Raw genomic sequence first — 53288 nt, 5'->3', positions numbered from 1 at the left:
GCGACAGGTCCGCGACGAGTACGGCGTCCTTGCGCCCGTCGCCGGGGCCGAGGCTGACGTAGTGGCACGGCCCGGCCGGGGCCGCGTCGCGGATGGCCCGCCACCGCCGCGCGAACGTGTCGACGCTGCGTTTCGCCGCTCCCGCAAGTGGATCACGGCACAGCGCGGCCCACGCCACCGCCGTTCCCACCCCGGCGAACGCGTGACCACAGGTGATCCGCTTTCCGTTGCCCGACGAGTTGAACCCCCGGCTGAGGTCACTGGTCAGCCGGACGAACCGCGTTGTCGCGTCGGCCCGGTCGAGCTCGAGCCACTCGACCTGGCGCGCGGGCAGGCGTGGTAGCAGGTTGCACATTGCGTCACCGGCGATCTGACCTACTGCCATCCCGCCTCCTTCCCCTCGAAGAAGGTCTCTGATTCTGCATCTGCACGTGCATCTGCACAAGCCAGCTGCAAAGGGGAATATGCAAGAAAAGCCCTTTCGGAGCAGTCGCCTGCCTCGAAAGGGCTTTTCTCACGGAGATCGGGTCAGTGCACGGCGATCGGCCGCAGGTTCTCGTCGTGCTCGTCGACGTGGTAGTCCTCGGCCGCGGTCTCGTCCGTGCCGTTGGAGACCTGGGTCCGGCGGATGACCAGCGTGACGACCAGCGCCACCAGCAGGTTCGCCGCCAGCGCCACGAAACCGACGTAGATCTGTACCGTCGAGCCCGCGAACGGCTGCCAGCCGAAGATGCTCAGCTTGTCCAGCGCGAGCGCGGAGCCACCGAAGTGCACACGGCCCGTCGTCGGGTTCGGGATCTGGTACAGCAGCACCATGCCCCACAGCATGCCGACGGCCCAGCCGGCGATGAGCGCCCAGCGGTGCAACCACCTGGTGTAAAGGGCGATCGCGACCGCCGGCAGGGTCTGCAGGATGATCACGCCGCCGATCAGCTGGAGGTCGATCGCGTACTGCGGGTCGATGAACAGGATGAACAGCACGGCGCCGAACTTGACCACCAGCGAGGCGACCTTCGCCTGCTTGGCCTCGTCCTTCGGCGTCGCGCCCTTGCGGATGTACTCCTTGTAGATGTTGCGGGTCCACAGGTTCGCCGCGGCGATCGACATGATCGCGGCCGGCACGAGTGCGCCGATGCCGATCGCGGCGAACGCCACACCAGCGAACCAGGACGGGAACTGCGCGTTGAACAGCTCGGGGATGATCGTGTTGCCGTCGGGACGACCGGTCGCGTTGTTCGTGATCGGCGTGATGCCGGCGGCGATCGCGACGAAACCGAGCAGGGCGAGCAACCCGAGCAGCAGCGAGTACGCCGGCAGCGCGGACATGTTGCGCTTCAACACATCCCGGCCACGCGAGGCGAACACGCCGGTCAGCGAGTGCGGGTACAGGAACAACGCGAGCGCGGACCCGAACGCCAGCGTCGCGTACTGCAGCTGGTTGTTGGCGTTCAGGAGGATGCCGTCGGCCGGCGCGTCCGACGCGGCGAACTTCTCCTCCGCCGCGGAGAAGATCGTGTCCCAGCCGCCGAGCTTGGTCGGCAGGTAGATGATCGCGACCAGGATCACGATGTAGATGAGGATGTCCTTGACGAACGCGATCAGCGCCGGCGCCCGCAGCCCGGACTGGTAGGTGTAGAGCGCGAGGATCACGAACGCGATCAGCAGCGGCAGGTGGCCGAGGAGGCCGGCGCCGTTGAAGCCCATCGACCGCAGCACGGCCTCGAGCCCGACGAGCTGCAGCGCGATGTACGGCATGGTCGCGACGATGCCGGTGATCGCCACGAGCAGCGCGAGCAGCGACGAGCCGTAGCGGCCACGCACGAAGTCCGCCGGCGTGACGTAGCCGCGAGCGCGGGACACCGACCACATGCGCAGGATCGGCAGGAACACCAGCGGGTACGCGATGATCGTGTACGGCAGCGCGAAGAAGCCGGTCGCACCAGCGCCGAACAGCAACGCCGGCACCGCCACGAACGTGTACGCGGTGTACAGGTCACCGCCGATGAGGAACCAGGTGATCCACGACCCGAACTTGCGGCCGCCGAGTCCCCACTCGTCGAGGTGGTCGAGCGAGGCCGCGGCCCGCCAGCGCGCGGCGACGAAGCCGAGGACGGTGACGAGCCCGAACAGCAGGATGAAGACGATCAGCTCGGTCCACTGCATTACTCGGCGCTCCCCTCGTCGAGGGAGTCCACGTCAGCGGCCTCGCCCGGCGCGCGGGTGACCGGCGCCTTGCGCGTCATCCGGTAGACGACGATCGTGCAGGCCACCCCGACGGGGATCACCGCGAACTGGAACCAGTAGAAGAACGGCATACCGAACAGTTCGGGCGTCTTCTGGTTGTAGAGCGGTGTCAGCAGGACGATGAACGGGACCAGTAGCAACAAGTTCCAGGGGTTGAACACCAGACCGGTGGTTCGGCCGCTTGGCTTGTCGGACGTCATGGGGGCCCTACCTCGTTGTTTGGCGTGACCGACGACAGTGTCCGGTTACGATAGATCCGATGATCACTCCGGGCCAGCAAGAGTTTCCGCAGTGTTATCAAAGGTCCACGGGGTAGGACGACGCCAGGCCGGTGGCCGGAGGGCGTTTTTTGTCATGCCACCGGGGTGTAATGAGCACGTCACGTTGACTTTGGGATAACCTCGGGCTCGCTGTGCACGGCGTGCTGCCATGCGTGAGCGCCGTGTCAGCCGGTCCCCCCGAGTCTCGACCATAAGGTGATCATGACAGCCTCATCGTCCGTGTCGTCGTCCGTGCGACACACGGGTCCCTGGACCTGTATCGCCGGGGTCATTGGTTACGTTGCAGTTTCGCCGTTGATATTTCGTGAGCTGGACTCGCCGGTCTGGATCGTGGTGTGGCTCGCGGTCGGCGCGGTCGCCATCGGCGTCGTGGCCGCCGGGGCGGCCAGCACCGTTCGGGCTGGGCGGGTGCATCTCGACGAGTTGAACCGGCTCGACGACGAGAACGCCAACCTCGCCGCGCTGGCCGAGACCAGGCACGTGGCGCTCGAAGCCCTTGCCGAGCACCAGTTGCCGGCACTCGCGAGCGGTGCGCCCGCTCCGCCGCTGCCGGACGTGTCGACCGACGACGTCTCGTCGCACCTGGTCGGGCAGGCTTCGATGCATCTCGACCGGCTGCGGGAGGACCAGCTGGCCAGGACCGACGCGGTGTCGGCCGCGGTCGTCGCGCTCGGGCGCAAGGTGCAGTCCTCCGCGCACCGCATCCAGGAGGAGGCGGCGCGGATGGTGGTGCACCACCCGACCGACCCGGACATCCTCCACACCAGCATGCGGGTGGACCACGCGGCCGCGCAGCAGGCCCGCAACGCCCAGACCCTCGCCGCGCTCTGCGGTGAGTGGCCCGGCCAGCAGTGGCACGAGCCGCTGCCGCTCTCCGAGGTCGTGCGTGCCGCCGCCGGGCGGATCACCGCCTACCAGCGCGTCGAGGTCTCCGGCGACCCGGCGGCCGCGGTGTCGGCGCGCGTGGTCGAGCCGTTGATCCACCTGGTCGCCGAACTGCTGTCCAACGCGACCCAGTCCTCGCCGCCGACCACACAGGTGCTGGTGACGTTGCGGCACGTGCAACGCGGCGCGGTGATCGAGATCGACGACGGCGGTGTCGGGCTGGACGACAAGCGCCTCGAACAGGTGCGGGAGATCGCGTCCGGTCGCCGGCCGGTCCGGATCTCGGACCTCGGTGAGATCCCGCAGACCGGTCTTCCCGTGGTGGGCGCGTACGTGCGCCGGCACGGCTTCCGCGTCGACATCACCGAGTCCGTCTACGGCGGCCTGCGTGCGATCGTGCTGGTGCCGACCGAACTGACCGAGGCCGTCGCGCCGTCGGGTGTCGTCGCCGCCCACGCGCTGACCAGACGTTCCGAACGCCACGCGCTGCCAGCACCGCAACCACGTACTCCCGAACCGGACTGGGAGATCGAGACCCAGAGCGGCCAGGTCGAACTGGAACCGCTCGTCCCATCCGGCAACGCCGAGAACGGCGACCTGCCCGCCCTGCCCCGCCGCCGTTCCCGCAGAGGGCACGCGGTACCGGAGAACCAGCCCAAAGTGGACTGGCCGGCCGAACGGGACCTCGAGGAAGATCCCGAGCAGGCTGGACAGTGGATGAACGCGTTCCTCTCCGGCGCCGCGGCTGCCAACGGCGAGGACGTCGACGAGAACCACAGCCCCACAACAGAGAACACCACCTCGGAGGATCACAGATGAGTGCCGCCACCCAGCCCGTCGACAACAGCTGGATGCTGGAGTTGATCAGGTCGGTGCGGGGTGTGCGGCATGTCGTCGTGCTCACGGCCGACGGACTACTCAAGGTCCGTACCGACCACACCCCACCCGAGGTGGCGGAGAAGCTCGCCGCGGCCTGCGCCGGCCTGTCCGCGCTCGGCCAGGGCGTCAGCAAGGAGTTCGGCACCGGGGTCGGTGCCCGGCAGGTGATGGTGGAGTTCGACGGCGGCTACCTGTTCGTGCGGGGCGCCGGTGACGGCTCCCGACTCGCGGTGGTCACCGAGCCGGTGATCGACCCGGCGCTCGTCGCCCAACAAATGCAGGCGCAGGTCCTCATGATCGGAGAGCGGACGCTCGCGACCCCGACCCGCGGCAGCTGAGCCCGTGGAGGACTACAGAGACCACCCGGTCCGCCCGTACGTCCTGACCTCGGGCCGCGCGCACCCGTCCCGCAACACGATCAGGCCGGAGACGCTGCTGGTCGTCGACCCGGACACGCCGCCGCCCGTCACCCCGACCCGCCAGCAACGCGAGTTGCTCGACATGTGCGGCGGCCTGCTCTCGCTCGCCGAGGCCGCCGCGCACATGCGGCTGCCCGTGAGCCTCGTGGTCGTGATCGCGTCGGACCTCGTCGACTCGGGCCATCTGCAGGTCCGCTCCGCGCCGCGCCACTCGCCACCCTCGGCCGAACTTCTGGAGAAGGTGCTCAATGGCCTCCGAAAACTCTGACTGGTCAGACGATGGGCGCTACGTCGCGCCCACCGTGGCCCAGTCGGTGAAGATCCTCGTCGTCGGCGCGTTCGGGGTCGGCAAGACGACGCTGATCGGATCGGTTTCCGAGATCGCGCCCCTGCGCACCGAGGAGACGATGACGCTCGCGAGCGTCGGCGTCGACTCGCTCACCGGCCTCGACGACAAGGCGACCACCACGGTCGCGATGGACTTCGGCCGCATCACCGTCAGCCCCGACGTGGTGCTGTACCTGTTCGGCACGCCGGGACAGCGGCGGTTCTGGGATCTGTGGGAGGGCCTGGCGGAGGGCGCGGTCGGCGCGCTCGTCCTGATCGACACGCGGCGCATCGAGGACAGCTTCGAGGTCTTCGACCAGCTGGAGACCCGCACCGGCATGCCGTTCGCGGTGGCCGTCAACGACTTCCCAGGCGCGCCCCGCTACGGCGCCGACCAGCTGCGCGAGGCGCTGGACCTCCTGCCGGACACGCCGATCGTGCACTGCGACGCCCGCAACAAGGAATCCTCGGCCCAGGCTCTCATCAAGCTGGTCGAGCACGCACTCCACTTCCCCGCATCCGAGAAGGCACTCACCTAAATGCGCACATCACACCGGCGACGGCTGTCCGACATGACCGGTCTGACACCGCTGACGGCGACCACCAGCAACGCGGACCCACAGGCCGTGTACCGGGAGCTGCAGGAGCAGTGGGGCGTGGTCGCGCCGGTCGAGCTCGAAGCGGACGTGCACGCCTGGCTGGTCATGGGACACCACGAGATCTGCCAGGTGGTGCGCAACGAGCAGCTGTTCTCCCGTGACCCCAACAACTGGCGGCTCTTCACCGAGGGTGTGGTGGCCCCCGACTCGGGTCTCGGCCCGATGATGTTCCCGAGGGACCACGCGTCCTACGCCGACGGCGACAAGCACCGCAGGCTGCGTGGCCCGATCGACGACGGTCTGGAGAGCCTCGACGAGCACCGGATGGCCAGGTTCATCCGCGCCACCTGCAACGAGCTCATCACCGGCATCGAGCACCTCGGCCGGGCGGACCTGGTGTCCGACTACGCGGCCGTGGTGCCGTTGCTGACCGTGGCCGGGTTCTTCGGCATGGGCCGCGAGCAGAGCCACGAGCTGCGTGCCGCGTTCACCGCGATCGTCAGCTCGGCGGAAGGATCGCAGGCGGAGGCGTACAACCTCGAGCGGATCCTGACCGGCGTGATGAACGCGCACCGCCAGACGCCGACCGACGACCTGACCACGGCTTTCCTGCGGCACCCCAACATGCGCAACGACTTCGAGATCCAGCAGTCGATCCTGCTCATGATCACCGCGGGCTACGAGACCACGACCACGTGGATCGCGCAGACCCTGCGCCTGATGCTCACCGACCCCCGCTTCGCCGGCCGGTTACGCGGCGGCAGGCTGGGCATCGACGACGCGCTGGACGAGGTCCTGTGGCGCGACCCGCCGATGGCGAACCTGCCGGCCCGCTTCGCACTGGTCGACTGTGAGCTGGGTGGCGCCCACATCCAGCGCGGCGATGCGTTGATCATGGCCTTCGGCGCGGCGAACAACGACGCGCGAGTGCACACGGACGACCCGTGGCTGGAGGTGGGCAACCGCTCCCACCTGGCGTGGAGCGCCGGCCCACACGCCTGCCCGGCTCAGCGACCTGGCCGCATGATCGCCCGCATCGCGGTGGACACGGCACTGCACCGCCTACACGACGTGACACTCGCGATCCCGGCCGAGGAGATCACGATGGTGCCCTCCCCGTGGACCCGCTGCCCGGCAAGCCTCCCCGTCCACTTCACCCCACCCACCCCAACCCACTGACACCGCGAGTCGCGCGTTCGGACCCCGCGAGTTACGTTTTCAGGAACAGAGGGTCCCCCGGGGGCAGGCGGTGACTGCCACCGGGGGACCCGGTTCGTGAGTGGTCAGACCTTGGTTGCCGAGGCGCCCACGTCCGAGTTCACCGCCGCGGAGACGATGCGGTTGCGTTGGTCGGTCGTGATCACCCCGTTCTGCACCAGTTCCTGTGTCACTCGCTTGACGTGGCGGACGAAGGCGTTGTGGTCCGGCCACTCGTACGTCTCGTTGATGACGTCGTTGATCGTGCAGCCGTTGCCGGTGTCGATGTTGGCGACCTGGGTGTCGAGCTCACCGATGACGACCGTGTCGCGGACGTCCGAGCTTGGGCACACGTCCGGACCCTGGCCAGGGCCGGACTCGACCACCGTGAACGTGCCCGTCAGGGCAGCGGACACGTTGCCAGCCCGGTCCGTCGCGCGGTACTGGAAGGTGTGCGTGCCCGCCGAGTCCACGGCCACCGGGGAGGTGTACACCGTCCACGGGCTACCGTCCAATGTGTACTCGATGGACGCCACGCCGGAACCCGTGTCCAGTGCCGACATGTTGATCGTGGCACCGTCCAGGTACGCCCAGTTCGCGTCCTGCGTGCCGGACACCAGCGCGGACACCGACGGTGGCGTGTCGTCGGTCTCGTCGGCCACCACCGTGAACGTCAGCGTTCCTTCGGCCGACACGTTGCCGGCCCGGTCCGTTGCCCGGAAAAGCACCGTGTGCGCGCCAGGCGCCATGACCTGGACGGCCTCCGAGTAAACGGTCCAGTTCGCACTGTCCAGTTTGTACTCGATGGACGCCACGCCGGAGCCGGCGTCGGTGGCCGAGAGCACCACCATCGCGGAGCCGATGTACGCGCCAGACGGGTCCTGCTCGCCGGTCGCCAGGCCGGTGACGGTCGGGGCCGTCGTGTCCTGGTCGACGACCGTGAAGTGCGCCATGCCCTCCGCGGACACGTTGCCGGCCACGTCGGTCGCGCGGTAGCTGAGCATGTGCATGCCAGCCGCGTTCACCACGACCGCGCTCGTGTACGGCGTCCACGCGCCATCGTCCAGTTTGTACTCCACCGAGGCCACCCCGGACTCGGTGTCGGCGGCCGCCACGGTCACCGTCGCCACGTCGAGGTAGTTGCCCTGCGCGTCCTGCTCGCCGGACACCTCGGCCGACACGGTGGGCGGGGTCGTGTCGCTCGGGCGTTCGACCACGGTGAAGGACACCTGGCCGTTGCCCACGTTGCCCGCCGCGTCGGTCGCCCGCAGCAGCACCACGTACTGGCCCGGGTTGGTGATCTGGACCGGTGCCGTGTATGGGTTCCAGCCCTGGTCGTTCACCTGGTACTCGACCGAGGCGACACCCGAGCCCGAGTCGGCCGCCGTCACCGTGACGGTCGCCGAGCCGATGTAGTTGCCTTCGCTGTTCTGCGCGCCGGACACGTTCGCCGTCACGGTGGGCGGGGTGGTGTCCTGCCCCTGACCCGCCACGACCGTGAACGAGGTCGTGCCTTCCGACGACGTGTTGCCGGCGACGTCCGTGGCCCGGTAGCGGACCGTGTGCGCACCGAGGGAGGTCACCTGGAACGGCGCCGAGTACGTCTGCCAGACGCCACCGTCCAGTTGGTACTCCACACTGTCCACACCGGACCCCGCGTCGGTGGCGTTCACCGCCACCGTCGCGGCGCCGACGTAGTTGCCGGACTGGTCCTGCGTGCCGGTGACCTGGGCGGTGACCGTGGGCGGGGTCGTGTCCTCACCACCGCCGGTCACGGTGAACTCGCCGACCATCGTGCTGTGGCCCGGAATCGTGCAGAAGAAGCGGTACCTGCCCGGGGTCAGGTTCACGGTCGCCTCGTGGCGGCCGTTGTTCGCGTCGAACGGGTTGGCCAGCAGGTTCAGCGGTACGTCGGTGTTGTAGCCGGGAGTCGACGTGTCGAACGTCAGCGTGTGCGACATGCCGGTCGTGTTGCCGGTCGCCTCGCTGGTCTCGAAGACGATCGTGGTCTCCCCCGCCACCGCCGTGGTCGGGAAGCTGACATAGGCCTCTTGGCTGTTGCCAGCGGTGAAGTTGAGCGTCTGCGCCGCGGCGAGGGCCGGTGCGGCGGACGCCGGTGACGGGGTGCTGGCCGACGCGGGTAACGCCACCAGCCCCAGCACGGCGACCGCCGCGGCGACCGCGGCGAGGAATCGTCGGGTCATGATTGGTTGTCCTCCTACCGGGGAAAGGCCGGGCGGCCCCCCAGGCCGCCCGGCCCACCCGGTTGTTACAGGGGCCGCACGCGGACGTTGCGGAACTCGACCAGGTCGTTCGTGCCGTGGTTCTGCAGGCCGATGAAGCCCTCGGCGAACTGCCGCAGATCCGTCGGCGGGTCACCCGGCCGGGACGAGGAGATGCCCGGCGCGTTGTCGAACTCGTTGATCACCTTGCCGTTGCGGATGATCGTGTAGTGCTGTCCGACAACCCTGATCTCGTAGTCGCTCCACTGACCCTTCGGGGTGGCACCCACCTGGTCCAGCGGCAGCGGGTCGAAGTTGTAGATCGACCCGGTCTTCTGCGGCTCACCGGTGGCACCGTCGTAGATCTGGATCTCGTGTCCACAGTAGATCGCGACCCAGGCCTGCGACGTCTGCGCCGAGCCGACCGTGCCGCAGCTGCCCGGCGGGCGTTGCGCCAGCGGTGTCCTCGGGTCCGGGAACCGGACGAACAGACCGCTGTTGCCGGCCGTGCCCTCCGGTGAGACGTCCCGGAACTGCATCTTCACCGAGAAGTTCCGGAAGGACTGCTTGGCGTACCACAACATCCCGAGCCCGCCGCTGGTGCGCAGGGACCCGTCCGGCTGTATCACGAACTGACCGGATGGCGCCATCGCCCAGTTGCGGAACGACTCCACCGTGCCGTCGTACAGCGCGTCGTACCCGAACACGCCCGGCGTGCCGATCTTCGACGCCTCAGCGGCCGCGACCAGCGTGTCACGCTGGTTGGTGTTGAGGATGCCGAGCTCGACCAGGCCGTCCGCCACGGTCTCGACGTGGAAGACGAACCCGGCGTGCGACGGCCACGTGCTCTCGTCGTCGATCAGGTCGTCGACCTTGCAGCCGGCCCCGGCGTTGCGGTTCGGCACAGTCGTGTCGACGTCGCCGAAGGTCACCGACGTGTTCGAGTCGGACGTCACACAGCCCACGTTCACCGCGGTCCGCGTGGTCACCGTCTCGCCGTCCGCGTACGTCACGGTCAGCTTCGCCGTGAACGGACCCGTGCGGGTGTAGGTGTGCTTCGGGTTGGCCTGTGTGGACACGGTGCCGTCACCGAACTCCCACTTGTACGACACGCCACCGGACTTCGAGCCGTTGAAGGCGTACGTCAGCGGCTTGTTCTGCACCGCGACGTTGCTCGCGGTCGTCGCCGGCGTCGCGCCGCCACCGGTGTAGGTGATCCGGATCAGCTTCTGGTTCGGGTCGACGGTGAAGAAGCCGCTGCCGTAGTCCAACATGTACAGCGCACCGTCCGGACCGAACTTGGCGTCCATCCAGCTCTGCAGCTTCGCGTCACCGCCGCCGCCCGGGATGATCGCCCGCAGCGACTCCGCGAACGCGGGTGGGTCGGCGGAAGCCACCTTGTTCCGGTCGACGGTCACCGCGATCCGGTTCGTCGCCTGGCAGTTGTCACCGATGAACCACTTGTCGTCCCAGTACTTCGGCCAGGCCACGCCGCTGTTCGCGTTCACCCGGTCGTAGTGGTAGGTCGGACCGTCCATCACGGCCTGGCAGCCACCACGCAGGTACGGCTCGGTGAACGTCTGGTCCGCCGGGTTGTAGGTGGGGATGTTGCTGTTCGGCCGGTTCGGGAACACCGGGCCGCCACCGTCCGGCGAGTACCAGATCATGTTCTTCTGCACCGGCGGCAGGTTCACCAGACCGGTGTTGCGTGGCGAGGTGTTGATCGGGTTGTCGCAGTCGTACCAACCCGTGAGGACGGCCGCGTCGATGCTGCTGCGGTCGCGGTACGGCTGCTTGTTGCCCATGCAGTACGGCCAACCGTGGTTGCCGGCCTTGGTGATGATCGTCGCGGTCTCGTACTTGGCCGGGCCCAGCTCCGGGCTCGGCGAACCCGCGTCCGGACCGACCCACGCGGCGGTCAGCCAGTTGGTCTCCGGGTCGATCGCGAGGCGCGAGATGTTGCGGACACCCATCACGTAGATCTCCGGCCGCGTCTTGTCGGCCGGGAACTGCCCCACCGGGAACAGGTTCCCCTGCGGGATCGTGTAGGTGCCGTCCGCCTCCGGGTGGATGCGGATGATCTTGCCGTTCAGGTCGTTCGTGTTACCGGCCGTACGGCGGGCGTCCTGGAACGAGATGCCCTGCCACGCCTGGGTCCAGTTGTTGCCGGAGTAGCCGTTCGAGCCCTCCGACGAGTTGCTGTCACCGGAACCGACGTAGAGGTTGCCGTCCTTGTCGAACGCCATGCCACCACCTGCGTGGCAGCAACTGTGGATCTGCGTGTCCCAGGACAGCAGGTCCTTGCGGGAAGCCAGGTCGAACGTCGAGGTCGACGCGTTGTAGGTGAAGCGCGAGATGGTGCGCTTACCGATCCGCTTGTCCCGGTCGATCGACGCGTGCGGCATCCAGTAGGCGTAGATCCAGCCGTTGTTGCTGAAGTTCGGGTCGAGCGTGATGCCGAGGAGACCCTCCTCGTTCTTCACGAGCTCGCCGCCGCCGCCCCGGTTACCCATCACCGGGAGCGTCGCCAACAGCTTGACCTGCTTGGTGGTCGGATCCCACTGGTGGATCGTGCCGCAGCCAAGGCCGATGTTCGGGTTGGTCCAGTCGTTCGGCTGGGGCACGGCGTTGCCCGCGCAGGCGCCGCGTCCGATGTAGAACACCCGCCCGTTCGGCGCGACCGTGAGGCCGTGCGACTCACCGATCTGGTTGAGCTGCCCGGCCGCGTTGTTCGTGGTCAGCCGCTCGACCTTGTAGTTCGAGGCGATGGTGGCCTTGCAGTCGGCACGCACCATGCCGGTTGTCCACTTCAGAGCGCCGAGCACGTGGCCGCGGAACTCCGCCTCGCTGTAGCTCGCCTCCGTGCGACCCATGCCGGTGTAGAAGGAGCGGCCGCCGTCGTAGTCACGGCACCACGAGATCGGGTGGAACGGACCGAGCGCGGCGGGGCCGGGCTGATAGGTCTTCTCCTCGACCTGCGCGATCGTGTGGACGGTGCCGACCGGGTTCGGGTCCCAGTTGAGGTAGCGGTCGGTGCGCGTCCAGTTCAGCGGCAGGCCGGCGTTGGCCGGGTGCTGCCGGTCGAGGACGTCGATCACCGCGGACTGCGGCGCCGGGTCGGGCGGCGGCGGCGTCTCGGCACCGCCGAACACCGCGAAGTCAGCCAGCTGCAGGAGCGGCTCGCCGGAGTTCGCCGTGATGTTCAGCCGGTAGTGCGAGTACACCGTGGTGTTGGCGAACGTGAACTTCCTGGACTGGAAGCGCTCCGGGAACACCTCGTTCGTGCGGGTGTCGAGGTCCGTCCAGCTTGTACCGTCGTTGGAGCCCTGCAGGGTCCAGTTCTTCGGGTCCCGGCCGGTGAAGTCGTTGGCCGAGGTCAGGGAGTAGCTCCCCACCGCGGCAGGCGTGGTGAGCTTGTAGACCACCCAGCCGGTCGGGGTCCTGGTGAGCCACTTGGTCTGCGAGTTGTTGTCGAGCAGCTTGTCCTTGGTCTCGTTCGGCGGGTTCTCGCCGTTGGCGGTCACCTCGGCGACCGGCGCCGGCTCCAACCGGCTGCCGATCGGGCGGCTGCCGATGAGGCCGGTGAACCACGTCGAGTCCGGCTGGGCGCGGGCCGCGTCGGAGATGCCGAGGAAACCGTTGCCGGCCTTGATGTACTCCTGGAGCGCGGTTTCCTGGTCACGGGTGAGCGTGACGCCGTTGGCCGACAGGAAGACCACGCCGCGGTACTTGTCGAGGTTGGCGGTGTTGAACACGGCCGGGTCGGACGAGACCGTCGGGCTGATCCCGTTGGCCACGGCCATGCTGGAGATCGCGTCGGCCGCCCGGACCACCGGGTCCAGCTGTTGCGCGGCCGCGCCGTGGAAGATGAGGACGTTGATCGGGACCGTCGCGGCCGGTGCGACGGCCGCGGCAGGTGCCGGTACTGCCGCGGCCGTTGTCGTGAGTACCAGTGGTGCGCTGAGCAGGACTGCCGCGCCGACGGCGAGCATCCTGGCGGCGCGGCTCGTAGAGCCTCTTCGCCCCATAGTTGGGCCTCTCCCTTTCTCTGCAGGTGGAGTCGGGTGGCTGTTTACTTGTGGCCGCCGTGGTCTGCTGGCATGCCGTTGTTGGCCCGTTTGGCCGACGGGTTTCCCGGAGCCAGTGGTGCGTAGCCGGCGTGTGGGCCGGTCGGCACCGGTGTCATGTTCATGGCACTCATGTCCGTGTGCGTCATGGCGTGGCCGTGGAAGCGGTCGATGGCCTCCTGCGCGCCGGCCGGCATCGAGCCGTCCTGGTTACGCACGAGGAAGATCCCGGCCATCCCCGTGTCCGAATGGGACTGGACGTGGCAGTGGTACATCCACGCGCCGGAGCCGACCCCTTCACCCGCGATCACCTGGAAGCCGAATGAGCTGCCGGGGTCGAGGTTCTTGTTGTCGACGACGTGCGAGTGGTCGTTCGCGCCGGTGAGCATGCCGGTGCGGGTGTCCGCCCAGCGGTGCGCGTGCAGGTGGAAGGTGTGCGGCAGGTTGCCGTGGCCGATGCAGATCCACTCGACCCGCTCACCCTGCCTGGCCTCGAACATCGGGGTGTCCGGGGCGACCTTGTTGTTGATGGACTGCTCGTTGAAGACCACTGTGTACTGCCGGTCGGGAAGCAGATCACCGCGCTTGCGCACGATCAGGCCGCCGTACAGGCCGCGCTGGAGGCCGCCGGTGCCGTGGTCGGTGCCCATGGCGTGGTCGTGGTAGTGCCAGTAGCCCGCGCTGCCCGGCATGTAGTAGCCGTCCAGTTCGTACTGACTGCGGGTGCGCCAGGTGTAGACGCGGGTCTCGCCGGGGTTGTTGAACGAGGCGTTGAACGGGGCACCGTCGGACGCCGTGTCGTAGTTGACGCCGTGCGGGTGGATGGACAGGCGCTGGTTGGTGTTGTTGACCAGCTCGATCTCCAGCGTGTCGCCCTCGTAGATCTCGATGAGCGGGCCGGGGATCGTCGGCTTGCCCGGTTCGAGGGCATAGCCGAACAGGTTGGTGCCGGCGAGTTGCTCGGCGTAGAGGGTGATCTGTCTCAGCGCCTTGGCCGCGCCCGCCGCGGCCTCGGCACCGGCCGACGCCGACACCGCGGCGACCCCGCTCGCGACAACGGCAGGGGCAAGCACACCTGCCGCCGCCGCGCCCGCGAGCATCGATCGACGCGAGAGCGTCGGCCGGCTTTCTTCCTCCATCGTGGATCTCCGTTCCAGGACACAGTGGAAGAGCGGCTGTTTCAAGCCGCTCAGGTTGGTACGGGGAGTGTGGAGACGCGACGCGACACGGTGTGGCACCTACGAGTGACGTCCGTTGTCACGCTGCCTCGCCTTTCGACCCGGGTGTGGCTCCCGGGCGGTCCCTCGCCGGCGTGGACATTGTCGCTTCTGGTCTAAACAACCCGAACTTATGTCGGAAAGCAACGAAAGTTAAGGCTCCAAACGGCGTAACGAGGGCGCGAGGGTGGTTGGTTGAACTCGCAAGCGTGCAGCAAAGTTGCCCGTTAGTACACGGGTTGCACGAATTTTTCCGGAGCGCTGTGGATCAACTGCCGCCTGGCCAGGCCCGCGATTCGTCGAACTCGCGGGTCCAGGACGTTGGACTCGCGGGTCTCTCGCGTTGGACACGCGAGAGACCCGCGAGGGTCAGCCGCCGGCGACCGCCTTGCGGGCCGTGGGGGCGTCGGTCGCGTTCAGGGCCAGTTCTGCCAGGCGTCGGCAGTCGGCCATGGTGTGGGACGCCAGTGCCGCACGGACGGGCGGGAGTGATGGCGCGGACATCGACAGGGTCGTGATGCCCATGCCGGCGAACACGCACGCGAGCAGCGGGTCGCCGGCGGCCTCGCCGCAGATGCCGACCGGTTTGTTCAGGTCGCGGCCCGCGGCGGCGACCGTGGCGACCAACTGGAGGACCGCCGGCTGCCACGGGTCGAGCAGGTCGGCCAGCTCGCCGTTCATCCGGTCGGCGGCCATCGTGTACTGGCTCAGGTCGTTCGTGCCGATCGACACGAAGTCGACCGACGCCAGGATCTGCCTGGCGTGCAGGGCGGCCGCCGGGACCTCGATCATCACGCCGGCCGTGCGCAGGCCCGCCTGGTGGACGAGCGAGGCGAACTCGGCGGCTTCGGCGGCCGTGGCGACCATCGGGGCCATCACCCACACGTCGGCGTCGGTCGCCGTGGCGGCGCGGGACACCGCCTCCAGTTGTTCGGTCAGCACGGCCGGGCGGACGCGTGCCGTGCGCAGGCCTCGGATACCCAGCGCGGGGTTCTCCTCGTCCGCGAGCCCCAGGAACGGAAGTGGCTTGTCCGCGCCCGCGTCCAGGGTCCGCAGCACCACCTTCCGGCCCCCTGCCGCCTCGAACAGCGCCCGGTAAGCGGATTCCTGCTCCGCTACCGGTGGCGCGGCCGTGCGGCCCAGGAAGAGGAACTCCGTGCGGAACAGGCCGACACCCTCGCCGTCGTCGGCCAGGTCCGCCGCGCCGCCCACGTTGAGCAGCAGCGGCACGGACTCGCCGTCGGCCGTGCGGCCGGGGCCCGTGATGGCAGCGTCGCGGGCCCGGTCGGCCAGGCCGGCCTCGCGGATCTCCATCGCCTCGAGCGCGGTGACCTGCGCGACGACACCGGTCGTGCCGTCGACCGACAAGGGGGTGCCGTCGGGCACGTCGAGGATGCCCGCGCAGCTCACGACCGCCGGGAGTCCGCGGGACCGGGCCAGGATCGCCGTGTGGCTGGTCGGTCCGCCGCGGCGGGTGACGATCGCGAGGACGGACGAGTCCAGCAGCGCGGTGTCGGCCGGCGACAGGTCGTCGGCGGCCAGCACGAACGGCACGCCGGGGCGCGGCAGGCCGGGCATCGGCACGTCCAGCAGCCACGCCACGGCCCGGTCCCGCAGGTCCGCGAGGTCGGCGGCCCGCTCGGCGAAGTAGCCGCCCAGCGCCTTGAACGTCTCCTGCTGCTCGCCGATGGCGTCGGTGATCGCCCACGCCGCGGGACGGCCGTCGGCGATCCTGGCGGCCACCGCGTCGGCGAGCGTCGGGTCGGCGGCCATCATCGCCTGTGTGGCGAGGACTTCCGCCGCCGTACCGTCCACTGTGGTCGACAGTTCCTCCAGAGAGGACGCCACGAACGCCAGCGCGGCCGTGGCCCGCTCGCGTTCGTCCGGTCCCGCCACCGGGACCTCGGCGGGCAGACGCGGCGGGCTGCCCATCGCGTGGACCGGACCGGCCGTACGTCCCGGGCTCACGCCGAGCCCCGTCATGTCAGGCATCGAGGTCCTTCGCCAGCACTTCCGCCATCGCGTCGAGTGCCGCGTCGGCGCCGTCGCCGTCCGCCGAGATGGTGACCGTGTCGCCGCCGTGTGCGCCGAGCGCGAGCACCGCGATGATGCTCCGCGCGTCCACCGGCGGCTTCTCGGCGATCGAGATGCGCACGGTCACCGGTTGCGCCTGCGCCGTCTTCACCACGATCGCCGCCGGCCGCCCGTGCAGCCCGATCCGTGATCCGACAACAACTTCCCTCGCTGGCATCGTTGCCCGCCCTTTACGGTTCGATGGTCACCTTGATCGCCGCGCCGGTGGAGACCAGCTTGATGGCGTCGTGCAGTTCGGACAGTTTGATGCGGTGGGTGATCAGGTCGTCGACCGGAACCTCGCCGCTGGCGATGAGTTCCAGCGCCTTCTTGTTGTGCGTTGGGCTGGAACCGTTGGCGCCCACGATGGTCAGCTCGCGGTAGTGCACGAGGTTCGAGTCCAGCGCGATCGTCGGCTTGTCCTTCGGCAGGCCGCCGAAGAAGCTGATGCGGCCGCTGCGGGCGGCCATCTGCAGTGCTTCCTCCTGCGCCGCACCGGAAGCGGCGGCGGTGATCACCACGTCGACACCGCGGCCGTCGGTCAGCTTGTGGATCTCGTCGACGGCGTTCACCTCGGCCGAGCAGATCGCCGCGTCCGGGTGGACCTTCTCCGCGGACATGTCCAGCCGCGCCCGGTTCAGCTCCACGAGGTACACCCGCCGCGCGCCGCGCGCCCGGGCGAGCCGCACGTGCAGGCACCCGATCGGACCGGCGCCCACCACCACGACGTCGTCCCCGGAACCGACGCCGGCCAGCTCCTGCCCGTTCAGCACGCAGGCGAGAGGCTCGGCCACCGACGCCTCGGCGTAGCTCACACCGTCCGGGACTCGGTTCAGCCCGTCCACCGCGAGCACCGCGCGCGGCACGATCAGGTACTCGGCGAACCCGCCGTCGTAGTGGTAGCCCACGGAGGTCTGGTTGGGACACACCGGCATCCGGCCACGCAGGCAGTCGGGGCACGTACCGCACGGCACGGCAGCGATCACCTGGACCCGGTCACCGGACCGCCATTCATCCACAGTGGACTCGATGACCTCACCGGCGATCTCGTGCCCGATCACGCGCGGCGGCACCAGGTGGTGGTGGCCGTGGTTGAAGATCTTGACGTCCGTGCCGCACGTCGAGCAGTTGTGGACGCGGATCTTCACCTCGCCCGGTCCGGGTGTCGGCTCGGGCGCGTCCTCCAGACGCAGGTCACCAGGGGCGTAAAACCGCGCCACCCTCATGCTTACAGGTCCTTCCCAATCGATTCGAGGAGACCGCGTACCTCGTCGGGGCTCGACGAGGTACGCAGGCGCTCCGCCTGTGCGGGGTCCATGAGGATCTGCGCGAGTGCTGACAGCACGGTCACGTGCTCGTCGCCCTTGGCCGCGATGGCCACGCAGATCGTGACGGTCTGCCCGTCCCAGTCCACACCGGACGGGAACTGCAGCACGGCGAGGGTCGTCTGCTTCACGAGCGCGCGGCTCTCGTCGGTGCCGTGCGGGATCGCGACACCCTCGCCGATGAACGTCGACACGGACTTCTCGCGTGCCAGCATGGTTTCCGGGTAGCCGGCCTCGACCGCGTCCAGTTCCAGCAGGACCGCGCCGCACTGGCCGATCGCGTCCCACTTGTCGGTGGCGGTCAGGCCGAGCCGGATTCCTTCTGCGGGCAGTACCTCAGCCACGGATCTCCTCACCTTCCTTGATGGCCTTCTCCAGCCGGTCGAACGCGGGGTCGCCCAGGAACATCTGGAACTCCACGACCACCGCGTGCGGCACGGTCAGCCGTGCCCGCTCGGCCAGGTCGGAGTGGGTGAGCACCAGGCGCGCCTCGGCCGGGATGTCGGCGATGGCAACGTGATCCACGCTCACGCCGTACGGCTTGAGCCGGGTCCGCAGCTGGCTGGCCAGCATCACGCTCGACCCCATGCCGGCGTCACAGGCGACGACGACGTTCTTGACGTCGCTGCCGGTGATCGTGGGCGCGGTCGTGACCGCGGCGCCACCGTCCAGAGCAGAAGTGTCCGATGTGGAGTCCTCGGCGACCGGGGCCGGGGTTTCCTCGGCCGAGTCTGCGCCACGGCCGAACTTCAGCAGTGCGGCGGCGGCGATGAACGCCACGGCCGTGGCCATCGCGATCGAGAGCAGCACGCTCACGTGACCGCCGCGCGGGGTGACCGCCAGGTAGGCGAAGATGCTGCCCGGCGCCGGCGGCGCGACCAGACCGGAGTTGGTGACCATCGCGGTGCCGACACCCGCCATGCCACCGGCGACCGCGGCGAGGATCAGGCGCGGCTTCATCAGCAGGTACGGGAAGTAGATCTCGTGGATGCCGCCGAAGAAGTGGATGATGATCGCGCCGGGCGCGCTCGGCCGCATCCGCCTCGGGCCGAAGAACCAGAACGCCAGCAGGATGCCGAGGCCGGGGCCGGGGTTGGTCTCGATCATGAACAGGATCGACTGGCCGGTCTGCTGCGCCTGCTCGAGGCCGAGCGGGCCGAACACGCCATGGTTGATGGCGTTGTTGAGGAACAGGGCCTTCGCGGGCTCGACGATGATGGAGACCAGCGGCAGCAGGCTGTTGTCCACCAGGAAGTCGACGACCTTGCTGGCCGCGTTGGTGAGCGCCTCGACGATCGGGCCCATGCCGACCACGCCGACGAGCGCGAGCCCGCCGCCGAGGATGCCGAGCGAGAAGTTGTTGACCAGCATCTCGAAGCCGGACTTGATCTTCCCTTCGACCCGGCGGTCGAACAGTTTCAACAGGAACGCGGCGAGCGGCCCCATGATCATGGCGCCGAGGAACATCGGTACGTCCGCGCCGACGATCACACCCATGGTGGCGATCGCGCCGATCACCGCACCACGCTGGCCGTGGACCATCCGGCCACCGGTGTAGCCGATCAGGGTCGGCAGCAGGTACTTGATCGTCGGGTCGACGAGCCCGGCCAGCGTCTCGTTCGGTAACCAGCCCTTGGGGATGAACAGCGCGGTGATCAGACCCCACGCGATGAACGCGCCGATGTTGGGCATGATCATGCCGGCGAGCTTGCCGCCGAGCCGTTGCACCCTGGCACGCAGGCTCTTGCCCTGCAGGTGCTTGAGGTGAGAGATGTCAGTCGTCGTTGACGTCATTGTTCCGCTCCATCCCGTTGCCCTCCGAGGGCACGTGTGAGGTCGACCGAGGCATGCACGCGCACCTTCGCGCGATCCACGTCGCCGGGCCCGGGCATCCGGCTGCCCGGCAACCGGACCGCCCCCGCACCCCACGACAACGCCTCGATGAGGGCATCCCCGCCGGTCACCCCACCGGCCAGATACCCGGCGAGCATCGCGTCCCCGGCCCCGACCGCACTGCGGCCGCGGTCCACCGGCGACTCGCCGTACTGCGCCCCCTGTGTGTTCACCAACACGGCGCCGTCGGCGCCGAGACTTGCCAGGACGTCCTCGACTCCTGCCTCACGCATCTTGTTCGCGGCACGCACGGCACCGCCGAGCGTGTCGATCGGGAAGCCCGCGAACTCCGCCAACTCGTCCCTGTTCGGTTTCACCAGCGCCGGTCCCGCGGCCAGCGCGGCCGTGAGTGCCGGACCGGACGTGTCGACGGCCAGCCGGACACCGCGCTCGGTGAGCCGCCGGTTGAGGTCGCGGTAGAAGGTCTCCGGCACACCAGGCGGCAGACTGCCGCTCGCCACCACCCAGTCGGCGGAGGCGGCCGTGTCCAGCACCGCCTTGACGATCCGCTCCAGGTCGTCGGCCGTCAGCTCGCCGCCCGGCTCGTTGATCTTGGTGACCGAGCCGTCCGGCTCGACCAGGCTTACGTTGGACCGGGTGTGTCCGGTGACGGGCACCGCGCACACGTCGATGCCCTCTTCCTCCAGCAGTTCGGTGAGCTGCCGGCCCTCCGGCCCGCCTCGCGGCACGACCGCGCAGGTCGGCAGCTTGTGCGCGGCCAGCGCGCGAGCCACGTTGACCCCCTTGCCGCCGGGGTCGAGCCGCGTCGCACCGGCCCGCACCATCTCGCCCCTGACCAGCTCGGGGATCTCGATGGTCCGGTCAAGGCTCGGGTTCAACGTGAGTGTGACGATCATGCTCGGACGACCCTCGGCCCCTGTGATTCGATCTCCGCCGCCACCTTCGGGTCCAGTCCCGTGTCGCTGATGAACAGGTCGATGTCCGACAGCTCCGCGAAGCGCGCCAGGTGGTCGCTGCTGAGCTTGGTGTGGTCGGCCAGCAGGACCCGGCGGCGGGCCGCGGTGACCATCGCCTTCTTGACCGCGGCCTCCGCCTGGTCCGGAGTGGTCAGTCCCCGTTGGACGGACAGCCCGTTGGTCGCGAGGAACGCCACGTCCACGTAGGACTGGGCGAGGATCTCCAGCGCCCACGGGTCGACACAGGCCATCGTGCGGGACCGGACCCGGCCGCCGACGAAGAGGACGGTGAAGTTCGCGCGCGTGGCGAGTGATAGCGCGGTGGGCAACGCGTTGGTGAGGATCGTCAGCTGCCGGTCGACCGGGAGGATCTCGGCGAGCCGGGCGGTCGTCGTGCCCGCGTCGAGGAGGATCGAGCCCTCCTCGGGAACCTCGGCGAGCGCGGCCTTCGCGATCCGGTCCTTCTCGGCGCCGAGCACCGCGTCCCGCGCGGCCAGCGCCGGTTCGAACCCGAGACGCTCGACGGGGATCGCACCGCCGTGCACGCGGCGGAGCAGCCCGTGGCGCTCCAGTACGGAGAGGTCACGGCGGATCGTCTCCCCGGTGACGGCCAGCTCAGCAGCGAGCTCGGCCACGTCGACGCGTCCCTCACGACGGGCGCGGTCGACGATGTGCTGCTGCCGTTCTTCTGCGTACATGTGGATTTACCACCGTTTCATCTGCGTATCGTTGTGTTTACCTGGTTTGGCCACATCAAGTCAACACTCTGTTCGCTTGAACTGTAGGTAGTCAGACCGGTACCGGCCGCCAGAAGCGCTTGCTCAGCGTTGTGACGCGTGCGTAATATTCGCCCACGTTCAGCCCTACCTCTGGCGGTGAGTGGGCCTTGTCCAACCCCGGTTCGGACGGCGCGGGACAGCGCCAGGACGAACCATTGAGCGGCGTACTTCCCATCGACCAGCCACCGCCAACGCCGAGAGCCCTGCCGATCGGGCCACGCTCCGTCGTGCCGGCGAGTCTAAGGAGCCTCACGAACCGGGAGAAGAAACCCAAGAAGCAGCTCCCGCTCGCGCCGCCGCCGACCCCGGGGCCGGTCTCGCCGCTCGCTGACGCCGGCCCGTGGACCAAGCCGAAGGAGCAGCCGCCGCTGTCGGTGGAGGCGAGCAACCCGAGACAGCTGGTCCGCCCGTACACGCGCACGGGCGGCCGCACGCACGTCGGCTACCGGCTGGAACTGGAGACCCTGCTGTCCACCGCGCCCGACAGGGACCGGGACATCGCGACCCTGCGGGACGACTACCAGGTGATCTGCGAGATGTGCCGCACGCCGCAGTCGGTGGCCGAGGTCGCGGTCCGGCTCAGACTGCCGCTGGGCGCCGCACGGGTGTTGATCGCGGACGTGGTGGAGGCGGAAATACTGTCCGTCCACGAGACCGCGGCGGCGGCCGGGCCATCCATGGACCTGCTGGCACGGGTGGCGGCCGGCCTCAAGAACCTGTAGGCGCCGGCTGGCAGTGCGGGCAGTGGTAGGTGACGCGGGTGTCCTGCCTGGACACGGCGATCGGCCCGCCACACCGCGCGCACTCCCGGCGGCCGCCGTAGATCCACAGCTCATGACCGCGCCTGCGGTCGCCGGTCGTGTTCCGGATCGGGTTCAGTGCGTTGTACAGCAACAACTTCCTGGCGAGGGCGACGACCTTGTGCGGATCGGCGGCGGACACCGGCGCCCACGGCGACACCTTGAGCAGGTAGCAGATCTCGGACTTGTAGACGTTGCCAATACCGGCCATGACCTGCTGGTCGAGCAACGCCTCCCCCAGCTCACGGGCGGGGTCGAGGTTCAGGCGCCGGACGGCCTCCTCGGCGTGCTCGTCACTCCACTCGGGATCGAGCAGGTCGGGCCCGAGGTGCGCGACGAGCTTGCTTTCGTCCGAAGTAGACACAAGAGCCATGTCGTGGAGCAGTTCGCCGAGCGCGTACTTCTGCGGCGTCGCGAGGATCGCGCGCACGCGGTGGTTGATCGGCGGCCGACGGGAGTACACCCGCCACGAGCCGTCGAGGCGGAGGTGGCAGTGCAGGCTCACCTCGCTGTCGAACCTGAGGAAGAGGTGCTTGCCGACGGACACGGTCCGCACCATGACCCGACCTGCCAAATCCACAGTGGACAGTCGGGGATGCCGTAGCTCGCCGCGGACGAGAGTGACACCGCCCAGCGCCTCGGTCAGCTTGCGCGCCGTGGCGTAGACGGTGTCACCCTCGGGCATAACTCCAGCTTAGGCGGTGGCCAGCGCCCTCCGCCGAACCATGGTCGCGGCCAGGGCGACCCAGGCGATCAGCACGCCGCCGGTCATGGTCAACGCCATCGCCGGGCCGTCGTTGCCCAGCACCCCGACGACCGGCGCGATCAGGGCGCCGAGCCCGAACTGCGTGGCCCCGAGCAGCGCGGCCGCGGTGCCGGCCGCCTCACCGTGCCGGGACAGCGCCAGCGCGGGCGCGTTCGGCAGCACGAAACCCACCGCGGCCAGCAGCAACAGCAGCGGCACGAGGAAGCCGGGCAGCCCGCCGAACCCGGTCTCGGCGAACAGGATCAGCACGACGCCGAACACCAGGCCCGCCGCGAGCGCGCCGAAGACGATCTGCTTCGGCGTCCAGCGGTTCAGCAACACCACGTTCACCTGCGAGGCGCCGATCAGCGCGACCGCGCCGAGCGCGAACACCAGCCCGAACTCCTGCTGGGACAGCCCGAAGGTGTCCTGCAGCACGAACGACGAGCCGGAGACATACGAGAACAAAGCGGACATGCCGAGCGCGGCGACCAGCGCCAACACCACGAACTGTGGGTCGGTCACCAGCATCCGGTAGGTGCGCAGCACGGGTCGGACCGCGCTGGTCCTGCGGCGTTCGGGCGGCAGCGTCTCCTTCAGCAGGAAGATCGCGACCAGCAGCAACGCGACGCCCAGCAGGGCGAGCACACCGAACACGCCGCGCCACGAACCGGTCAGCAGGACGGCCGCGCCGATGGACGGGGCGAGGATCGGCGCCGTGCCCATCACGAGCATGAGCCGCGAGAGGATCGTGGCCGCGGCCTTGCCGGTGAACAGGTCGCGCACGACGGCCATCGCCACCACCATGGTGGCGGCCGCGCCGACACCCTGGAGTGTGCGCAGCAGGCCGAGCACGACAACGTTCGGCGCGACCAGGCACAGCACCGAGGCGCCGATGTGCACGATCGTGCCGGCGATCAGCGGTGTCCGCCGGCCGAAGGCGTCCGACAGCGGGCCGATGACCAGCTGTCCCAGGCCGAGGCCGATCAGGGTGCCCGTCAACGTCAGCTGCACGGCGGACTCCGACGCGCCGAGGTCGGCGCCCAGTGCAGGCAGCGCGGGCAGGTACATGTCGATGGTCAGGGGACCGAGAGCGATGAGAGCACCGAGGACGAGGATGATCCGAATCCTGGCGGCTCCGGTCGGCGACTCTGCCAACTGCTCCTCACGGTCCAGTGTGGATGGACTGCGCAGAGTGGCCTGTTCCATGACTCGTGCCAACAAGCCGACACGGGGTGTTGTTCCGATCAGACCGTCGCGGTGATCCTTGTCGCAAGTTCACGCAGTTTCTGTTCGGTCTGCGAACCCTTCGGCGCCGTGTAGGTGCACAGACGCTGATGCGGGTCTGTCGGCAGGTCGAACGCCTCGAACGTCAACACCAGTTCGCCGACCTCCGGGTGCATGACCCGTTTGACGCCGTGGTCGCGGTCACGCACGTCCTGCACCGCCCACAGGCGGCGGAAGTCCTCGCTGGCCTCACGCAGTTCACACATCACCTGGTACGGCCGGCCGTTCTCGGGGAACCGGCCAACGTCGGCACGCAGCGCGCACACGGTTTCCTCCGCGACGATCGTCCAGTCGGGATACGTCGTGCGCGCATCGGGACGCAGGAACACCATTCGCGCGCCGTTCCGTTCGTGCTCGGGCAAAGCGTCGAAGTCCGTCGAGTACGCCAGGACGGCGAGCCGGTTCCACGCGAGGATGTCGGTGCCCGGCCCGTAGATCATGGCCGGCACGGTGTCACCCATCGCGTCGAGCAGTTCCTGGATCTGTTGGCGCACCTCGGGCCGCTCGACCGGCGCGCACGCACCGGCGGCGCCGCGGCGGCCGGGAGCGGTGATGTTGCGCAGGAACGTGTGCTCGTGCGCGGTGAGCCGCAGCGCGCGGGCGATGGCGTCGAGAACGGCGTCGGAGATCGCGGGCGCACGGCCCTGCTCGATGCGTGTGTAGTAGTCGACGCTGATACCGGCCAGTTGGGCGACCTCCTCCCGGCGCAGGCCGCGGACCCGTCGCCGGGTGGCCCCGTCGGGCAGGCCGACCTCGGCCGGGTCGAGCGCGGCACGACGTGCCTTCAGGAAGGGTGTGACCTCGTCCTCGACCTGTCCCATACGACCATTATCCCGAAAGGGTGGTTCTGGCGGACCCAGGTTGAGCCGTGCCTGGCGAGATCACCGCCTGGCCCGCAGAGTGGGGTCATGGAACGCAGAATCCTTGGCGGCACCGGTATCTCGGTGAGCGAGTACGCCCTCGGGGCGATGATGTTCGGCTCGTTGGGCAATCCCGACCACGACGAGGGCGTGCGGATCATCCACGCCGCGCTCGACGCCGGCATCAACTTCGTCGACACCGCCGACATCTACTCAGCGGGCGAGTCGGAGGAGATCGTCGGCAAGGCGCTGAAGAACCGGCGCGACGACATCGTCCTGGCCACGAAGGCACACGGCTCGATGGGCCCGGATCCCAACCACAGCGGCAACTCGCGACGCTGGCTCGTGCGCGAGGTGGAGAACAGCCTGCGCCGGCTGGGAACCGACTACATCGACCTGTACCAGATCCACCGGCCGGACCCGAACACGGACGTCGACGAGACACTGGCTGCGCTGACCGACCTGGTACGGGCGGGCAAGGTGCGCGCGGTCGGGAGTTCCACGTTCCCCGCCGAGCAGATCGTCGAGGCACAGTGGGTGTCGGAGCGGCGCGGGCACGTCCGTTTCCGCACCGAGCAGCCGCCGTACTCGATCCTCGCGCGTGGCGTGGAGGCGGCCGTGCTGCCGACCGCGCAGAAGTACGGGATGGGCGTGCTGACCTGGGGCCCGCTGGCCGCCGGCTGGCTGTCCGGCCGCTACACGGCGGCGTCGGACGTGATCTCCCGCGGCGAGGGCCGGGTGAAGACCGAGGCACACAAGTTCGACCCGTCGCTCCCGGACAACGCGCGCAAGCTGGAGGCGGTCACCGAACTGTCGAAGCTGGCCGCGGACGCCGGCCTGACGCTCCCGCACCTGGCGGTGGCGTTCGTGCGGGCCCACCCGGCCGTGACGTCGGTGATCATCGGCCCCCGCACGATGGAGCAGCTGGAGTCCCTGCTGAGCGGCGACGGCATCGAGCTGTCGGCCGACGTGCTCGACCGCATCGACGAGATCGTGCCCCCTGGCACGGACCTCAACCGCTCGGACAGCTACTACACGCCCCCGGCACTGGCGACCCCCGCACTCCGGCGGCGCTGACGCCATGAAGGACGCCGTCCTCGCGTGAGGACGGCGTCCTTCATCGCACGGCGGGCAACTCACCGCAACGGCCCTATGACCCAGTGCGATCTTGCGGAATGATGCCTCCCAGCCACCTGGGGAGGTCACTCATGAAGCATCGCGGCTTCGGGCTCACCATCGCACTCCTGCTGTCCACCCTCGCGGTTCCGCACGCGGCGGCCGCGCCGGCAGTGGACGCCGACGAGCTGGTTCTCGCGCGTGTGCAGCTGCCGAACGAGACCATGTTCGACGAGCTGCTCGCGAACGGCGCGGACATCGCCACCCGGCCCCGCATGGACGACGGGCAGTTGCTCGTCGACCTCGTGCTCAGCGGCAGCGAGCTGGACGCGCTGACCGCTCGCGGCGCGCAAACCGTGCAGATCATCCAGCGGGAGGGCGACACCCGCCACCACCGGGCCGCGCCGCAGGCCGCGGACACACTGACCTTCCTGTCCGCCTACTGGTGGACCTCGGGCACGCAGACGTTCCTGCAGGCCCAGGTCGCGACCACCGCGATCGCCGATCCGGACGTCGAGATCACGGTCACCTGGACCACCGCCGACGGCACAACGGGGTCGTTCCCGCTGCAGCGGTTCGAAGACGCCGGCGAGTACCAGTACCACGTGGCCGAGCCACGGGTCCTGCCCGCGCGGCCGGTGAAGGTGAACGCGACGTCCAGCCTCGGCGGCGTCTCGCGCACCATCACGCCATCGGCATGGCCCGGCGCCACCCCGCCCGAGCTGCCGACCAGCTACCAGAAGGACTTCATCGACGCCTACCTGACGCCCACCGACGTCAAGGCCAGGCTGGGCAGGCTCGCGCGCCAGTACCCGAACCTCGTGGAGCTGGTGAACCTGCCGCACAAGACGCAGGGCTACCGCCGCACGGCGACCGCGTACGTCGGCGACCCGGCGAGTGCCGCGATCGTCGTCGAGTCGGTCAGGTTCGGTGACGAGGGGCCGAACGGCTGGCAGGTCAAGACGGTGAACCCCGGCAAGCCGAACCGCCCGGCCCGGGCCACGTGGCGGGACCGCGTGCTGACGGTGTCGCTGGCCACGGACGCGAGCGGCGCGGTCGTGAGCACCACCGACCAGATCGCCGCGCTGGTCACCGCGACCTTCCCGCAGCGGTTCTCGGCGTTCGTCGAGGACGGGTCGGCCGGCAAGGTCATGCCGGTCGCGGGTCCCGTCACGATGGACGACGGCCTGGACGGTTCGGTGTCCCGGCGGCCGTGGACGGTGCAGGCGCTGCGGATCGGCGCGCACCGGGACGGCTCGCGGGTCGGCGTGCTCGCCTACTCGCAGGAACACGCGCGGGAGTGGGCGACCCCGCTGGTGACGATGGAGTTCGCGGAGCGGCTGCTCGCCAACTACGCGACCGACGCGGCGACCCGGCAGCTGCTCGAGGACGTCGAGGTGTTCGTGATCCCGACGGTCAACCCGGACGGCGCGAACTACGCGTTCTCCGACGCGGCCTTCCAGCGCAAGAACCTGGTCAACCGCTGCACCGGCACCCAGCGCGACCCGCGCTTCGCCGACTCGTGGGGTGTGGACGTCAACCGGAACTACGGCGTCGGTTCGCTGTTCGACGGGTTCACCGGCGCCTCGACCAACTGCCTGTCCGGCACCTACGCGGGCACTGGGGAGTTCTCCGAGGCGGAGAGCAAGAACGTCGTCGCGCTGGCGAAGGCCAACCCGAACATCCGGTACTCGATGAACGTGCACAGCTACGGCGGCTACTTCATGTGGGCGCCAGGTGCCTACGCGATGCCCGGTCGGGTGACGCTGCCGAGGCCCTCGGCGGAGGAAGGCGCTTACTTCCTGTCATCGGCGAAGCGCATCGTGGGCGCCATCGCGACCTCGCGGGGCACGGTCACGTGGCCGTCCCGCACGGGCCCCGTGGCGGACGTCCTGTACTCGGCGGCGGGTAACTCGGCGGACCAGCTGTACTACGAGCAGGGCATCACCGCCTGGAACTTCGAGGTCGGCAACGACCGCTGGAACCCGGCGACGGGCGAGTGGGAGGCGGTCGGTTTCCAGCCGCCGTTCCCCGAGGCGCACGCGGAGTCCCAGGAGTACGCGGACGGCCTGCTCGAGCTGCTGCGGATCGCCCGTGACTCCACTCTCGGGTGACGTAGCCGCGTAGGTGTCGCGTTCGCGCGGCAGGAGGCACCATACGGGTATGAAGATCGTGTTCACGAGCCTGCCCGGCTACGGCCACACGTACCCGATGGTGCCGCTCGCGCTGGCCTGCGCCGATTCCGGTCACGAGGTGACGTTCGCGACCGGTGACCCGTTCGTCGGCGCACTGCCGGTGCCGACCGTGCGGTCCCTCCCGGCGAGCGTTACCCTGCGTGACGTCGAGCAGGAAACGGCGCGTAACCACCCGGAGCTGACGCCGAGCCCGGAGTTCGCGGCGTACATGTTCGGGGAGACCACCGCCCGGCACGTCGAGCCGGAGCTGCGCGCGCTGTTCGACCGGGAGCGGCCGGACGTGGTGGTGCACGAGGTGACGGACATCGGTGCCGCGGTCGCCGCGGCACGCACCGGCATCCGCGCGATCAGCTTCGGCCTGAACCTGTGGAGCCCGTTCCTGGCACGGTTCTACGAGATCGGCGGCGCCGACCCGACGCTGCCGGGCGGCTACCTGGACCCGATCCCGCCGTCGCTGCAGAACCCCGTTCCGCTTCCACCGGCCCGGCGGCCGATCCGGCCGGTGGCGTGGGCTCCTCCCGTGCCCCTGCCGTCGTGGCTGCCCTCGTCGCAGCGCCGGTGCGTGTACGTCACGCTCGGCACGGTCTCGTACGGCGCGGTGGACGTGTTGCGGCGTGCGGTGCTGGCCGTCGCAACGCACGACGTGGAGGTGCTGGTGGCGGCGGGACCAGTGGGCGACCCCGCGTTGCTCGGTGACCTGCCGGCGAACGTGCACGTGGAGAAGTTCGTGCCGCAGGCGGAGGTCCTGCGGCACGTGGACCTGGTGGTCCACCACGGCGGCGCTGGCACCATGCTGAGCACCCTCGCGGAGGGTCTGCCGCAGCTGATCCTCCCGCAGGGCGCGGACCAACCCTTCAACGCGAGCGCGATCGCACGGGCCGGCGCGGGCCGCGCGCTCACGAACGACGAGCAGAGTCCCGAGGCGCTGGAAACCGTCGTGGGCGACCTACTTGACGACTGCCCGGAACGGTTGGCGGCAAAGCGAATCGCGGAGGAGATCGCGGCGATGCCGGCCCCAACTGCGGAAACGCTCCGATAGGCCGACCGCAATTCCGCGTTTCGGCGTGATTCACCAGGCCATTTGGTGGCTTGACCATGACGATGGAAACGAGGGACGCTGACTGCCTCCTGGAGCGACGATCCCGGCCCGAGGCAGGACAAACGTGGACGAACTACAGGTGATCGACGATCTCCGGGGGCGGTACGGGCCCGTGTTCCGGCGCCGGCCGGGCGTTCTCTATGTTGGCGATCCGGCGGCCGCGAAAGCGGTTCTCGCGAATGCCGAATCGCGTTATCGGGAGCATTCGGACTTCTTTTACACGAGTAAGGGAATCTTCGGGCCGAGGCACGCGCAGCAGGAGATCGGCCGCGCGGCGCGAAACCTGTTGCGTGACCACTGGGCGCGCTCCGCCGTTGTCGCGCTCGATCCGGTCAGCCGCTGGCCGGACGCGGGAAACCTGTTGCTGTACAAGTGTTTCCGCGACGCGCTGGTCTCGCGGGGCGACCTGCGGCACCTGGTCGACCAGGTGCTTCGGCACGCGGTGCTGGCCGGTGCCCGCGAGCGCCGCTCCCCGCTGTCGCGTGCGGTGCTGCGCACGCGGGTTCGTCGTGCCCTGGTCACCGAGCTGATCCGCCGGCAGGGCCACGGTGAGCCGGAGGACCTGCTGGACGTCCTGGCCGCGACCGGCCCGGCCGACTCGTCACACCGCGCCTGGGTTCAGCTGTCCGAGGTGTTCCTGTCCTGCGTCTTCGCGGTCGCCGGCTCGATGGGGTTCCTGCTCGGCTGGTCGGTGTACCTCCTGGGCACCACACCGGACGCCGACGCGGACCCCGGTTCGGTGGTGCGGGAGGCGTCGCGGCTGTGGCCGGTGGCGTGGAACTTCGGCCGTTGCCCGGTGCGGCCGCACGAGCTGGGCGATGTCCCGGTCACGGTGCACGACGAGGTGGTCGTGTGCAGCTACCTGGTGCACCGGGACGACCGCTACTGGCCCGACCCGGACACGTTCCGTCCACAGCGGTGGGTGGACGGGATGACGGGGGCGGAGGCGTTCATCCCGTTCGGCTGGGGCCCGCACACGTGCGTGGCCGCGGGCTTCGCGATCCAGGTGGTGGAGGACATCCTGCGGCGCCTGCCGCCGGGTTGGCACGTCGAGCCCCACGAGCACCGACCGCAGGTGGCGGCCGCCCTGGCACCACCGAGCTTCACGCTACGACTACCCGACGGGAGGTGAAGGACATGGCCAAGATCGTGCACGCTGCCCTGGTGGCGCTCAACATCCGCAAGAGCGACGCCAAGTACCGCTGGTACGTCTACCACCACATCTGACCGGTGTCGGTGGGGAGCGTGACACGCGCTCCCCACCGGGAGGTGAGCCCATTGACCGATCCTGACCAGCTGCGGAACCTGCGCGACCGGACCGGGGTGTACTGGCACGACGCGAGACTGATGGTCTTCGACGCCGACGCCGCGAACCAGGCCAACGCCGAGAACTTCGCCGACCTGACGCTGCCGGACCGTTTCGTCGACCAGATCCGCGGCCGGCGCAGCCCGGTCGTGTCCTGGAAGCAGGTGCGCTCGCTGTGGCTGGGGCAGATGCGCGTGCTGAGCAGCGAGGCGGAACTGCGTGCCCTGGCCGACCGTATGGCCGAGGTGCTGCGGAGCCGAGTCGACCAGCACGTTGACCTGACGTGGCTGGCGCACGAGGTCATGTTCCGCTCCCTGGTGCCAACTGTGCTGAATGGACTGTCCACAGCAGACGCCACATGGATAGCCCGGGACGCCATCGCGAAACTGAAGCGACTCGACGCGGGCCCCGATGGTCAGTCCCGCCGGCAGAAGCGGCAGGCGGTGGTGGCCCAACTGCAGACCGGCCGCGTGGTCCGCCGTGAGATCCGTCGGCGTGCGCGAGGAAAGCGGCACACGGACCTCACGCAGCCGATCGTGGACCAGCTGCTGCCGTTGCTGGGCCCGGACCGAGCGCTGGAAGCCGTGACCACCGTGCTGACCGCGATCGCGGGCCCGCCAGGCGCGGCCGCGAGCTGCCTGATGTTCGAACTGGTCAAGCGTCCAACGTGGACAGACGCACTGACGTCGGAGTTCACTTCTCCCGCGGAGCTGTTCCGTACCGGCACCCGCTGCGCGCCGACGGCACACCAGTTCGTGAAGGAAGTCCTGCGGATGTGGAGCGCGCCGCTGCTGATGACCCGCAGCACCCGCGTCCCGCTGACCGTCCACACGGCCCGGCTCGCCGTGGGACAGCACTACCTGGTGAGCCCGTACCTGGTGAACCACGACAGCCGACGCTGGACCGACCCGGACACCTTCGACCCGTGCCGGTGGGAGTCGGGCGGCCGGGCGCCTGGCGGCCACTACTACGTGCCGTTCGGCTGGGCACCCACCGCCTGCATCGGCGCCGGGCTGGGGACGATCCAGCTCGTACTGCTGGCGTACCTGCTGTGCACCGAGTTCCGAATCGAACTCCGCACCCCGGCTGACGCGAGAGTCGCCCTGGGCGCCGTCCCCCGCCCAATGGACTTCGACGGCTGGCTCCGCACCAGACCCCGAGGCTGCGCGCCCTGAAGGGCTCCACCTGGCTGGTGTCATGAAAGACGCGTTGGGGACGTTCAGCGACATGAGCGCGTCTTTCGGGACATCGCCCGGAGCGTGAACGCGCCATTCGGGCGCGGCCAACGGTACTTGAGCAGTGTGGTGAAGGACGCCTTCCTCGCGCGGCCGCTGGCCCAGGTCGCGACCGCCCCTGACTGCTGCGCGGTTTCGGGCGCTTCGCGCCCGAAACCGCGCAGCGGGCCCACCGAACCGCACCGCAAGCCACCAAGACCATCGGTGGATGTGGGTTGAGCGTCCTGTGAGTGCCCTTTCAGGACATCAGGGTCGCGAGTTCGGTGCGGAGGTTGTGGTGGGCCTGGGTGGTCCACTGGTCGCGGGCGGTGGCTGTGCGGTACAGCGGGTCCTTGGCCAGCAGCGATCGCAGGACGGTGGCTCGGCCGGTGCGCCACTGGTCGTCGTCGACGTGGGCGTATTCGGCACGCACGGCCGTGCGGTAGCGCTCGTACGCGGGCGGCGCGGCGCTGAGGATCGCGAGGTCGGCGTCCAGTAGCGCCTCGGCGAGGTGGTCGCCCGGCGGGGCTGTGTGGTCGAGTGTCGCGAGCACGAGTCCCTCGATCCGGTCGATGTCGGCGGGCTGCAGACCGGCGGCCGTCAGGTGGCGGCGAGCCCATGCCGCGCTGGCGCGCTCGTCGTCGCCGGGGCGGCCGTCGTAGACGACGTCGTGTGCCCACGCGGCCAGTGCGACGATGGCACGGTCCCTGCCGGCCGTCAGCGCGACCGCGTCCCGCACGACCTGACGCACGTGGGCGGTGTCGTGGTAGCGGCGGTGTGGCTCGGCGTAGCGCGTGCCGAGGTCGGTGGGCCGTGGGTCACCACCCAGCGCACGAACGGCGTCGTCCCAGTTCATCGGTCGGTGATCCTCCCGCGGCGCTGGCCTCCGGCCCCCGGGTTCCACGCTACGGCATGGCACCGACATTCTCGGGCTACCGCAGGGACGCAGAACGCGCTGGCCGCCGGTCCACCCGACTCGGCGACCGTCCGTGAACTCCTCACCGAGGCGCTCACACTCACCGCGCAGGGCCGGCTCCGCCCGGTCATCGGCGCGACGTACCCGTTGGCACAGGCCAAGGACGCCCACACGGCCCTCGCGGAACGCACCACCCTCGGCAAGTCGCTCCTGCTCATCCAAAGCTGAGACCGACCACGGTGTCCTGAAGGGCACCGGCGGTTGTCCACAAGGCACCGACGAGCGAGCCGTTTCTGTCGGTGCCCGCCGGTACGCTGGCAACCGGGGACCGGAGGCCACCGGAGAGGTGCGATGTTCGAGGAGCTCATCGGAGGCCTGCTCGGCAGGCGGGCCGTGCGCGGTCTGACGCGGCGACGGGCGGAGCGCTCGGGCAGGGCCGAGATCGCCCTGCGCGTCGTCGAGGGAACGTTGCCCGGCCTGCGCACCACCTGGTTCAGCGGCGTCGCCACGCTGTTCCCCGGGCGCCTCGAATTCACCAGCTATGTCGGCGGGGTGCGGTTCCTGCGCAGGAAACGGGTGCCGGTCGAGATCACCGCCGTCGACAGGACCAGCCGGCGCACACCCGAGGGCAAAGAGATCATCTGGATCAACCCGGACTGTGACGTCATCGCGGTCAGGTCCCCGACCGCGACGCTGGAGCTTGGCGTCCTGCCGCCACAGCTGGACTGGGTGCTCGCACGATTGGCACGACATGGTGACCATTGACGACGTCCGCGAGATCGCGACGAGCCTGCCGCGAACCATCGAACGGCTGGTGCGTGACCGGGTCAAGTTCAACGTCGGGCGGATCGTCTACGTGGCGCTGTCGCGGGACGAGCGGACCATGGGGTGCGGCTTCCCGAAGGAGGAGCGGGCCGCGATGATCGACGCCGAGCCGGAGAAGTTCGCCATGCCCAGCATCGGCGACCAGCGGTACCACTGGATCCACGTCGACCTCGACAAGATCGACAAGCAGGAGCTCAGGGAGCTGGTCACCGACGCGTGGCGGATGTGTGCCCCGAAGACGGTGGTTCGGGAGTACGACGCTAGGCCCGCATCACCGTCGCGATAGGGATTCGCGCTGCGCGGGCCGCGGGGACGAAACCGCCGAGCACACCAGCGATCAGTCCGGCCGCGACCCCGGCAACGCCGGCCTCCCACGGGAACGCCACGTCCTGCAGCATCGGCTCGCGGTCGCCGAACAGTCTGCTCGCCACCTCCAGCCCCGCGACGCCGGCGCCGATCGCGGCCACCGCCGTCAGGAGTCCGGTGAGGAGGGTCTCCGCCAGCACGATGCCCGCCAACAACAACCGTGGTGTGCCAACGGCTCTGCGTAGCGCGAACTCCTCGATGCGCTCGCCGACCGTGGCGAGGCCGACGTTCAGGATGCCCGCGGAACCGATCAGCAGCACCAGGATCGACACGCCGAGGAACACCCAGCGCATCATCTCGATCTCGCCCGGCATCTGGTCCGCGGCGCTGATCGTGTTGATGTACATCTCACCGCCACCCATCCTCGGGTCGGTGGCGAGCGCGGCGGACTTCTTCTCCAGGATCTCCAGGAGGTCGGTGGCGGTCGGCCCGGCGAGGATCTCCGCCTGACCGTAGTTCGGGTTGGCCAGCGCGTCGGCCGGCATCCAGTTCAGCAGCTCGTCACTGCGCACATATGCCTGCGGGGAATCGAACCCGTCGTCGACGACGCCGATGAACTGCGGTGTCGAGTTGGCCGTGGCGCCCTGGAACCGCATCTCCGCCGGCACCTGGTACATGGCGAAGGCCTTCGCCGCCGCCTTGTTCAGCACCAGCCGCGGTGCCATCAACGGGGCGCCGTCGAAGTTCAGCCACTGTCCACTTTCGGCTCTCAATGGCCGGAACTGGCGGATGTCACCGGTGAGCGCGATCATGCGCAGCTCGACCGCCTGCCCGGACGGCTTGCCCTCGTTGGGGTCGACGCAGTTGCCGAACTCGTCGCAGATCATGGGTGTGCCCCACCCACCACCGCCGCCGTCGACCGGGCTGCCGCCCTCGTTGACGGGCCGCACGTTGGGCTCGCCGATGATGGCGTTGGTGGACAACATCGCCACCACGTCGTCGCGGCCCTCGATGGTGTCCATCACCATCGAGGCCGAGCCCTCGGCGGGCGGCAGGTAGACCTGTCGCGTCCCGTCGACGCCCTGCGTCAGCTCCATGTTCGCCACCAGCGCGCGGTAGGCGATCACCTGGCCTGCCTGCGCGGCCACCACGCCGAGCACACCGAGGAAGAGGCTGATCATCGACAGGAACGTGCGCAGCTTGCGTGCCCGGATCCCTTGCCCGCCAATGATGAGCGCCGACCGGAAGCGGCCGGACAGTCGCATCACCTTGTCACCTCCAGCGGCGAGAGGACACCGTGGTCGAGGTGGAGCATGCGCTGCATCTTCGCCGCGTGGTCATGGTCGTGGGTCACCAGGATCAGCCCGCAGCCGCGGTCGGTGCTCGCGCGAAGCGCTTCCACCACGATGTTTCCGGTGTCGGTGTCGAGCGCACCGGTCGGCTCGTCGGCCAGCAGGATCTTCGGTTCACGCACCAGCGCGCGGGCGATCGCGACGCGCTGCTGCTCACCGCCGGACAGCCGGGGCGGCTTGTGCTTCGCGAGGTGCGCGATGCCCATCATGTCCAACGCGGCGAGCGCCTTCGCCTTGCGCTTGCGGCGCGGCAGCCAGCCCTGCCCGTTCACCATAGCCATCGCCACGTTCTGCGCGGCGGTCAGGTGCTTGAGCAGGAAGAACCGCTGGAACACGAAACCGAACTCGGCACTGCGCAACGCGGCTGCCTTGCGTTCCGGGACGCGGGTGATGTCCCGCTCCCCCAACAGGTACTGGCCGGAGTCGGCACGGTCGAACAGCCCGATCAGGCTCAGCAGCGTGCTCTTGCCCGAACCGGACCGGCCGAGCACCGCGATGCTCTCTCCACTGTGGAGGGTCAGGTCGACGCCGTTCAGGATGGTGCGCGGCTCCTGCTGCCCCTTCAACGTCTTGCTGAGGCCCGTGATCCGCAGCAGCGGCGTGGCGAACGGCGCCGTGCCCGGGTCGGCCGTCATCTGCGCCGCGGTCACTTGCCACCACTCGGGTTCTGCGGGTCCGGCGCTTCCGGCAGGTTCGGCCCAGGCACGGACAGCTTCTCCTCGCCGGTGAGCCCGGACCTGATCTCGATGACCTGGCCGTCGGTGAGCCCCAGCTCGACCTCGACGAGTTGCTTGGTGCCGTCGTCCTTCACGACCTCGACCGTGCCCTTGCCCTGCCCGCCGGCGACCGCCTCGACGGGTACGACGAGCGCGTTGGCCACGGTCTGCGTCACGATCTCCAGGTTGGCGCCCGCGCCGTTGATCAGCTTGGTGCCGGGCGGTGCGGTGCACACGAGCCGCAGGCCGGAGGCCGCGGATCCGTCGGTGCTGCCGGGCTCCTGCTGTTGCTGCCCGGTGCCGGCCGCGGGGTCGGCGGGCGGCGGCTGCTGGCCGGCCGCGGCTGGATCAGCGGTCCCACCCGCGGCGGGGTCCGCCGGCGGGTTGGCGGGCGGCGGCGCGGGAATCGTGCCGGCCGGCAGGGCGGCGATCGTGCCGAGCACCGAGCACGGGAAGGGCCCCGGCCCGTTCTTGATCTGGGCCTGAACGCCGGTCAGCCCGTCGGCGATCTGGTAGGCCTTGTCACTGCTGATGTCCGCGACGATGCCGTACCCGGCGAGCTTCGCCGACGCGATCGGCATTCCGGTGGTGACGGTCGCCTTGTCGTCGACCAGCCGGCCCGCGAACGTGGCCCCGGCCGGCACCTCGACGTGGGTCGGCTTGCCACCGGCCCACACCGCACCGATCCGCGTCGGCTTGGTCGGGGTGCTCGTGGGCTCCTTGACGTCCAGGTACCGCATCTGCCCGTCGATCGGCGCGACCAGGCCGAACACCGGGTTCATGGTGACAGTGCCCGGCAGGCTGACGGAGTTCGTCAGCTCCTGCCTGGTCGGCGAGACCGTCGTCATGACGGTGCCCCGGTCGGCCAACTGGGGCGGCGGCTCGGTGGCCTCACTCGTGGTGCACGCCGTCGCGAGCACGAGAACGGACAGCGCAACTCCGACGCGCGGTTTCAACGACCTCAGCCCCCAAGATTCTCGTGAACTTGCCCCTATGACGCCCCGGCACATGACAGGGTTGCCTCGGCGGTGGGCGCACGTTACCGCATGAATCACGCGTGAACGCGAATCCGCGTTCGTGACAGCAGTTTCGCGTTGGCTGTTACGTTGCGGTGGTGGACCTTTTTTCACACACGTGGACGGCGTTGCGCAAGGCCGTCGACGCACTTTCCGACGAGGACCTCGAGCAGCCGTCCGGTTGTCAGGGCTGGCTGGTCCGGGACCTGGTGTGCCACCTGGTCATCGACGCGCAGGACGTCCTGATCACACTCGTCACCCCAGCCGACACGGAACCGACCGTCGACGCGGTGACCTACTGGCGGCTCGGCGAACCCCCGACCGGCGAGGACCCCCTCGATGCGCTGATCGTCCGGCTGGCCGCCGCGTACGAGGAGCCGTGGCTGCTGAAGTTCCACCTCGACGACGTCGGTTCGGCGGCAGGGCGGGCGGCCGAACTCGCGGACCCGACCGCCCGAGTCAGCACCCGGGACATGGTGCTCACCGCGGGCGACTACCTCTCCGCGTACGTCGTCGAGTGGACGTTGCACCATCTTGATCTCATCGCCCACCTCCCGGACGCCACCGGCCCCATCGCGGAGGGCCTGTCCTACTCCCGCACGACGCTGGAAACCCTTGCCGGAGCCCCGTTTCCGCGGTCGTTCTCCGACACCGACGCGCTGCTGGTCGGCACCGGCCGCCGTACCCCGACCGACGCGGAACGAGCCGAGTTGGGCGCACTGGCCGCGAAACTGCCACTCGTGCTGTCCTGAATGTCCCACACCGGACGTCCGGTGTGGGACACACAAGGCTCGTCAGAGGGTCCAGCGCTGTGCCGCGGTGTTGTTGCAGTTCCACAGTTGCAGTGGCTGCTCCAGCGAGAAGTTGGAACCCGGGACGTCGATACAGAACGCGTAGTCGCTGTGCGAGGAGAGGGCGTACCCCGGCCCGTTACCGAAGTAGTACCACCGCTGCGAGTCGCTGCCATCGCAGTTGTTGACCAGGATGGGGGCGCCGGCGCGCCGCTCTCCGTTGAAGTCGAGGCACAGCCACCGGTTGTAGCCCGGGTGCAGGAAGTCGCCTCCCTCGGCGGCGTGTTCGGCCACCCAGAGCTGGGGGTCGGTGCCGTTGTCGCCGTAGAGCTGAACCTGCGCGCCGTGCCCCCCACCGAGGCGGACGTCCATCATCAGCCAACCGACCGCCGAGTGCCACCGGTAACGCGGCCAACTGCCCGGGAACTGCGGATCGATCTTGGCCGTCGGACCAGCCGTCGGCGGGACCACCGGACCGTCCGACGGCTCAGCCGACGCCGTACCCGTGACTCCCATGACACACAGACCGGCAACGGCGAACGCGATGGCCCATCTTCGCAATCTCATGCTTCCCCCAAGGAATAGTGCTGTGCTAGCGACCGGAGCCTCTACGACCGACCTGCACTGAATCTTGGAGAAAACTTGAATGAGCTGCCCAGAGCCCGTCACGGCCTGCGGGCGGGCGGCGTGTTTGTGCCACCGGCGATGTCCCGAAAGACGCTTTCAGGTCGTCGAACGTCATCAGCGCGTCTTTCAAGACATGGGCGATGCCCCAAACGCGTCTTTCGAGACACTGGCCACCGCGCCTGCGAGTGGTGGCCGGACGCGCAGCGCCCAGCCCTCGGCGAAGCGGACTTTACCCAGCGCTTTTCACGCTGGCGAGGAAAGTGGTCCACGCCGAGGGGGCGACGGCAAGGTGACCTGAGCCGGCGTTCTTCGAATCGCGGATGCCCACCGCCGGGCCGGTGAATGCCACCTCGACACAGGCCCCGTTATGGCTGCTATGGCTGCTCTTGCGCCACGCAACCTCGACGCAAGATCCGTTATGACTGCTGAAGCTGCTCTTCCGCCACGTGGCGCCACCGAAGCTCATGGAGTGCTCCCTCATAGCCTTTTGATCAAATCGGTCACGAAGCGGACAGAGTCGTCGGGCGAAAGAGCAACTTCTTGCACGCTTCGTGCGGACGCACGATAAGTATCCACCTCTCCCGGGTGCTGGACGTACATCGCGCCATCCTGCATTTCAACATAGATGATCGGCCTCGCCTTCTCGAACTCCAAGACGAAGAACTCTCCGTTTGTGGCGTCGTGGGTTCCCCGTTCCGGGACGACAACCTGGAAGGTGATGTTGGGGCGCTTGGCGAGGGAAATCAGGTGCTCGTACTGTTCCCGCATGATCTCGGGCGTGCCGACGTGGAGGCGCAACGCCTGCTCATTCACCGCCGCGTGGAGATGCAATGGGTTCTCGCCCGCCAGTCGTTGCCCGCGTTCCATTCTCACCTCGACCACTCGTTCGCTGTGGTCGACTCGGACTCGGCTGCTCGATCGGCTGAGTTCTCTCGCGTAGTTCTCTGTTTGCAGCAGGCCGGGGATGACGATGGGTTCGAAGACGAACTCCTTGGTGGCCAGGCGTTCCAGGCCGACGAAGGTGCCGAACCAGTCGGGGACGACGTCGCGCCAGGCGCCCCACCAGTTGGATTCGTCTGGGATTTCTGCCAGGGAGGTCAGGCGGTTGATGTCGTGCTGTGGTGCGCCGTACGCGGCCAGCACCTTGGCGATGTCCGCCGGTTGTTGTTGGCGTTCGCCGGTTTCCAGATGTGACAGTTTGCCCACGCTGATGCCAACGCGCTTCGCCGCGTCCGCCTGTTTCAGGCCGGTTCGCTTGCGGTAGTTCGCCAGCTCGACCCCCACGAGCCAGCGCAACGCCGACGGGCTGCGCATTTATGACCTCCGTGTGGTCACTCGATTGATCCATGGCGATCCGTATTGCAATCCCTATACGGTCGGCGTGACACATCGTAACTGATTGGAGACGCTATGTTTGGCAGCGACCTGCTCGTGAGTTCCTACGTGGTCATTCGACACGGCTGTCCGATGGCAATCACCATCGACGGGCCCGACCAGGTACAGATCACCTGCGGCCGCGTGCCTTCCGAAGCGTTCGAGTTCGTCATGCAGCGCGAAGCGCTGCGGGCCCTCGTCGAACTCGGCACGGACGCGCTCGAGGAGATGGACTCACCGGCACTGCCCCAGTGACGGACCGTGAACCCTGTTCTCAATGTCGAGGTCGTCCGGCGCCGTCGCGTTTCCCGCGCACGTGAGCGGGCCTCGCACCGTCACACCGGCGAACACCGGGGCCTGGTTGCCCGTCAGTGTCGCCGGGCCGCGGACCCGGCCGCCCAGTACCTGGACGTCGCCCGTCGTGCCGAACACCGTCAGGGGGCCCGACACCTCGGATCGGAACAGCTCGACCGTGGCGGCTCGGGTCGTGGTGAGCGCGCCCTCGATCTTGGAGGCCGTCGCCACCAGGGACGCGCCTGGCACCACGGTCACCGGGCCCGACACCGTCGCCTCGGAAAGGCACGTCACGCCGTCCCGGACGGTTAGCGGGCCCCGGTGGCGGCCGGTGATCGTTCTCGTGCACGCCGGTGGCTCCGGCAGCAGGGTCACGTCGAACGAGGACGCCGACCCGACGTTGCCGGCCGGGTCGATCGAGCGGTACTCGATGGTGTGGGTGCCGTAGCTGGTCGGGACGTCATCCCACGGTGAAAGCCTTGGTACGCCGAGCTTTCCGTACACCAGGCTGTCGATCTCGGTGCCCTGCTGCGTGAACCGGAACGGTGCGTCCGGGTCCGTTGGCCAGCCGAAGTAGTTGAACCAGCCGTCGCCGTCCGTGCGGAACTCGCGGACCACGTAGCCCGGGGTGTCGTCGGCACCCGTCAACGCCATGGTGAACGGTCCGTTGTAGACGTACGAGTCGCCCCCGGACAACAGCGGGGTCGACAGCTCATGGCGAGCCGTCGGGCGGCGGGCGTCCACGGTCCACGTCAGCGTCTGCGCGCCGACCGTTGCCGTCAGCGTGTGGGTACCGGTCAGCTTCAACGGTTCCAGGTCCACCGCGCGGTCGTTGGCACCCGGGTTCAGCACGCGGCCGTCCAGGCGCCATCTCACGGCCAGCACCTGGTCCTCCGGGTGCGTGGTCTCCACGTACACGACGTTCGTGGCGCCGAGTGGGTCCGCTGTCGGCGTGGACTGCGTGAACGCCGGCGAGACAGGGATATCGGGCGTGGTCAGGGAAGGGTCCACTGTCCATGTGCGACTCCGCGTCAGAGCGGCGCGGATCGCCGGGTCACGCACGAAGTCCGTCGGGTCCACCACGGACACGGTGACCATACGGGCGCCGGGCAGGGTGGCCAGGTCCAGGTTGCGGGTGCCGCGGGCCACCGGCCTGCCGTCGACCGACCACGTCACGTCCAGCTGATGGCTCAGCGGGTACATGGTCTCGATCCACAGCACCCGATCAGGCCCGACAGGACCTGCCGGAACACCGTCCGACAGGATGTTCGTCTTCGCCGAGATGCGTTGAGTCATCTGCTCCCGGCTGATCTGGTCGAAGTAGTAGCCGAGCGTCTTCATCATCGAGTGTGCCGACGGGCGCCACACCCCGCTGCCCGAGTACAGGCCGCTCTCGTAACGGTCGATCTGGCCGCCGGACTCGCTCTCCTCACCCAGCCAACGCCACCACTTCCGTTGCTGGGCGGCCATTTCCGGCGCCGTCAGGAGCGTGTGGTGCGCCGAGGCCGGCTCGGGGTCGGCGTACGGCTCGCCGCGCACACCTCGTGCGAGGTAGTCGTACTCGTCCTGCAGGCCGCCCAGCGAGTGGCCCAGCTCGTGCGGGGTGATCAGCGCGGACAGCGCGTTGCCGCCGGACGCGGTGGCGTTGGCGCCGCCCGCGCCGCCGTAGGTGTCGCTGTTGCCCAGGGCCAGCAGTTGCCGGTTGGCCCTGGTCGTGCCGGGGACCCGGTCGGCGTAGGCGTTCACGGCCTGGCCGTTCACGGTCAGCAGGCGCTGCACGCTGCCCGGGTTGCAGCCGCCCCAGAAACCCATGCCCAGCGGGGTGTCCCGGCGCGGCGAGTCGAGCGCCGGATCACAGTCCACACCGGACTCCGCCGAGTCGATCTCGACCGCGTACACGTTGACGTAGCTGCGGTAGGACTTGAACGGCTCGATGGTCCACAGCACGTTCAGGTGCTTGTCCACGTGCTCGCGGAACCTCGGCAGCTCGGCCGCCGTGTAGCCGTCGCCGAGCACGACGAGGTTGAACCGCTTCGCCGGGTCGCCGGTGACCTGGATCGGCACCACCGTGGCGTCACCGGGCGCGGCGGAAGCTGGCAGCGCCGCCACGAACGTCGCCGCGAGGGCGAAGGGAAGCAGCGCTGCCAGCTTTCTCATTTGCCTACCACCACACAGGTCGCCGTGGCCTTCTTCGACGGGTCGCTCTCGGACGTCGCGGTGAGCTTCACCTCGGCGACGCGAGAGCCGCGGGCGTCCTTCTTCGCGTGCACCGGAACGTTGACATACTTGCCGAAGTCGGCCGTGGCCAGCGCGTTCGGCACGGACACCGTCCACCCGCGACCGTTCACAGTGGCCGACACGCGGTACACGTCACCATTCACGAACTTCGACACGTCCTCCGGGTGCGTCCCGGCCGGCGCGGCCGCCTTGCCCGTGTTGAACACCGGGAACCTGCACGTGGCCAGGCCGTCGCGGTTCGGCGTCCCGGCCGTCGGCAGCACCTTGACACCACGCTTCTGCGGGCCGGTGCCGTCGAGCGAGCGGATCGCGACCGTGTACGACAGGACGCCGGCCGAGTCGCGCTTCACGTCCAGCACGTAGAAGTGCAGCCGGTTCGCCTCGTCGACGAACTCGTACTCGCTGCCGGAGTTCGTGCCGGCGTGGAACAACGCGTCGGACAGCTGCCGGTAGTCGCCGATCGTGATCGGGACCTGGGTGCCGTCCGGCAGGACGTAGTCGGTCATCCCGATGTCCTGCGGGTTCGCGTCGACGACCCACTCGAACGGCGCGTTGTCGGCGTTCTTCGTCTTGGCCAGCAACACACCCGCGTCCGGCGTGAACGAGTCGGCGCCCATCCGGTCCACGACCTCGACCGTGTAGTTCTGGTAGCCGCCGCCGTCGCAGAACGGGTTCGTCGCGATGTCACACGCAGGCGACAGGTCGCCGGTGCCCATCGCGATGTTGACGCCGGCGAGGCCGTTCGCTCCAGGTTGGACGGTACGGGCGGTGATCTTCGCGATCACCAGGCCGGAGTCGCCGAGCGCCTCGCGGGACAGGCGCAGCACGTTCTGCTCGTCGACCATCCCGAGCTTCAGCTTGTTGCGCAGCATGTGTTGCGCGCCCATCGAACCACCGCCGGTCGGCGGGATCATCCACCGGCTGTGCGGGCCGCCCGGGCCGTTGAACGAACCGCGGGACAGCATCTCCCAGATGCCCGTGTACGCGCGGCGGGCCGGGGTGCCGAACGGGTTGTTGTAGTTGTCGCCGATGCCGAGGATGTGGCTCAGCTCGTGGGCGTACACGCCCTGCCCGGAGCTTTCGGCCTGCGTGGACGATCCGCCGCCGGCGTTGGGCCAGATGGACGAGCCGGACGCCCACGACGTCCACTCCACGTACCGGGTGCGCGACCAGTTCGGCAGCGCGGGGTCCGGCGGGCCGAACTCGTCGGGCACGTCCTCCTTGGTCGGGAACTTCATCATCCCGAACTCCTGCCAGGTCGCGGACTCGTCCTGGCCGGCGGAGAGGAAGAAGATGAAGTCGTACCCGGCGGGCACCTGCGCGCCGACGTCCGCGACCCACGCGGCACGCCCGTCGGTGCGGATGTTGCGGTTGCAGGTGTCGCCGGCCGGGCAGGCGGTGCCGGCCTGGAACTCCATCGCGTACTCGTGGTCCTTGCCGGGCATGGTGTAGGGCCCGAACGCGGTGAGGTCGACGCCGTAGCGGCCGCCGGAGTCCTCCATCCAGTACTCGTGGATGGTGTGGCCGCGGTTGAGGTCGTTCGGGGTGTTCAGGAAGTCCTTGTAGAACTGGGCGACCTGGTCACGCGGGACGTCGTGGGCCTCGGAGCTCGGGTTCGCGAAGACCGTCGAGCCCTGCGGCTGCGTGACGACGAACGGCTGGTTCGGGTAGTCCAGCAGGACAAGCGCGCCCTTGAAGGTGCGCTCCGAGCCCTGGACCGACGGGTCGGCCCAGTTGGTCCCTGGGACCTTCCTGTAGTCCTTCTCCCACGTCATGTGATCCGGGTTGACCCAGTTCTGCGGGTCGATCGGGGCCGGGAAGCCAGCCTGCGCGGCGACGCGCGCGGAGGAGGGCTGTTGCTGCCACGGCTGTTGCTGGGGCCAGTGCGGGTACTGCCACGGGTTCGCCGGGTCTGGCACGGCGGCGGCGGGACTGACCGAGAATCCGGTGACGAGCGCGGCGGAAGCGAGCAGCGCCATCACCCGGGAGGCGGGGCGGGTCACGGAAGGACGCTAACGCTCGTTCTTGACCCACAACATCGATCCGATGTAGGGAAACATTTACCATCACTTCCGACAAATGTCGAAAAGCGGAGGTACCGCCATGCCGCTGCAGCCGGCCGTCGATGATCTTGCGGCGAGCCTCGGCCGGCCCGTGCTGCTGGAGGACCACGCGCAGAGCGTCCTGGCCTACAGCGAGCAGAACGGCCCGATGGACGACGTGCGCCGCGACTCGATCCTGCGGCGGCACACACCCAGGGACGTCCGGACGAGGTTCCGCAGGGCTGGGATCTTCGAGGCCCGCGGGCCGCTGCGGGTCCCGGGATCGTCCGGAGTGCTGCCCCGCGTGTGCGTGCCGGTGCGGCACCGGGACCGGCTGCTGGGGTTCCTGTGGCTGATCGACGAGCCCGCGATGCCCGACGCCGAGGTCGAACGCGCGGAGGAGTCCGCGGCCGGACTGGCGCGAACACTGCTGCACGACGTCCTCGCCGCGGGCGTGACCACGCAACGCGAGCAGGCGGCGGTCGCGCGGATCCTGTCCGGCGACGACCCGGAGGCGGCGCAGATCCTCGTCGACGAGGGTGGCTTCCCTCCGCTGCCGGTGACCGTGCTGGTGGTGCGCGGACCGCGGGAAACCGTGGCGGACGGGCTGCTGGCGGCCCGGCTGAAGCTCACCACACGCCACCTCGCGCGTGCGGACCACGGGGTGCTCGTGTGCGCGGGACGGGTCAACCCGGCGGACGTCCCGGCGCTGTTCGCGGGCCAGGTGGTGGTCGGGGTGGGCGACACGCGCCCGTCGCTGTCGGCGGCCGCGGACTCGTACGCCGAGGCCATGCACGCGTCGTTGGTGGCGTCCCGGGTGCCGGGCTTCGCGCCGGTCGCGTCGTGGGCTTCCCTTGGCGTGTACCGGATGCTGGCCGCCGTACCGGCCGAGGCCATCCACGCGGGGGTGCGGCGCCTGCTGGTCTTTCCGGAGCTGGTGGGCACCCTGGAGACCTACCTGGACCTGGCCGGCAGCGCGGTGGACACGTCGAAGGCGCTGCGCCTGCACCGCACCACGCTGTACTACCGGCTGCAGCGGGTCGCGGAGCTGACCGGAATGAACCTGAAGAACGGTGACGAGCGGCTGACGCTGCACCTGAGCCTCAAGCTGGCTCGCCTGCACGGCCTGTTCCAGTGACGGGCCTCCCCCGCACGACGGAGGCCGAAGATCGCTCGCACCGGCGATCCTTTTCAGCCTCCGGAAAACCAGCATTACCGGCATGAGAACAGCACTGATCGCCGCACTCGTCACCGCAGCCACCCTGGGGGCGCCCACCGTGGTCGCGGCCGGGCCACCGCACGCCTGCGTGGCGTCCGCGCCACTGGACACCACCGCGTTGCGCCAGGCCATCGCGGGTCTGCCCAACGCCGACGCGACCGCCGCGATCGTCCGGGCCACCGGGCCGGACGGCTGCTGGGCCGGCACGGCCGGAGTGGCCGACCGGAACAGGAACACCCCGGTGCCGTCCAACGCGCGGTTCCGGATCGGCAGCGTCACCAAGGTGTTCACGGCCACGGTCGTGCTCCAGCTCGCCGCCGAAGGGCGGATCGGGCTGGACGGCACCGTGCAGCGGTACCTGCCGGGACTGCTGCCCGCCGACTACCCGCCGGTGACCGTGCGGCAGCTGCTCAACTACACGAGCGGTCTGCCCAGCCCGGACTTCGACGAGGCGAGCGTCGAGTACATGGTGGCGCACCGGTTCGACCGCTGGACACCACAGCGGTACGTGGACCTCGCCATGAGCAACCCGATGGAGTTCGCACCAGGAACGAAGCAGCACTACCGCAACATCAACCACATCGTCGCCGGCATGCTGATCGAGAAGGTCACCGGTGAGTCCTACGAGGACGCGGTCCGCGACCGGATCCTGCGTCCGCTGCGGCTTTCCGACACCACGGTTCCCGGCCACGAACCGGCGATCCACGGCCCGCACCTGCGCGGCTACCAGGTCATGCCGGACGGAACGCTGCTCGACGTGACGCGGTGGAACCAGTCGTTCGGCTGGGCGGCCAGCTCGATCATCTCGACCACCCGCGACCTCGACACGTTCACGGCCGCGCTGCTCGACGGCCGGCTGCTCCCGCCGGCGCAGCAGGCCGAGCTGTTCGCCGTGCCGGCGGTGCCGGACGTGTCCGGGGCCCCGGCCAGCTACGGCGGTGGGTTGCAGCGGTACGAGATCCCCGGCGTCGGCGAGGTGTGGGGCAAGACGGGCGGCTCCTACGGCTATCTGGCGGGCATCGGCGGCACCCGCGACGGGGAGCGCCGGCTCACGTACGGGTTGGCCGTCAACGACGCCAAGAACGGTAAGAACCAGAGCAAGCTCCCGCAGAAGATCGTGGCCGCCGGCATGACACTGTCCACTGCGGAATGACGGGCAGGGCAGGATGGGCGTCCGTGATCACGCGCGCCCGTCTCGACCTGGCTCTCACCGCGGTGGTGCTGGTAGCGCAGCTGTGGCCGTTCGTCTTCCGGGTCAACCTGGCCGGCACGCCGTGGCACTGGTGGGGTTACGTGGCGGTGGCCGTGGCCACCCTGCCTCTGCTGTGGCGCCGCCGTGCACCGGTCGCCGCGTTGTTGGTGAGCCTTGTCGCCACCGGCAGCTACGACCTCGCCGGCCACGCGCCGAGCCAGCCGGTCTGGTACGCCGGGCTGGTCGCGATGTACACGGTCGCCGCTGTCTCCGGCGAGTGGCAGCGGTTGGCTGCGCTGGGCCTCACGGTCGGCGGCGGGTTCCTCGTCGGGTCCGCTGACACGGCGCTGCGCAGCGGGGTCCTGTTCGTGGCCGCCTACGCGGTCGGCCGGGCGTCCGCCGCCGCACACGAGCGGGCCGCGTGGCTTGAGCGGGAGCGCCGGCTCGAGGGCGAGCGGGCGGCGGAGCGAGAACGGGCCAGGATCGCCAGGGACATGCACGACGTCCTATCCCACGCGGTCAGCCTCATGGTCGTGCAGGCCGAGGCCGGCCCGGTCGTGCTCCAGCGGGACCGGGCCCGCGCCGAGGCCGCCTTCGACGCCATCGCCGAGGCCGGACGGGACGCCATGGTCCAGCTCCGCCGTATGCTCACCGTGCTCAAAGAGGACGGTGAGCCGCGCGCGCCCGCGCCGACGCTCGACGACCTGCCCACGCTGGCCGAGCAGGCGTCGGGCGCGGGACTGACCATGACCTACACCGTGTCGGGCCGGCCCCTGCCGGTCTCGCCGGACGTCGAGATCGCGGCGTACCGCATCGCACAGGAAGCGGTGACCAACATCGTCAAGCACTCCGGCGCGCGACACGCCTCGCTGACGATCGGCTGGCACGACGGCACCCTGACCGTCGAGATCACCGACGACGGCACTCGCGCGCCAAGGTCGTCCAGCGGCTATGGACTGATCGGTATCCGGGAACGGGCCGCGGCCTGCGGCGGCACCACCACGATCGGACCGCGGCCGGACGGGCCGGGTTTCCGGGTGTCCGCACGGCTCCCGGCGGGCCTCTCATGACCATCAAGATCGTCGTCGCGGACGACCAGGAGCTGGTGCGGGCCGGGTTCGGGATGATCCTCGCCGCACAACCCGACTTCGAGGTGGTGGCCGAGGCCGGCGACGGCGCGGAGGCGGTCGCCGCGGTCCGTGCCCACCGGCCGGACGTGCTGCTGCTCGACATCCGCATGCCCACGATGGACGGCATCGAAGCGGCGCGGATCGTGTGCGCGGAGACCCCGACCAGGGTGATCATGCTGACCACCTTCGACGCCGACGAGTACGTCTACGAGGCGTTGCTGGCCGGCGCGAGCGGCTTCCTGCTGAAGGACGTCCGCCGGGACGACCTCGTGCACGCGGTCCGGGTGGTGGCGGCCGGCGACTCGCTGCTGGCGCCGGGGGTCACCCGCAAGGTCATCGCCGGGTTCGTCGCGGCGCGGCCGTCCGTGCCGCACGGCGACCGGCTCGCCGCGCTCACGGCCCGCGAGCGGGAGACGCTGACGCTGCTCGCCCGCGGACTGTCCAACGCGGAGATCGCCGAGTCGATGGTGGTGAGCGAGCACACCGTGAAGACGCACGTCAGCAGCGTGCTCAGCAAGCTCGGCCTGCGGGACCGCATCCAGGCGGTGATCGCCGCGTACGAGACGGGCCTGGTGACGCCGACCACTCGATGACGATGTCTACGATCTGTAGCCATGATCGAGGTGCTGGCGACGGTGCTCACGTTCGTCGCGCTGGCGGCGGGTGTGTGGGCGGCGGTGCTGGTCGTCGTCGGGAAGCCGGTCCAGCTGCGGGAGTGGCACGGGCTGTGGCTGTACGGCGTGCTCATCGCGCTCGAGGTCGGCCTGCTGGCGCAGCTGGTCGTCGGGATCGTCAAGCTCGCCACCGACGACCGCGCGGTGGAGACGGCGACGTTCCTCGGCTACCTCATCACGCTGCTGCTGGTGCCGCCGCTGGCCGCCTTCTGGGGGCTGATGGAGCGGACGCGGTGGGGACCGGCGGTGCTGGTGGTGGGCTGTCTCACGGTGCCGGTGCTGATCCTCCGGTCGCAGCAGGTGTGGGACGCCCATGTCTGACCTCGCCGCGCGCACCCGCTCCGGACCCGGCCGCCTGCTGATCGCGGTCTACGCGATCTTCGCCCTGTCCGCCACGGCCCGGTCCGCCGTGCAGCTGGCCGGCCACTTCGACCGCGCGCCGCTGGCGTACCTGCTGTCCGCGTTCGCGGCCGTCGTGTACATCGTGGCCACCGTGTGCCTCGCACGGGGAAACCGGACGGGCCGGCGGATCGCGACCGTGTCCATCCTGGTCGAGCTGGTCGGCGTGCTCACCGTGGGGACGCTCAGCCTGGTGGACCCGGCCGCGTTCCCGGACGCCACCGTCTGGTCGGACTACGGGCAGGGCTACGGCTACGTGCCGGCGGTCCTGCCGCTGCTCGGGCTGTGGTGGCTACGCGCCACCGCACGGCCCGAATGATCACTGGTCTTGTCGACGTGCCGGGCTCGTAGGAACCGCGTGACATCGACAACGGCCTCATCGCCGGGTCTGGCGTGGGGTCAGTCGGACACCCGGCAGGCCGGGGGCCGGGATGCGGGCGCCGTCGTGGCCCGCCACGTGACCGAAGCGGTCGTCGGCCGCCTGCCATGCCGCGCGGGCGGCGGCGATCTCGTCGTGGCTGCGGCCCACGAAGTTCCACCACATCACCAACTCGTCCGGGAACGGTTCGCCGCCCAGCAGCAGTGCGCGGCCGTTCTCGGCCGACAGGTCAAGCTCGTGGCGGCCCGTGCCCAGGTAGGCCAGGTGTCCCCGGCGCAGCTCGACGCCGGCGACGGTGACGTCGGTCACCGCGAGCACCGCGTGCTCGTGCTCCTGGCGCAGGGGCACCACGACGGCGCCGGTGATCGTCAGGTCGGCGCCGACCAGCGGGGTGTGGGTGGTCGCCGGGGATGTCACGTCGCCGAGCGAACCCATCAGCACGGTCGCGAAGTCCTGGTAGACCGGCAGTTCCGTGTGCTGTTCGAACGCGGGCGCCATGGCCGCGCGGTCGGCCGGCAACGCCACCCACAGCTGGATGCCGTGCAGGGGCCCGTCGGAGACCGAGAACTCCGAGTGCGACACGCCGTGCCCGGCCGTCATGAGGTTCAGGTGACCGGGGCGCACGAGCACGTCCGAGCCGAGGCTGTCGCGGTGGCGGATCTCCCCGGCCAGCGGCCAGGTCACGGTCTGCAGGCCCGTGTGCGGATGCGGCAACACCCGCATCCGGTCGTCTTTCGGTCCGAACGAGTCCAGGAAGCACCACGCGCCGACCGTCGGCAGTCCGCGCTGCGGCATCACCCGGTCGACCCGCATGGCACGCAGGCCGCCGAGTGGTACCGCACGCGGCTTGAAGACCTCGATCATCGAGCGGGCGCCTCGACGTGCCCTTCGTACTTGTCGGTCTTCTTCAGGTAGCCGGCGATGAACGCGCACCGCGGCACGATGACCTTGCCTTCGGCGACCACGTCGTCAAGTGCCTCACCGGCCAGCACCTTGCCGAGACCCTGTCCGGAGAACGCCTTGTCGATCTCCGTGTGGGTGAACACCACCCGGTCGCCGGTCAGGTGGTACTGGGTGAAACCGGCCAACTCGCCGTCCGAGTACACCTCGTACCGGAGCTCGTCGCGGTTGTGAACGACCTTGGTCTCGGCCATGACCCGCCTTTCCGTTGGGTACCAACAACCCTACGGCAACCCGCTCATGAGGACAGCTTCGCCGACAGTTGCGCCGCGTCCGCGACGAACCAGATGTCCTTGCCCCGGTTGATCTCGTCCACGAACGCGCGGAAGTTCTCGCTCGCCTCGACGTGCTCGCTGACGTCGCCGAGGATCACCAGGAGAACCTGGTACATCTGGAACTTCCGCACCACCTCGCCGGCGACCCGGGTGCTGAGCCGGTAGAAGTCGGGCGCGACGCGTTCGGCCGGGACGACCACGACGCTCGCCTCCGCGCCGAACGCGTCGCCGAGGAGGTCCACCGCGTCCTGCTCGCTGGCAAGCGTCGGCTGGTCCTGCTCGTAGGTGAGCACCCGTTTCCCATGCAGCTCGGCAATCGCGTTCATGGCGCGCAGTGTCCACGGACGGCTCCCACGACGCCACCGGGTTTCACTCGCCCCGCGACTTCCGTTGGGCTTCCTCGATCAGCAGGTTCAACCGTTCCGGCGGCACACTGGCCGCGGGCAACGTGTTGACGCGACGGATCTCCGCCGGGTCGACCTTGGGCACGCGGTCCTCGGTGAGCAGGCCGTTCGTCTCCTGCTCGGTGTCGGTGAGCTGCGTGTAGCAGAACCCGGCCACCTGCTCGCTTCCGACCAACGCGGTCACCAGACCCTCGTAGGCGGCAAGCAGATCGGCCGCGCCGCCGACCGTCCGGTAACCGGCCCAACGCTCGCCCGCCTCCGGGGTGTAGCTCAGCCCACCGAACTCGGTGATCATCAACGGCTGGTCGCCGCGGACGGCATCGTCGAGGTGGACCCGGCGCGGACCGGGCCAGTCACGACCCACGGCGGCGTCCACCGCGTCGGCGGTGCCGTACCGGGCAGTGAGATCGTCCGCGGCCGGGCTGTAGTCGTGCACCGTCCAGATGTCGCTCGTCCCGTGTTCCCAGCCGTCATTGGAGATCACCGGACGGGTGCCGTCCACGGCGTGGGTCAGGTGGTACAGCGACTCCAGGAAGTGCCGCTGGCGCGGGTCGTCCCACAGTGCTGGCACGCCCCAACTTTCGTTCACCGGCAGCCATGTCACGATCGAGGGGTGGCTGACGTCCCTGCGTACGACCTCCAGCCACTCGGCCGTGAACCGGGCCACACCGTCCACAGAGTACTCGTAGGCGTTCGCCATCTCGCCCCACACGACGAGACCGAGACGGTCGCACCAGTACAGGAAGCGCGGGTCCTCGACCTTCTGGTGCACCCGCACCCCGTTGAACCCCAACTCCTTGATCAGCTCGACCTCGCGGCGCAACGCGTCCTCCGACGGCGCCGCGAGATGCGACTCGGGCCAGTAACCCTGTGCCAGCACCAACCGCAGGAACATGCGCTCGCCGTTGAGCGTGAACCGCCCGTCCCGCACTCCGACGTCCCGCAGCCCGAAGTAACTCCTGACCGTGTCGACCTCTTCGCCGTCCCGCACCAGCGACACGGTCGCGTCGATGAGCGTGGGGTTCGCCGGGCTCCACCGAAAGTCACCCTGCGGCAACGTGATCGTGCGGTTCAGTTCGCCATCCACTGTGTACTGATCGTCGACCAGGACCCGATCACCGACCGACAGCCGCACCCGGAGCGCGAGCCCGACATCCGGCCCGTCGACGTTTGCCCGCACGGTGACCGACTTCCGCACGGCAGAGGGCGTCCATTCCAGCTCAGCCAGGTAGGTTTCGGGAACGGACGTCAGCCACACCGGCTGCCAGATGCCGGTGGTGCGGTGATACCAGATCCCGGCTGGCGACGGTTCCCAGAACTGCTTGCCCCTTGGCTGGGTGAGATCACGGACAGCGTCCTCGGCACGCACCACGACGACCTGCTCACCTGGCACCAGCGCGTGCGTGATGTCCACGTGGAACGGCGAGTGGCCACCGACATGAGATGCGACCTCGGTGCCGTTCACCCACACCCGGGCCCGGTAGTCGACCGCACCGAAGTGCAGCAGCAGCCGATCACCTTCCGGCGCACCGAATGTCCTGCGGTACCAGACAATCGGATGCGGGGCCGGGTCGTGCACACCACTGGCCGCCGACTCCGGCGGAAAGGGCACCGTGATGACCTTCTCGAAGGGACGGTCACCTCGCCACCAGCCCGCCCTCACTCCAGCATCCTTGTCGTCGTGCGCGAACTCCCACTCGCCGCACAGGTCCTGCCAGTTCTCCCGAGTCAACTGTGGCCGTGGATACATGCGCCCCACGCTACGCGCCGATCGCCGCGAGAGGAGTCGGCCCCCATCAGTTGAGCCTGCTTAGTGGCGCTCGGCGCCGTCATCTGGTACCAAACCATTTTCTCGAGCCCATTTTTCAAAGTCGCCAGGCCTGAAAGGAAACCGATACTCACTTTCAAGCAAATGATCGGCAATTGTCGAAATGAGCCCTATCGTGAGACTGCCACCGCGAAGTCCTTCACACAGCAGAGCCAAGGTGCCCATACAAGGCACTTCATGCTCCCGCGCAGCCCTTCTACCTGCGCCGTCATCGATAATTGCCGTGGCCACATTCGCTTTGGCATACTAAGGAGATTGAAAGTAGGTCGACTTCTGGTTATGTGGTGATGTAGCGGAGGTCGGGGTCGCCGAAGAAGGCGCGGATGAGTCGTGGCGTTTGCTGGAGGCGGCGTAGGGCGTTGATGACCTTGGCTTTGAACTGGTC

Annotated in this window: 53 protein-coding genes; 23 read left to right on the top strand and 30 right to left on the bottom strand. The window is 69.2% G+C overall.

Going from position 1 to position 53288, the window contains the following annotated elements:
* The 3 genes from VF106_RS26475 to VF106_RS26465 form a co-directional block, all read right to left on the bottom strand.
* Positions 1-385, bottom strand: a 385-nt coding sequence (locus tag VF106_RS26475) for a hypothetical protein (RefSeq protein ID WP_330842551.1), incomplete at its 3' end; no start/stop codon positions are given.
* Positions 386-528: 143 nt separating this feature from the next.
* Positions 529-2163 (bottom strand): monocarboxylate uptake permease MctP, encoded by a 1635-nt coding sequence (mctP, locus tag VF106_RS26470; protein WP_330842550.1) that lies wholly within the window; start codon positions 2161-2163, stop codon positions 529-531.
* Positions 2163-2444 (bottom strand): DUF3311 domain-containing protein, encoded by a 282-nt coding sequence (locus VF106_RS26465; protein ID WP_330842549.1) that lies wholly within the window; start codon positions 2442-2444, stop codon positions 2163-2165. Before VF106_RS26465 ends, mctP begins: the two co-directional genes overlap by 1 nt.
* A gap of 375 nt (positions 2445-2819) precedes the next feature.
* On the opposite strand from VF106_RS26465, the gene VF106_RS26460 reads away from it, so the two are divergent.
* Genes VF106_RS26460 through VF106_RS26440 form a run of 5 tightly spaced genes read left to right on the top strand, consistent with a single transcriptional unit; the run spans position 2820 to position 6813 of the window.
* Entirely contained in the window at positions 2820-4229 is a 1410-nt protein-coding gene (locus VF106_RS26460; RefSeq protein ID WP_330842548.1) for an ATP-binding protein, read from the top strand.
* Positions 4226-4627, top strand: coding sequence for a roadblock/LC7 domain-containing protein (locus VF106_RS26455; protein ID WP_330842547.1), 402 nt, complete (start codon positions 4226-4228; stop codon positions 4625-4627). The genes VF106_RS26460 and VF106_RS26455 overlap by 4 nt, the downstream gene beginning before the upstream one ends.
* Positions 4628-4631: 4 nt before the next feature.
* Positions 4632-4976, top strand: a complete 345-nt coding sequence (locus tag VF106_RS26450; protein ID WP_330842546.1) for a DUF742 domain-containing protein — start codon at positions 4632-4634, stop codon at positions 4974-4976.
* Positions 4957-5574, top strand: coding sequence for a GTP-binding protein (locus tag VF106_RS26445; protein ID WP_330842545.1), 618 nt, complete (start codon positions 4957-4959; stop codon positions 5572-5574). Before VF106_RS26450 ends, VF106_RS26445 begins: the two co-directional genes overlap by 20 nt.
* Positions 5575-6813: a cytochrome P450 family protein gene (locus VF106_RS26440; protein WP_330842544.1), complete on the top strand. Its 1239-nt coding sequence runs from the start codon at positions 5575-5577 to the stop codon at positions 6811-6813.
* Between the two features lie 104 nt (positions 6814-6917).
* On the opposite strand, the gene VF106_RS26435 is transcribed toward VF106_RS26440, so the two are convergent.
* The 10 genes from VF106_RS26435 to VF106_RS26390 all read right to left on the bottom strand — a co-directional run bounded on the left by VF106_RS26435 (position 6918) and on the right by VF106_RS26390 (position 21243).
* A complete protein-coding gene (locus VF106_RS26435; protein ID WP_330842543.1) occupies positions 6918-9035 on the bottom strand; it encodes an OmpL47-type beta-barrel domain-containing protein in 2118 nt (705 codons plus the stop codon).
* Positions 9036-9100: 65 nt separating this feature from the next.
* Positions 9101-13081 (bottom strand): ThuA domain-containing protein, encoded by a 3981-nt coding sequence (locus tag VF106_RS26430; protein WP_330842542.1) that lies wholly within the window; start codon positions 13079-13081, stop codon positions 9101-9103.
* A gap of 44 nt (positions 13082-13125) precedes the next feature.
* Positions 13126-14259 (bottom strand): multicopper oxidase domain-containing protein, encoded by a 1134-nt coding sequence (locus VF106_RS26425; protein ID WP_330842541.1) that lies wholly within the window; start codon positions 14257-14259, stop codon positions 13126-13128.
* Between the two features lie 447 nt (positions 14260-14706).
* Positions 14707-16329, bottom strand: a complete 1623-nt coding sequence (gene ptsP, locus VF106_RS26420) for a phosphoenolpyruvate--protein phosphotransferase (protein WP_330842540.1) — start codon at positions 16327-16329, stop codon at positions 14707-14709.
* Positions 16322-16588, bottom strand: coding sequence for an HPr family phosphocarrier protein (locus VF106_RS26415; RefSeq protein WP_330842539.1), 267 nt, complete (start codon positions 16586-16588; stop codon positions 16322-16324). The genes ptsP and VF106_RS26415 overlap by 8 nt, the downstream gene beginning before the upstream one ends.
* Positions 16589-16601: 13 nt before the next feature.
* Positions 16602-17636 (bottom strand): zinc-dependent dehydrogenase, encoded by a 1035-nt coding sequence (locus VF106_RS26410; protein WP_330842538.1) that lies wholly within the window; start codon positions 17634-17636, stop codon positions 16602-16604.
* Between the two features lie 2 nt (positions 17637-17638).
* Positions 17639-18079 carry a PTS mannitol transporter subunit IIA gene (locus tag VF106_RS26405; RefSeq protein ID WP_330842537.1) on the bottom strand — a complete coding sequence of 147 codons (441 nt, stop codon included), beginning with the start codon at positions 18077-18079 and terminating at the stop codon, positions 17639-17641.
* Positions 18072-19529 (bottom strand): PTS mannitol transporter subunit IIBC, encoded by a 1458-nt coding sequence (locus VF106_RS26400; protein ID WP_330842536.1) that lies wholly within the window; start codon positions 19527-19529, stop codon positions 18072-18074. The genes VF106_RS26405 and VF106_RS26400 overlap by 8 nt, the downstream gene beginning before the upstream one ends.
* Positions 19526-20485, bottom strand: coding sequence for a 1-phosphofructokinase (pfkB, locus tag VF106_RS26395; protein ID WP_330842535.1), 960 nt, complete (start codon positions 20483-20485; stop codon positions 19526-19528). Before pfkB ends, VF106_RS26400 begins: the two co-directional genes overlap by 4 nt.
* On the bottom strand, positions 20482-21243 hold the full coding sequence (locus VF106_RS26390) for a DeoR/GlpR family DNA-binding transcription regulator (protein ID WP_330842534.1): 762 nt from the start codon (positions 21241-21243) through the stop codon (positions 20482-20484). Before VF106_RS26390 ends, pfkB begins: the two co-directional genes overlap by 4 nt.
* A gap of 236 nt (positions 21244-21479) precedes the next feature.
* Between VF106_RS26390 and VF106_RS26385 the strand changes: the two genes are divergently transcribed.
* Positions 21480-22046 (top strand): DUF742 domain-containing protein, encoded by a 567-nt coding sequence (locus VF106_RS26385; protein WP_330842533.1) that lies wholly within the window; start codon positions 21480-21482, stop codon positions 22044-22046.
* On the opposite strand, the gene VF106_RS26380 is transcribed toward VF106_RS26385, so the two are convergent.
* The 3 genes from VF106_RS26380 to VF106_RS26370 are packed head-to-tail and all read right to left on the bottom strand — an operon-like array spanning position 22033 to position 24977.
* Entirely contained in the window at positions 22033-22809 is a 777-nt protein-coding gene (locus VF106_RS26380; RefSeq protein ID WP_330842532.1) for a DNA-formamidopyrimidine glycosylase family protein, read from the bottom strand. The two genes, VF106_RS26385 and VF106_RS26380, sit on opposite strands and share 14 nt — an antisense overlap.
* Before the next feature lie 9 nt (positions 22810-22818).
* The gene (locus VF106_RS26375) at positions 22819-24078 is read right to left on the bottom strand and encodes a multidrug effflux MFS transporter (protein WP_330842531.1); all 1260 of its coding nucleotides are present in this window, start codon (positions 24076-24078) and stop codon (positions 22819-22821) included.
* Between the two features lie 38 nt (positions 24079-24116).
* Positions 24117-24977 carry a helix-turn-helix domain-containing protein gene (locus VF106_RS26370; RefSeq protein ID WP_330842530.1) on the bottom strand — a complete coding sequence of 287 codons (861 nt, stop codon included), beginning with the start codon at positions 24975-24977 and terminating at the stop codon, positions 24117-24119.
* Between the two features lie 87 nt (positions 24978-25064).
* Here VF106_RS26370 and VF106_RS26365 point away from each other — a divergent pair, with 87 nt between their 5' ends.
* From VF106_RS26365 to VF106_RS26345, 6 genes are all read left to right on the top strand, one after another.
* Complete coding sequence (locus VF106_RS26365) at positions 25065-26093, top strand: aldo/keto reductase (RefSeq protein WP_330842529.1); 1029 nt, start codon at positions 25065-25067, stop codon at positions 26091-26093.
* Between the two features lie 131 nt (positions 26094-26224).
* Entirely contained in the window at positions 26225-28246 is a 2022-nt protein-coding gene (locus tag VF106_RS26360; RefSeq protein WP_330842528.1) for a M14 family zinc carboxypeptidase, read from the top strand.
* Positions 28247-28295: 49 nt separating this feature from the next.
* Entirely contained in the window at positions 28296-29366 is a 1071-nt protein-coding gene (locus VF106_RS26355) for a glycosyltransferase (RefSeq protein ID WP_330842527.1), read from the top strand.
* 124 nt (positions 29367-29490) lie between these two features.
* Positions 29491-30558: a cytochrome P450 gene (locus tag VF106_RS26350; protein ID WP_330842526.1), complete on the top strand. Its 1068-nt coding sequence runs from the start codon at positions 29491-29493 to the stop codon at positions 30556-30558.
* 5 nt (positions 30559-30563) lie between these two features.
* Entirely contained in the window at positions 30564-30653 is a 90-nt protein-coding gene (locus tag VF106_RS51205; RefSeq protein ID WP_524535860.1) for a hyalucidin A family RiPP precursor, read from the top strand.
* A 51-nt stretch (positions 30654-30704) separates the two neighbouring features.
* A complete protein-coding gene (locus tag VF106_RS26345; protein ID WP_330842525.1) occupies positions 30705-31907 on the top strand; it encodes a cytochrome P450 in 1203 nt (400 codons plus the stop codon).
* A gap of 298 nt (positions 31908-32205) precedes the next feature.
* Here VF106_RS26345 and VF106_RS26340 read toward each other — a convergent pair whose 3' ends face one another.
* Positions 32206-32802 (bottom strand): HD domain-containing protein, encoded by a 597-nt coding sequence (locus VF106_RS26340; RefSeq protein ID WP_330842524.1) that lies wholly within the window; start codon positions 32800-32802, stop codon positions 32206-32208.
* 6 nt (positions 32803-32808) lie between these two features.
* On the opposite strand from VF106_RS26340, the gene VF106_RS26335 reads away from it, so the two are divergent.
* From VF106_RS26335 to VF106_RS26325, 3 genes are all read left to right on the top strand, one after another.
* Positions 32809-33090, top strand: coding sequence for a zinc-binding dehydrogenase (locus VF106_RS26335; RefSeq protein WP_330842523.1), 282 nt, complete (start codon positions 32809-32811; stop codon positions 33088-33090).
* Between the two features lie 123 nt (positions 33091-33213).
* On the top strand, positions 33214-33627 hold the full coding sequence (locus VF106_RS26330; RefSeq protein ID WP_330842522.1) for a hypothetical protein: 414 nt from the start codon (positions 33214-33216) through the stop codon (positions 33625-33627).
* Entirely contained in the window at positions 33614-33973 is a 360-nt protein-coding gene (locus VF106_RS26325; RefSeq protein WP_330842521.1) for an MmcQ/YjbR family DNA-binding protein, read from the top strand. The genes VF106_RS26330 and VF106_RS26325 overlap by 14 nt, the downstream gene beginning before the upstream one ends.
* Here the strand turns inward: VF106_RS26325 and VF106_RS26320 are convergent.
* The 3 genes from VF106_RS26320 to VF106_RS26310 are packed head-to-tail and all read right to left on the bottom strand — an operon-like array spanning position 33948 to position 37017.
* On the bottom strand, positions 33948-35258 hold the full coding sequence (locus tag VF106_RS26320; RefSeq protein ID WP_330842553.1) for an ABC transporter permease: 1311 nt from the start codon (positions 35256-35258) through the stop codon (positions 33948-33950). The genes VF106_RS26325 and VF106_RS26320 overlap by 26 nt on opposite strands.
* A complete protein-coding gene (locus VF106_RS26315) occupies positions 35258-35995 on the bottom strand; it encodes an ABC transporter ATP-binding protein (protein ID WP_330842520.1) in 738 nt (245 codons plus the stop codon). Before VF106_RS26315 ends, VF106_RS26320 begins: the two co-directional genes overlap by 1 nt.
* Positions 35992-37017 (bottom strand): permuted SH3 domain-containing protein, encoded by a 1026-nt coding sequence (locus tag VF106_RS26310; protein ID WP_330842519.1) that lies wholly within the window; start codon positions 37015-37017, stop codon positions 35992-35994. The genes VF106_RS26315 and VF106_RS26310 overlap by 4 nt, the downstream gene beginning before the upstream one ends.
* A gap of 158 nt (positions 37018-37175) precedes the next feature.
* Between VF106_RS26310 and VF106_RS26305 the strand changes: the two genes are divergently transcribed.
* Positions 37176-37829, top strand: coding sequence for a maleylpyruvate isomerase N-terminal domain-containing protein (locus tag VF106_RS26305; RefSeq protein ID WP_330842518.1), 654 nt, complete (start codon positions 37176-37178; stop codon positions 37827-37829).
* Positions 37830-37871: 42 nt separating this feature from the next.
* Here the strand turns inward: VF106_RS26305 and VF106_RS26300 are convergent, their stop codons facing one another.
* From VF106_RS26300 to VF106_RS26290, 3 genes are all read right to left on the bottom strand, one after another.
* Positions 37872-38435 carry an RICIN domain-containing protein gene (locus tag VF106_RS26300; RefSeq protein ID WP_330842517.1) on the bottom strand — a complete coding sequence of 188 codons (564 nt, stop codon included), beginning with the start codon at positions 38433-38435 and terminating at the stop codon, positions 37872-37874.
* Between the two features lie 289 nt (positions 38436-38724).
* The gene (locus tag VF106_RS26295; RefSeq protein WP_330842516.1) at positions 38725-38961 is read right to left on the bottom strand and encodes a DUF397 domain-containing protein; all 237 of its coding nucleotides are present in this window, start codon (positions 38959-38961) and stop codon (positions 38725-38727) included.
* An 11-nt stretch (positions 38962-38972) separates the two neighbouring features.
* Positions 38973-39809, bottom strand: a complete 837-nt coding sequence (locus tag VF106_RS26290) for a helix-turn-helix domain-containing protein (protein ID WP_330842515.1) — start codon at positions 39807-39809, stop codon at positions 38973-38975.
* A gap of 153 nt (positions 39810-39962) precedes the next feature.
* Between VF106_RS26290 and VF106_RS26285 the strand changes: the two genes are divergently transcribed.
* Entirely contained in the window at positions 39963-40124 is a 162-nt protein-coding gene (locus VF106_RS26285; RefSeq protein ID WP_330842514.1) for a hypothetical protein, read from the top strand.
* Here the strand turns inward: VF106_RS26285 and VF106_RS26280 are convergent.
* A complete protein-coding gene (locus tag VF106_RS26280) occupies positions 40104-42320 on the bottom strand; it encodes a M64 family metallopeptidase (protein WP_330842513.1) in 2217 nt (738 codons plus the stop codon). The genes VF106_RS26285 and VF106_RS26280 overlap by 21 nt on opposite strands.
* On the bottom strand, positions 42317-44380 hold the full coding sequence (locus tag VF106_RS26275; RefSeq protein ID WP_414639061.1) for a M6 family metalloprotease domain-containing protein: 2064 nt from the start codon (positions 44378-44380) through the stop codon (positions 42317-42319). Before VF106_RS26275 ends, VF106_RS26280 begins: the two co-directional genes overlap by 4 nt.
* 124 nt (positions 44381-44504) lie before the next feature.
* Between VF106_RS26275 and VF106_RS26270 the strand changes: the two genes are divergently transcribed.
* The 6 genes from VF106_RS26270 to VF106_RS26245 all read left to right on the top strand — a co-directional run bounded on the left by VF106_RS26270 (position 44505) and on the right by VF106_RS26245 (position 49376).
* On the top strand, positions 44505-45581 hold the full coding sequence (locus VF106_RS26270; protein WP_330842512.1) for a PucR family transcriptional regulator: 1077 nt from the start codon (positions 44505-44507) through the stop codon (positions 45579-45581).
* A gap of 82 nt (positions 45582-45663) precedes the next feature.
* On the top strand, positions 45664-46815 hold the full coding sequence (locus VF106_RS26265) for a serine hydrolase domain-containing protein (protein ID WP_330842511.1): 1152 nt from the start codon (positions 45664-45666) through the stop codon (positions 46813-46815).
* A 23-nt stretch (positions 46816-46838) separates the two neighbouring features.
* Positions 46839-47924, top strand: coding sequence for a sensor histidine kinase (locus VF106_RS26260; RefSeq protein ID WP_330842510.1), 1086 nt, complete (start codon positions 46839-46841; stop codon positions 47922-47924).
* Positions 47921-48577 carry a response regulator gene (locus tag VF106_RS26255; protein ID WP_330842509.1) on the top strand — a complete coding sequence of 219 codons (657 nt, stop codon included), beginning with the start codon at positions 47921-47923 and terminating at the stop codon, positions 48575-48577. The genes VF106_RS26260 and VF106_RS26255 overlap by 4 nt, the downstream gene beginning before the upstream one ends.
* A gap of 21 nt (positions 48578-48598) precedes the next feature.
* The gene (locus VF106_RS26250; protein WP_330842508.1) at positions 48599-48979 is read left to right on the top strand and encodes a hypothetical protein; all 381 of its coding nucleotides are present in this window, start codon (positions 48599-48601) and stop codon (positions 48977-48979) included.
* Positions 48972-49376 (top strand): hypothetical protein, encoded by a 405-nt coding sequence (locus VF106_RS26245; RefSeq protein ID WP_330842507.1) that lies wholly within the window; start codon positions 48972-48974, stop codon positions 49374-49376. Before VF106_RS26250 ends, VF106_RS26245 begins: the two co-directional genes overlap by 8 nt.
* 57 nt (positions 49377-49433) lie before the next feature.
* Here VF106_RS26245 and VF106_RS26240 read toward each other — a convergent pair whose 3' ends face one another.
* The 5 genes from VF106_RS26240 to VF106_RS51200 are packed head-to-tail and all read right to left on the bottom strand — an operon-like array spanning position 49434 to position 53134.
* Positions 49434-50300: a pirin family protein gene (locus tag VF106_RS26240; protein WP_330842506.1), complete on the bottom strand. Its 867-nt coding sequence runs from the start codon at positions 50298-50300 to the stop codon at positions 49434-49436.
* On the bottom strand, positions 50297-50590 hold the full coding sequence (locus VF106_RS26235; protein ID WP_330842505.1) for a GNAT family N-acetyltransferase: 294 nt from the start codon (positions 50588-50590) through the stop codon (positions 50297-50299). The genes VF106_RS26240 and VF106_RS26235 overlap by 4 nt, the downstream gene beginning before the upstream one ends.
* Before the next feature lie 44 nt (positions 50591-50634).
* Positions 50635-50997, bottom strand: a complete 363-nt coding sequence (locus VF106_RS26230; RefSeq protein ID WP_330842504.1) for a DUF4180 domain-containing protein — start codon at positions 50995-50997, stop codon at positions 50635-50637.
* A gap of 43 nt (positions 50998-51040) precedes the next feature.
* The gene (locus VF106_RS26225) at positions 51041-52825 is read right to left on the bottom strand and encodes a glycoside hydrolase family 2 protein (RefSeq protein WP_330842503.1); all 1785 of its coding nucleotides are present in this window, start codon (positions 52823-52825) and stop codon (positions 51041-51043) included.
* Positions 52826-52885: 60 nt separating this feature from the next.
* Entirely contained in the window at positions 52886-53134 is a 249-nt protein-coding gene (locus tag VF106_RS51200) for a hypothetical protein (protein ID WP_524535859.1), read from the bottom strand.
* Between the last annotated feature and the right edge of the window lie 154 nt (positions 53135-53288).

The sequence above is a fragment of the Actinophytocola sp. genome, assembly GCF_036378875.1.
Lineage (GTDB): Bacteria > Actinomycetota > Actinomycetes > Mycobacteriales > Pseudonocardiaceae > Actinophytocola.
This window is presented reverse-complemented; position numbering and strand designations above follow the sequence as displayed.

Coding starts and splice junctions, on each gene's coding strand:
- VF106_RS26370 (WP_330842530.1), bottom strand. CDS start 24,977: ATGGGACAGGTCGAGGACGAGGTCACACCCTTCCTGAAGGCACGTCGT.
- ptsP (WP_330842540.1), bottom strand. CDS start 16,329: ATGCCTGACATGACGGGGCTCGGCGTGAGCCCGGGACGTACGGCCGGT.
- VF106_RS26330 (WP_330842522.1), top strand. CDS start 33,214: ATGTTCGAGGAGCTCATCGGAGGCCTGCTCGGCAGGCGGGCCGTGCGC.
- VF106_RS26400 (WP_330842536.1), bottom strand. CDS start 19,529: ATGACGTCAACGACGACTGACATCTCTCACCTCAAGCACCTGCAGGGC.
- VF106_RS26285 (WP_330842514.1), top strand. CDS start 39,963: ATGGCAATCACCATCGACGGGCCCGACCAGGTACAGATCACCTGCGGC.
- VF106_RS26415 (WP_330842539.1), bottom strand. CDS start 16,588: ATGCCAGCGAGGGAAGTTGTTGTCGGATCACGGATCGGGCTGCACGGG.
- VF106_RS26300 (WP_330842517.1), bottom strand. CDS start 38,435: ATGAGATTGCGAAGATGGGCCATCGCGTTCGCCGTTGCCGGTCTGTGT.
- VF106_RS26465 (WP_330842549.1), bottom strand. CDS start 2,444: ATGACGTCCGACAAGCCAAGCGGCCGAACCACCGGTCTGGTGTTCAAC.
- VF106_RS26360 (WP_330842528.1), top strand. CDS start 26,225: ATGAAGCATCGCGGCTTCGGGCTCACCATCGCACTCCTGCTGTCCACC.
- pfkB (WP_330842535.1), bottom strand. CDS start 20,485: ATGATCGTCACACTCACGTTGAACCCGAGCCTTGACCGGACCATCGAG.
- VF106_RS26355 (WP_330842527.1), top strand. CDS start 28,296: ATGAAGATCGTGTTCACGAGCCTGCCCGGCTACGGCCACACGTACCCG.
- VF106_RS26340 (WP_330842524.1), bottom strand. CDS start 32,802: ATGAACTGGGACGACGCCGTTCGTGCGCTGGGTGGTGACCCACGGCCC.
- VF106_RS26435 (WP_330842543.1), bottom strand. CDS start 9,035: ATGACCCGACGATTCCTCGCCGCGGTCGCCGCGGCGGTCGCCGTGCTG.
- VF106_RS26320 (WP_330842553.1), bottom strand. CDS start 35,258: ATGCGACTGTCCGGCCGCTTCCGGTCGGCGCTCATCATTGGCGGGCAA.
- VF106_RS26455 (WP_330842547.1), top strand. CDS start 4,226: ATGAGTGCCGCCACCCAGCCCGTCGACAACAGCTGGATGCTGGAGTTG.
- VF106_RS26240 (WP_330842506.1), bottom strand. CDS start 50,300: ATGATCGAGGTCTTCAAGCCGCGTGCGGTACCACTCGGCGGCCTGCGT.
- VF106_RS26440 (WP_330842544.1), top strand. CDS start 5,575: ATGCGCACATCACACCGGCGACGGCTGTCCGACATGACCGGTCTGACA.
- VF106_RS26390 (WP_330842534.1), bottom strand. CDS start 21,243: ATGTACGCAGAAGAACGGCAGCAGCACATCGTCGACCGCGCCCGTCGT.
- VF106_RS26225 (WP_330842503.1), bottom strand. CDS start 52,825: ATGTATCCACGGCCACAGTTGACTCGGGAGAACTGGCAGGACCTGTGC.
- VF106_RS26430 (WP_330842542.1), bottom strand. CDS start 13,081: ATGGGGCGAAGAGGCTCTACGAGCCGCGCCGCCAGGATGCTCGCCGTC.
- VF106_RS26265 (WP_330842511.1), top strand. CDS start 45,664: ATGAGAACAGCACTGATCGCCGCACTCGTCACCGCAGCCACCCTGGGG.
- VF106_RS26375 (WP_330842531.1), bottom strand. CDS start 24,078: ATGGAACAGGCCACTCTGCGCAGTCCATCCACACTGGACCGTGAGGAG.
- VF106_RS51205 (WP_524535860.1), top strand. CDS start 30,564: ATGGCCAAGATCGTGCACGCTGCCCTGGTGGCGCTCAACATCCGCAAG.
- VF106_RS26295 (WP_330842516.1), bottom strand. CDS start 38,961: ATGAGCTTCGGTGGCGCCACGTGGCGGAAGAGCAGCTTCAGCAGTCAT.
- VF106_RS26230 (WP_330842504.1), bottom strand. CDS start 50,997: ATGAACGCGATTGCCGAGCTGCATGGGAAACGGGTGCTCACCTACGAG.
- VF106_RS26410 (WP_330842538.1), bottom strand. CDS start 17,636: ATGAGGGTGGCGCGGTTTTACGCCCCTGGTGACCTGCGTCTGGAGGAC.
- VF106_RS26275 (WP_414639061.1), bottom strand. CDS start 44,380: ATGGCGCTGCTCGCTTCCGCCGCGCTCGTCACCGGATTCTCGGTCAGT.
- VF106_RS26245 (WP_330842507.1), top strand. CDS start 48,972: ATGTCTGACCTCGCCGCGCGCACCCGCTCCGGACCCGGCCGCCTGCTG.
- VF106_RS26425 (WP_330842541.1), bottom strand. CDS start 14,259: ATGGAGGAAGAAAGCCGGCCGACGCTCTCGCGTCGATCGATGCTCGCG.
- VF106_RS26270 (WP_330842512.1), top strand. CDS start 44,505: ATGCCGCTGCAGCCGGCCGTCGATGATCTTGCGGCGAGCCTCGGCCGG.
- VF106_RS26280 (WP_330842513.1), bottom strand. CDS start 42,320: ATGAGAAAGCTGGCAGCGCTGCTTCCCTTCGCCCTCGCGGCGACGTTC.
- VF106_RS26445 (WP_330842545.1), top strand. CDS start 4,957: ATGGCCTCCGAAAACTCTGACTGGTCAGACGATGGGCGCTACGTCGCG.
- VF106_RS26255 (WP_330842509.1), top strand. CDS start 47,921: ATGACCATCAAGATCGTCGTCGCGGACGACCAGGAGCTGGTGCGGGCC.
- VF106_RS26235 (WP_330842505.1), bottom strand. CDS start 50,590: ATGGCCGAGACCAAGGTCGTTCACAACCGCGACGAGCTCCGGTACGAG.
- VF106_RS26365 (WP_330842529.1), top strand. CDS start 25,065: ATGGAACGCAGAATCCTTGGCGGCACCGGTATCTCGGTGAGCGAGTAC.
- mctP (WP_330842550.1), bottom strand. CDS start 2,163: ATGCAGTGGACCGAGCTGATCGTCTTCATCCTGCTGTTCGGGCTCGTC.
- VF106_RS26380 (WP_330842532.1), bottom strand. CDS start 22,809: ATGCCCGAGGGTGACACCGTCTACGCCACGGCGCGCAAGCTGACCGAG.
- VF106_RS26325 (WP_330842521.1), top strand. CDS start 33,614: ATGGTGACCATTGACGACGTCCGCGAGATCGCGACGAGCCTGCCGCGA.
- VF106_RS26250 (WP_330842508.1), top strand. CDS start 48,599: ATGATCGAGGTGCTGGCGACGGTGCTCACGTTCGTCGCGCTGGCGGCG.
- VF106_RS26290 (WP_330842515.1), bottom strand. CDS start 39,809: ATGCGCAGCCCGTCGGCGTTGCGCTGGCTCGTGGGGGTCGAGCTGGCG.